Genomic DNA, 55,656 nt, shown 5'->3' with positions numbered 1-55,656 from the left:
ACGCCGTCTCCCTCGCCATCATCGAGCAGCTTCAGGAGGACGGCCGCCGGCCGTACGCCGCCATCGGCAAGGCCGTCGGCCTGTCGGAGGCGGCCGTGCGCCAGCGCGTCCAGAAGCTGCTCGACCAGGGCGTGATGCAGATCGTCGCCGTCACGGACCCGCTCACCGTGGGCTTCCGCAGGCAGGCGATGGTCGGCGTCAACGTCGAGGGCGACGTGGAGGCGGTCGCGGACGCGCTGTCGGCCATGTCCGAGTGCGAGTACGTGGTGATGACCGCGGGGTCCTTCGACCTGATGGTGGAGATCGTCTGCGAGGACGACGACCACCTGCTGGACGTCATCAACAAGCGCATCCGGGCGGTGCCAGGAGTGCGCTCCACCGAGAGCTTCGTCTACCTCAAGCTCAAGAAGCAGACCTACATGTGGGGAACCCGATGACCGTGAGGACCCGATAGCCGTGAGCAAGGACCTCTCCCAGACCGCGTACGACCACCTGTGGATGCACTTCACGCGCATGTCGTCGTACGAGAAGGCCCCCGTCCCCACCATCGTCCGGGGCGAGGGCACGTACATCTACGACGACCAGGGCAAGCGCTACCTGGACGGCCTCGCCGGGCTGTTCGTGGTGCAGGCCGGGCACGGCCGCGTGGAACTCGCCGAGACCGCCTTCAAGCAGGCGCAGGAGCTCGCGTTCTTCCCCGTGTGGTCCTACGCCCACCCCAAGGCCGTCGAGCTGGCCGAGCGCCTGGCCCACCACGCCCCGGGCGACCTGAACAAGGTGTTCTTCACCACCGGCGGCGGCGAGGCCGTCGAGACCGCCTGGAAGCTCGCCAAGCAGTACTTCAAGCTGGTCGGCAAGCCCACCAAGCACAAGGTCATATCCCGCGCGGTCGCGTACCACGGCACACCGCAGGGCGCCCTGTCCATCACCGGGCTGCCGGCCCTGAAGGCCCCCTTCGAGCCGCTGGTCCCGGGCGCCCACAAGGTCCCGAACACCAACATCTACCGCGCCCCGATCCACGGCGACGACCCCGAGGCCTACGGCCGCTGGGCCGCCGACCAGATCGAGCAGCAGATTCTCTTCGAGGGCCCCGACACCGTCGCGGCGGTCTTCCTGGAGCCCGTGCAGAACGCGGGCGGCTGCTTCCCGCCCCCGCCCGGCTACTTCCAGCGGGTCCGCGAGATCTGCGACCAGTACGACGTGCTGCTCGTGTCGGACGAGGTCATCTGCGCCTTCGGCCGCCTGGGCACGTACTTCGCCTGCGACAAGTTCGACTACGTGCCGGACATGATCACCTGCGCCAAGGGCATGACCTCGGGCTACTCCCCCATCGGCGCCTGCATCATCTCCGACCGCCTGGCGGAGCCGTTCTACAAGGGCGACAACACCTTCCTGCACGGCTACACCTTCGGCGGCCACCCGGTCTCCGCGGCCGTGGGCCTGGCCAACCTCGACCTGTTCGAGCGCGAGAACCTCAACCAGCACGTCCTGGACAACGAGGGCAACTTCCGCTCCACGCTGGAGAAGCTCCACGACCTGCCGATCGTCGGCGACGTCCGCGGCAACGGCTTCTTCTACGGCATCGAGCTCGTCAAGGACAAGGCCACCAAGGAGTCCTTCGACGCGGACGAGACCGAGCGCGTCCTGTACGGCTTCCTGTCCAAGAAGCTGTACGAGAACGGCCTGTACTGCCGGGCCGACGACCGCGGCGACCCGGTCGTCCAGCTCGCGCCGCCGCTGATCTCGGACCAGTCGACGTTCGACGAGATCGAGCAGATCCTGCGGGCCACGCTCTCGGAGGCCTGGACCAAGCTCTGATCCGTCGCTCCGATCGTCTGCCTGGATGATCAACACCGGCCCCGGTGCCGCCCGTTCGAGTGAGAAACGGCGGCCCGGGGCCGCGTGCTGTCCGGCCTCCCGCCGCCTTCTGCCTAGCGTGCCCAGTGACCGATCGGCCCTGCCTTCGTTCCCCCGCACGGGGGATGGCACGGGAACTACGGATCTGAACCGAGGTGTACGCCCATGGAGGCCCCGCCGGACAACGACGTGCTCTGGGCACGTGCCCTGCACTTCCAGCACGACGACGGCTCGCCCGCGCTCTGCGGTGTCTCGCTCGGCGTCCGGGAGGGCGAGATCCTCGCCGTCGGCGGCCCGCGCGGCAGCGGCAAGACCACGCTGCTGCGGTGCCTGTCCGGCCTGGTGCCCGTCCGGCGCGGCGAGGTCTGGTTCAACAGCGTGCCCGTGCACACCATGGGCCCCCTCACCCGGGAGCGGCTGCGCCGCGACCGCTTCGGCTGGATCGACCCCTCCCCGTCCCTGGTGCCGGAGCTCAACGCCTGGGAGAACACCGCCCTGCCGCTGATGCTGCGCGGCGTCGGCCGGCGCCGGGCCAAGACCGCCGCCATGGAGTGGCTGGAACGGCTGGACATCGGCCACGGCGCCCGCAAGCGCCCGCACCAGCTGGTGCACGCCGAGCGGCAGCGGGTCTGCATCGCCCGCGCCCTCGCACCCGCCCCCTCGGTGCTGTTCGCCGACGAGCCCACCGCGCCGCTGCACCGCGCCGACCGCGCCCACGTGCTGCGCACCCTGACCACGGCGGCCCGCTCGCACCGCATCACCGTCGTGCTGGCCACCCACGACCCGGACACCGCGGCCCTCGCCGACCGCACCGTCTCCCTGCTCGACGGGCGGCGGGTCCAGACCGTGCACCTGCCGCCCATGGGCGAGAGTGCCGAGCCGGGAGGCCGGGCGGCGTGCTCGCTCTCCGTCTGACCCGCGGCGCCCACCCGGCCGTGCAGCTGCGCCGCCTCCTGGTCGCGGCCGCCTCGGCGGGCACGGGCTTCCTCCTGCTCTGCGCCCTGGGCCACGCGCTGGCCCACCCCGGCGCGGGCGGCGACTCGGTGCCGCGCCTGGCCTGGTGCGCGGCCCCGCTGGCCTCGACGGTGTACTTCACGGTCGCCGTGGCCCGCACCGACCCCGGCACCCGGCCGCGCGCCGGGCTGTCCGCCATCGGTCTCGGCCCGCTGCGCCTGATGGCCGTCTCCACGGCGACCACGGCCCTGTCGTGCACCCTCGGCTCGATGCTGGCCCTGCTGGTCTTCCTGCACCTGCGGGGCGACCTGTCGGGCATGCCCTTCGACGGCGCCGCCGCCGCGTCCCTCGGCGGGAACCGGCCGCTGCCGCTGCCGGGCACCCTCACCCTGCTGGCGATCGTGCCCGTCGCGGCCTCGGTGGCGGTGGCACTGGCGATGCGGCCGCGCGAGACACCTCCGTCCGAGGACGCCCGGCCGGCCCGGACCTACGGCCGGTTCGGCGCGTACCGCCGCACCGCCACGCGCGAGACCTTCGGCGCCTACGGCCGGTTCGGCCGCCAGATCGTCCGGCCCACGGGCCCGCCCGCGCCGGGCTCCGCCCCGGCGAGCGGGCCGCCCGCCGCCCGGTCGGGCGAGCCGGCCGCCGCGAGGAACGGCGGCGGCGCGGTGAGCGCGCTGGCCGACCCCCCGCAGCCGCCCGGCCTCACGGTCCCGGCCGGCGGTACCGGCGCACAGCCCACGGCCGCCGCCCAGGTCGCGCCCGCCGACGGCACCGCCGCCGCCCTCGACGCGGTCCTGCCGGACCCTCCCGCCCCCGCGCCCTCGGTCACCGCCGCCCCCTCCGGGCTGCCGTGGGGCATCACCGTCCTGGCCGCGGGCCTGGCGGTGGAGACCTACACGAGCCGCACCGCCCCGGCACCGCCCGACCTGACCTTCTCCGGCGCCTCCCCCGGCGTCCTGGTCGGCTGGGTGCTGGCCGCCCTCGGACTGGCCCTGGCCGGCCCGGGCCTGACCCACCTGTGCGGACGGCTGCTCCAGTCGGTCCGCCCCGGTGCCCTGCGGCTGCTGGCCGGGCGCATCCTCATGGCGGAGGCCGACCGCATCGGCCGCCCCCTCGGCGTGGTCTGCGCGGTCATGTCGGGCCTGTGGGCCATGGCGCTGCTGCACGGCCCCGACAGGCTGTCGCTCGGTCCGCTGACCGTCCTCGGCGTGGCCCTGGTGACCGGCTGCACGCTGGCCACGCTGCTGACGGCCGCGGTCGAGGCACGGCAGAACCGGGCCGAGACCACCGCGGCCCTGCAGCGGCTGGGCGCCCCCGCCTCGGCCCTGCGCAGCGCCGCCGCGCTGCGCGCCGGGGCCCTGCTCGCGCTGTTCGGCCCGCTCACCCTGACGGTGGCCGAGCTGGCGGCCCTGCCGCTCGCGCGCTGACCGCCACGAGGCGCGCCGGCGGAAAGCCCCCGCGGCACACGGACGGAAAAAGTCGCCGCGCGGCGATGAGTTCCGCACCCGTGTCCGGTCTATCCACGCGTAACCACACACCGAACCCGCGGGGAGAGACTTCGCATGTACCAGCAGATGATCTTCGTGAACCTGTGCACCGCCGACCTCGGCGCCTCCAGGAAGTTCTTCACCGAGCTCGGCTACTCGATCAACGAGCAGTTCAGCGACGACTCGACCGCCTCCGTCGTCATCAGCGACACGATCGTCGTGATGGTGCACACCAAGGAGAAGTACGCCCAGTTCACCAAGAAGGAGATCGCCGACGCCACGAGGACCAGCGAGGTGCTGATCGCGCTGAGCGCCGAGAGCCGCGAGAAGGTCGACGAGCTGGTCGACAGGGCGGTCGCGGCGGGCGGTTCGGTCTCCGGCGAGACCCAGGACCACGGGTTCATGTACGGCCGGGCCTTCGACGACCCGGACGGCCACACCTTCGAGGTCGTGTGGATGGACCCGGCGGCCGTCCAGGGCTGAACGCGGCTGTGCCAGCATGGGCAGGGTGCAGACGATGCCCGCCCATGCGGCCCACCACGACGACCGTGAGATAGAGACCCTCGAGGAGTTCGACGCGACCGTCTCGGCGCGCGGCACGCTCGCGGGGTACCGCGTACAGGCCGTGGACCTGACGGACCGTACGCGCGAACTGCTCGGCACGGACACGGCCGGGGCCGTCTTCCTCGGCTGCGCGATGCGCGAGGACGCCGCTGCGAAGGTCCGCGCGGACGGCGCCCTGGTCTTCCCGCCGGTCCCGGGCCTGCCCTTCGATCCGTACCGCGGTCTGCTGTACTCGCCCGAGGAGCTGTTCGCGTCCCTGGCCGACGGCTACGGGGCCACGCCCGACGCCCTCGCCTACGCCTGGTTCCAGCGGACGAAGGCCGACCGGGACATCCACGCCTCGATGCTGCGCGCCGTCCACGACGACTCCGTGTCGGACGCGCTCGACGAACTCCTCACCGGCGCCCGGGTGGTGGGGGTGATGGGCGGTCACGCGATGGCCCGGGGGACCGAGAGTTACGCGGGCGCCGCCCGGCTCGGCCGGGAGCTGGCCCGGGCCGGGTTCACCGTCGCCACCGGCGGCGGTCCCGGCGCCATGGAGGCGGCCAACCTGGGCGCGTACGCCGCCCCGTACGACGACGGGATGCTCACCGAGGCGCTCGAACTGCTCGCCGGGGCGCCGCGGTTCACCCCGTCGGTCACCCGGTGGGCGGGGGCGGCCTTCGAGGTCCGCTCCCGCTGGCCGCGCGGCGGCCGCTCCGTCGGCATCCCGACGTGGTTCTACGGCCATGAGCCGCCGAACGCGTTCGCCTCCCACATCGCCAAGTACTTCTCCAACGCCACGCGGGAGGACGGGCTGCTGGCCCGCTGCGACGCGGGCGTGGTGTTCCTGCCCGGCGCCGCCGGGACCCTGCAGGAGATCTTCGACAACGCGACGCCCAACTACTACGAGTCGCGCGGCGAACCCACGCCCATGGTGCTCGTCGACCGGGACCACTGGACGCGGAGGCTGCCCGCCTGGCCGCTGCTGTGCACGCTGGCCGAGGGCCGCTCGATGGAGGCGCGGATCGCTCTGGTGGACCGGATCGAGGAGGCTCCCGACGCGTTGAAACGTCTGGGCGGTTAATAAGAAGGCAAAGCCGACCCCCGCATGTGGCATATGCGTTGACACTGCTGATGGGCCGCTTATAGACCTGGGAGCCTCCCGGTGGTGCTGATGCGCAGTCAGCACCGCCCACCACCCCCCTCTTTACGCACCCTGTGAAGGACAAACGTGGCAGTTCTGTCCGTATCCCGCCGTACGTCCCCGCGCCTCGCACGCCGCTCCGTGCGCGTCCTCGGGGTCGTCGCCGCCTCCGCGGCGCTCGCGTTCGGCGCCGCCGGCAACGCGCTGGCCTGCGACATCAACGAGTTCTCGGCCGAGGCCAAGTGCGACGGCGGCAAGGGCGTCATCGCCGTCACCGACGTCGACCCCGCCGGCATCCCGGCGACGGTCACCGTGTACCTGCAGAACAACGGCGCCGACGCCAAGAAGGTCGGCGAGCAGGTGGTCAAGGGCTCCCGCAAGGGCACCACCATCACCTTCGCCGAGGAGTGGCAGCCCAACGCCGAGTACCGCATCCACGTCAAGGCCGCCTCGTACGTCGACGAGGACATCAAGCCCAACCTCGTGACCCCGGCCACCGCCTGCAAGAAGGAGGAGGAGAAGCCCCCGGCGACCACGCCGGCGACGAAGCCGGCCACGCCGAGCCCGTCGGCCCCGTCGGCCTCACCCTCCGAGCCGGCCGAGGAGTCGCAGGCCCCCGCTCCGAGCCCGTCCGGGAGCGGCAGCCCCGCGCCCGCGGGCAACGCGCCCGCCCCGGCCGGTGAGTCCAACCTCGCCGAGACCGGCGCCGACTCCAACACCGGCCTCATCGCCGGCATCGCGGCGGCCCTGGTCGTCGTGGGTGGTGGCGCGGTGTTCTTCGGCATGCGCCGCCGGGCCAAGAGCGACAGCTGACGCCCGCGCACCGCAACGCCGTGGCCCGTCCCCCGATCGGGGGCGGGCCACGTCCCGTTCAGCTGAAGGTCGCCCGCTCCAGCCAGAACTCCAGCAGCGCCCGGTCGCCGATCACCTCCAACCCCGGTGCGTCGAGCGGAAGCCGGCGGTAGAAGGCCAGCAGCACGGAGGTGAGGGGACCGCGCAGGGCGACCGTGGCCCTGGCGTGGCCCCGGTGCCAGCGGACACCGTCCTCGGCCAGCTCGATCAGCCACTCGGCGTTCCGTCCCGGGCCGGTGTCGGTGGCGTGCAGACGGATGCTCCGGCCCGCGCCGCGCAGTTCGGCCACCGCGTCGTCCGGCTGCGTCCGCTGCGCGTGTCGGACGATCTGCAGCCACTCGTCGATCGCGTCGGCGGCCACGTCGGGCGCGACCTCGTAGGGCAGCCCGGCGGCGAGGGCCGCGTCCGCGCGGTGCACCGTGATCTCGTGGGTCATGCGCCGGGCCCAGAACCCCGAGGTGAAATCCCCTGCCCAGCCCCAGACCTCGGCGTCGGGCCCGGCCTCGCGCAGGGTGCCGACGAGCCGCTCGCCGGATTCCGCCAGCCAGGCGTCCAGCGCGGCGGCGTCCCCCTGCGCCTCGGGTCCGGCACCCCCCGGCACCCGCTCCTCGGGGACGTCGTCCCCCGCCCGGGTGCGCACCAGCAGCTCCGCCCAGCGCAGGGCGCCTCCGGTGTGCCGCACCAGGTGCTCCAGCGACCAGCCGGGACAGGTCGGCACGGCGGCGGACAGTTCGGCCCCGAAGGCCACCACCGACCTCAACAGACCCACCTGGTGGGCGATCTCGTCGCAGTAGCGCGCGTGCGGGAGTGGCGTCATGCCCGGAACCCTAGGAGGTGTCGCTCAGTCGAGCACCACGATTTCCGCCCCGTCGAACTCCACCCCGACCCGCTCCCCCACGGCGGGCGCCGCCCGCAGCGCGCACGCCGCCTCCAGCCGCGGGGCGTCCTCGGGCTGGAGATGGACGGCGACATGGGTGCCCCGGAACGTGCGGGCGGTCACCGTGCAGGGCAGGCCCGAGCCCGCGGGTACCAGCCGCACGCCGGCGGGCCGCACCAGCAGGGTCCGGGTGCCCTGCGGGGCGTGCTGCGGCACCGGCACCTTGCCCCACGGCGTGTCCGCGGCCTCCGTGCCCACGGTGGCCTCCACCACGTTCTCGAAGCCGAGGAACCGGGCCACGAAGGCGTCGGCCGGCCGCTGCCACACCTGCAGCGGTGTACCGGACTGGGCGATCCGGCCGTCCCGCATGACCACGACCCGGTCGGCCAGGGCGAAGGCCTCCCCCTGGTCGTGCGTCACGGCGAGCACGGTCGTGCCCAACCGGCCGAACAGCTCCCTCAGTTCCACGACGAGCCGCTCGCGCAGCGACCGGTCGAGCTGGCCCAGCGGCTCGTCCAGCATGAGCAGCCGGGGGTTCGGCGCCAACGCCCGGGCCAGTGCCACCCGTTGCTGCTCCCCGCCGGACAGCGCGGCAACGGCCCGGCGCGCCGCGCCCGGCAGCCCGACGAGTTCGAGCAACTCCCGTACCCGTTCGGCCTGGTGCGCCCTGGGCACGCCCTGCATCCGCAGGCCGAACGCCACGTTCCCGCCGACGTCCCGCTGCGGGAACAGCTGGTGGTCCTGGAACATCAGCCCGACACCCCGCCGGTGGGCGGGCACACCCGCCTGGTCGCGCCCGTCGAGCAGGATCCGCCCGGCGTCCAGCCGCTGCAGCCCGGCGACCGCCCTCAGCAGCGTCGACTTGCCGCTGCCGCTCGGCCCGAGCACGCACACGACCTCGTGCTCGGCGACCTCCAGACCGACCGCGTCCAGCACGGCACGCCCGCCGAAGCGGACCGTCGCGCCCTGCAGCGCCAGCAGCATCAGAACTCCCCCGTCCGATCGGTGCGCAGCCTCTCCAGCACCAGCAGGGCCACGGCGCACACCACCATCAGAATCGTCGAAAGGGCCATCGCCTGGCCGTAGTTGAGGTCACCGGGCCGCCCCAGCAGCCGCGCCACCGCCACCGGCAGGGTCGGGTTGTCGGGCCGCGCGATGAACACCGTCGCCCCGAACTCCCCGAGGGAGACGGCGAAGGCGAACCCGGCCGCGATCAGCAGCGCGCGCCGCACCATCGGCAGGTCCACCTCCCGCCACACCCGCCACGGCGAGGCCCCCAGCACCGAGGCCGCCTCCCGCAGCCGCCCGTCCACCGCGCGCAGCACGGGCAGCATGGTGCGCACGACGAACGGCACTCCGACCAGCGCCTGCGCGAGCGGCACCAGGATCCACGAGGACCGCAGGTCCAGCGGCGGCTCGTCGAGGGAGATCAGGAACCCGAAGCCGACGGTCACCGCGGACACCCCGAGCGGCAGCATCAGCAGCGCGTCGAAGCCGCGCACGAACCGCCCGGCGTCCCGGCGGGTGAGCGCGACGGCGGCCAGCGAACCGACCAGTACGGCGATGGCGGTCGCGGCGACGGCGTACGACAGCGAGTTGCCGACCGCCTCGATCGGCGGGACCAGGAACATGCCGCCGTCCTGGCGGGTCAGCGCCCGGTAGTAGCCGAACCCGGGGGCGTCCAGGGAGCGCTGCACCAGCACGGCCAGCGGCAGCACGATCAGCACGGCGACGGTGGCCAGCACCGCGCCCAGCAGCGCCCACTGCCCGGCGCCGCGCGGCCGGCGCGCGGTGACCGCCGCGTCCACGAGCCGCAGGGCCGTCTCCCGCCGCCGCACGGTCCAGGCGTGCAGGGCGAGGATCGCGCCTACCGCGGCGAACTGGATCAGGGTCAGCACGGCCGCCGTGGACAGGTCGAAGATCTCGGACGTCTGCCGGTAGATCTCCACCTCCAGGGTGGAGAAGGTGGGCCCGCCGAGGATCTGGACGACGCCGAAGGAGGTGAAGGTGAACAGGAAGACCATCAGCGCGGCGGCGGCCACGGCCGGGGCGAGGGCGGGCAGGGTCACCTTCCGCCAGGCGGTCGCGGGGGAGGCGCCGAGCATCCGCGCGGCCTCCTCCTGGCGGGGGTCGAGCTGCGCCCAGAGCCCGCCCACGGTCCGCACCACCACGGCGTAGTTGAAGAAGACGTGGGCGAGCAGGATCGCCCACACGGTGGTGTCCAGCCGGACGCCCCACCACTCGTCGAGCAGCCCGCCGCGCCCGGCCAGCGCCAGGAACGCCGTGCCGACGACGACCGTCGGCAGCACGAACGGGACGGTCACCATCGCCCGCAGCACCTGCTTGCCCGGGAAGTCGAAGCGCGCGAAGACGTACGCGCCGGGGAGCGCGATCAGCAGCGTGAGCGCCGTGGAGACGAGCGCCTGCCAGGTGGTGAACCAGAGCACGTGCCGCACGCCCGACTGCCCGAGCACCTCCCCGATCCGCCCGGGGTGCCACGCCCCGCCGTCCCGCAGACCGCGCGCGACGATCGCGGCGACGGGGTAGGCGAAGAAGACCGCGAAGAACGCGACGGGCACGGCCAGCAGACCGAACCGCGCCGCCGCGCCCCGCCTGCGGGCGGCTACTTCAGTACGAGCGAGGTCCACGACTTGACCCACTGGTCACGGTGGTCGGCGATCTTCGCCGGGTCCATGGTCTGCGGGTTCTTCGCCTGCGGCCCGTACTGAGCGAACTCCGGCGGCACCTGGGCGTCCTCGCGCACCGGGTAGACGAACATGTTCAGCGGCATGTCCTCCTGGAACCGCTTGCCCACGAGGAAGTCGAGGAGCGCCTTGCCGCCCTCGGCGTTCCGCGCGTTGCCGAGCAGTCCCGCGTACTCGACCTGCCGGAAGCAGGTTCCCTCGGCCACGCCGGTCGGGGCGGTGTCCGGCCTGGGGTCGGCGAAGACGACCTCGGCGGGCGGGGAGGAGGCGTAGGAGACGACGAGCGGCCGGTCGCCCTTGGCCTTCTTCCCCCCGGCCGAGCCGGAGAACTCCTCGTTGTAGGCCTGCTCCCAGCCGTCGACGACCTTGACGCCGTTGGCCTTGAGCTTCTTCCAGTAACCCTCCCAGCCCCGGTCTCCGTACTCCGCCGCGGTGCCGAGCAGGAAGCCGAGGCCGGGCGAGGACGAGGAGGCGTTCTCGGTGACCAGCAGGTCCTTGTACCGGGGGTCGGTCAGGTCGTCGAGGGTCCGCGGCGGCCGGAGCTTGCGGTCGGCGAAGTACTTCTTGTCGTAGTTGACGCAGACGTCGCCGGTGTCGACGGGCGTGACCCGGTGCTTGTCCCGGTCGACTCGGTACTCGGCCTTGATGCGGTCCGAGCCCTTCGGCTCGTACGGCTGGAACAGGCCGTTGTCGAGGGCGCGGGAGAGCAGGGTGTTGTCGACGCCGAAGAAGACGTCGCCCTGCGGGTTGTCCTTGGTGAGGATCGCCTTGTTGACGGCCTGCCCGGCGTCGCCGTCCTCCAGGACCCTGACCTTGTACCCGGACTGCTTCTCGAAGGCCGCGAGGACGTCCTTGGAGGCGGCCCACGAGTCGTGGCTGACGAGCGTGACGGTCTGGGAGTCGCCCGGCTTCTGACCGCCGTCGGACGACCCGCACGCCGCGAGCGTGCCGGCCAGGCCCAGCCCGACGACCGCGGCCGTCAGGCGCTTTGCGTTGATGCTCACTGGATTCCTCCTGGAGTGACCAGGAGAAGACGCGGCCCCGCCCGGGACTTCCGTGGTCCCGGGCAGGGCGCAACAGCTCGAGTGGTGACCGATCTCCCTACCCAGAATGACCTGGGCCAGGTTCGGAGGGTCTGCGGCCGTGCCGCACTCTCAGCGCTGTGGCGCTCCCCTGTCGGAATATGCAGATGTGGATACGGCGATCAGACTACCGTTCGGTGGCCGCGAGCTGACCACACGCCCCGTCGATCTCCTGACCACGGGTGTCCCGGATCGTCACCGGCACACCATGGGCGGCGATGGCCTCCACGAACGCCTTCTCGTCCTCGGGCCGGGAGGCCGTCCACTTGGAGCCGGGCGTCGGGTTCAGCGGGATCAGGTTGACGTGCACCGGCTTGCCCCTGAGCAGCCGGCCGAGCCGGTCACCGCGCCAGGCCTGGTCGTTGATGTCGCGGATCAGCGCGTACTCGATGGACAGCCGCCGCCCGGACTTCGCGCTGTACTCGAACCCGGCGTCCAGCACCTCGCGCACCTTCCACCGGGTGTTGACCGGTACGAGGGTGTCGCGCAGCTCGTCGTCGGGAGCGTGCAGGGAGATCGCCAGCCGGCACTTGAAGCCCTCGTCGGCGAAGCGGTGGATGGCCGGGACGAGACCGACGGTGGAGACGGTGATGCCGCGCTGCGACAGCCCGAGCCCGTCCGGCTCGGGGTCGGTGAGGCGGCGGACGGCCCCGACGACCCGGTTGTAGTTCGCGAGCGGCTCGCCCATGCCCATGAAGACGATGTTGCTGAGCCGCGCGGGACCGCCGGGGACCTCGCCGTCGCGCAGGGCCCGCATCCCGTCGACGATCTGGTGCACGATCTCGGCGGTGGACAGGTTGCGGTCGAGACCGGCCTGCCCGGTCGCGCAGAACGGGCAGTTCATGCCGCACCCGGCCTGCGAGCTGATGCACATGGTCACCCGGTCCGGGTAGCGCATCAGCACGGACTCGACGAGCGTCCCGTCGAACAGCCGCCACAGGGTTTTGCGGGTGGTGCCCTGGTCGGTGGACAGATGCCGCACGACGGTCATCAGCTCGGGCAGCAGCGCCTCCTGCAGCCGCGCACGGCTGCCGGCGGGGATGTCGGTCCACTGCTCCGGGTCGTGCGCGTACCGCGCGAAGTAGTGCTGCGAGAGCTGCTTGGCACGAAACGGCTTCTCCCCGACCGCGGCGACGGCCTCCTTGCGCTCGGCAGGAGTGAGGTCGGCAAGATGCCGCGGCGGCTTCTTGGCTCCACGGGGGGCGACGAAAGTGAGTTCTCCGGGTGCAGGCATAACCCTTCCAGTGTGGCAGATCAACGGCGGGTGCCCAGGCCGGAGCGGGGTGGGGGTGGTCACCTGTGGGTGGCGTCTGTCGGCGTTGGTCGGCTTCGGACGGCCCAGGGACGGCCCAGGACTCAGTCAGCCGTCGCCGCAGGTGTCCAGGTGGCGGCGCCGCAGCCCGTCACTCCATCTGCGCCGGAGCTAATACGCAAGAGGGCTGGTGATCCACTTCCACCACGGGCAGTACTCACCACTTATCCGATTGACGTAGAAGAGGTACGCACCCCTAGGAAGCGCTTAGGCCCATCAGTTAATCTTCAGCCATGGCTTGGACTGTCGATTCGGCATTTGCCGACTTCCACACAACAATCAATCTCCCTGGCGATCACAGGACTATCGCGAATACACGCAGGGATTGGGTACTGCGGAGACTTGGAACCTCCATGACTGTGCTAGATGCCTTTTCGATGGGCTCCATACCTCGATACACCGCCCTAAAGGGTTACGCAGATCTGGACATTATCGCCGTCCTCCACTACGAACAACATATCAAAGGGCGCCTTCCATCTACCGTACTCGGTAACGTTAAGCGCGCATTGGGGCCTGGCGCGGGCAGCGTTCGCCGCAATGGCCAGGCCGTTACGATGCGCTTCCAGTCATGGCCCGACATCGACGTCGTCCCAGCAGTTCGAGTCACCAACGATTCCGGGGAAGTAACCCACTATGAAATCCCCGACATGAATCGTGAAATCTGGCTCGAAACTAAGCCGCACAAGCACACGCGAGACGTGAACAGCAAGGCGGAAAGCCATGGGTTGAAGTTTCGCCAAGTAATTAAATTCATTAAGGACTGGAATCGCCGTCAAAGCATTAGCCTTCAGAGCTATCATCTCGAAGTCATTGCCCTGAAGACGCCAACCGATTGGAAATCGTACGATTGGTCCGTGCTTCAGTGGTTCAGCCATGCGAAGAGCCAACTGTATAGTTGCTGGCACGAGGGAAACGACGTTAGCGCGTATTTGACCGCCGATCGAGCCTATCTAGTCCAACAACAAATCAATCAGGCCTACACGGCGGCATTGAATGCCTGGTATGCCACGTCTGGCCCCAATCCCAACCAAGCTGCCGCCATCCGCGAATGGAAATCCATCTTTGGGCAGCGGTTCCCGAGTTACGGCAGCTGAGAGAAATGCGGACGGACAATTCGTGACCCTCGAGCCTCAATCTGGCCGCATCATGTCTCGCCAGAATGACGATAAGCCCCTTAGGCTACTCGCAGCTCAGCGGCAGCTATACGACGACGCCAAGCGGATTCACAATTTCCGCACCTCCCTGATTATTGCAGGTGGGATAGTCGGGGCCGCCTTGTCTATAACGCTTCCTTCGGCCAGACAGGCCCTCGGCGTAAGTGTGGCCCTAACGTTGCTTTTTGTGAGCATCCTGGGGAGCGCGAGGGAAAAGCGTAAGACTAAGCAGGCAGCCTCCGTCCAGGAAGAGTTTGACACGTACGTATTTGGTCTTCCATGGAACGCGACCCTGGCCGACCGACCATCAACTGCTGTCATTGCCGAAGCAGCCGAGAGGCATAGGCCCAGGAATCTACGAGATTGGTATAGCGACACGGAGGACCTGCCTTACCCGCTTGACGTCCTTGTCAGCCAGCGAAGCAATCTCGCATGGGGCGTTTCTGATCAGCGCAGATGGAGTGCCGCCCTTGCAGGTTTTGCAATTCTCACCCTCAGTCTCGCTTCGATAGCATGCGCTCTCATAGGTCTCTCATTCACTGACTCGGTGACAGCAATTTTTGCCCCACTGATTCCAGCGATCAAAGAAGTTTTTGAGATGTGGCGGGCAAGCACAGAGTCCGTCAAGATGAAGGAGGCGACTGAGGCTCGTATTGCTCAAATCTGGGAAACTTCCTTGCGGCAAAAGAAGCCTCCGAAGTTGACGACTTGCCGTGAACTGCAAGATCAGATGTGCACGATACGGCAAGTCAACGCAGCAATCCCTTCATGGTTCTATTGGTTCCTGCGCGATAAGAACGAAAAGGTTATGCGCGTCAGTGTTGCGGACTACGTGGCCGAAGCCCGGCAGCAAGGTCTCACGAGCTAGCAGCCGGCTCCACCGAGGTCGGCGGAGCGGCTTTGGGCTGGAGCTGCTTTGGGGCGAGTGATCATGGCCCCGTAAGCTTCCGGCGAGTCGGGCAGTCTGTGGACCTGCCCGTTAAAGCACGACGTTGGGGCCATGATCTTAGAGGCTCGCCCCAAAGTGGCTGCCTAAAGCCGCGGAACCGACCGCCCCAGCCACAGAGGGTGTCTCCCACTTCATGCCCCCAGCCGCCGAGCGCGCCGCCGGGCGCGGCCAGCCGGGGCGAAGACAGGAGGCAGGCCGCGCCGCAGAGGCGGCGCGCGCCCGCGCCGTGCGCGGGCCTTGATGAAGTAGGGAAAGTCTTACCGCATCCATGATCGAAGCCGCTCGATCGTGGGCCTGTCAGCTCGCCTCCGCTCTGGGCTACCGTTCCATGCATGCCTTCTGCACTGGACAAGCCTCAAGGTGCGGCCGAACTCGCCGAGTCTCTGCTTCCCCCGCTCGGCAACCGCTGGCTCCACACTCAGGCTGTGGCCGCTCGCGCTCGGGAAGCTGCAGCAGCTGTGTCGAAGGCTGACCGGGATCTCCTCGTTGCCGCAGCATGGCTGCACGACATCGGCTACGCCCCCGAGCTACGCGACACCGGCTTCCATCCACTTGACGGTGCCCGGCACCTGGAATCGCTGGGTGCGCCGGCACGTCTCGTGCGTCTGGTCGCCCACCACTCCGGAGCCGTGTACGAAGCGGAGCAGCGCGGCCTCTCGGAGGATCTGGCCGGCTATGAGCGGGAGGACTCCCCTGTACTCGACGCGTTGATCTTCTCCGACATGACGACCGGCCCGGCCGGGCAATCCTTCGACTTCGACAAGCGGATCGACGAGATCCTTGTGCGTTACGAGCCCGGCAGTGAGGTTCACAACGCGATCAGCAAGGCGCGACCCTACCTGGGTGGGGCGGTCGAGCGCACGAAGCGACGGGTCGCGGCGTTCACGTCACTGGCGCCGAGTCAGCGAGCGATCATCGACGGAAGCGGTTGGTGGCCTCCGACGCTCTTCGCTGTTGAGCACCAGGACGTGGAACTGCTGGCACGGCTGCTCGATGCCGGCGCAGATCCTGACGAGGGCAACGGTGCGACTCCTCTGACGCACGCGGTTGAAACGGAAGGTGACTCGGCGCTGCAGAGCGGTGAGCCGCTCACCGTGGCGACAACGGCTGTCCTCCTCGCGTACGGCGCAGACCCGGAACTGCCCGACGGGACCGGCGACACACCGCTTCAGGTTGCTGAGCGCTACAACCACGCCCCTGCGATCAGGTTGCTCCGTCGACATCTGTCGGGAGATGGATCCGGGCAGCCTCAGCCGATGTAGGGCTCTGCCCGTCCTGCCAGGCCGTGATCGATCCGCATGCGCATCGACGGGTGGATGTTCAGCTCGTCCAGCCTGCTCGGATCGACGAACGCCACTTCCTTGCTCTCGCTGCTCGTCCGCAGCTGGCCGCCGACGATGCGGGCGTGGAAGCAAATCGAGAACTGCTGGCGGACCTCACCGTCGTCGTACGCCATGACGTGTCCGGGGTTCGTGTAGATCCCGACCAGGCCGGTGACCTCGACGTCGAACCCGGTCTCTTCCTTGGTCTCGCGTACAGCCGCGTCGGGCGCTGACTCGCCCAGGTCGATGCCGCCTCCGGGCAGGGCCCACAGATCGTTGTCGGTCTTGTGGATCAGCAGGACCTCACCGGCCTCGTTGCGGGCCACGGCGGTCACGGAGGGGACGAGGCTGTTCGCCTTCGGGGCGTTCGGATCGTTGAAGTAGTCGACGCGTGCCATGCGTTCAGCGTCGCACGTCGGGAGCCGGTTATGCCTTCCGGCCCTGGTCCCACGCGTAGTCGAAGCTGCGCATGTAGTGCCGGAACGTCCGTGCTCCCGGCAGGTACTTGAAGTGCATCACCGGGTTCTGACCGGCGGGAGCTCCGAGCACGTGGGGGTTCACCAGCACGTCGTCGTCGAACCGGTAGATCGAGTTGTAGAGGATCGTGTCGTGCAGCCGGATCTCTACGCCGGGTGTCGACATGGCGGGTTGCAGGTACCGGCGAGTTATCCGCGCTCGCGCGGCCAGGTCGTCGCCGATGCCCTCCTCCTCGCCACGCTGGCGCACTGCCGCGGAATCCGGGTCGCCCAACAGGATGCGGACCTGGGCGCCGGCCTTCGCCTTCTCGGCCAACTGGTCCGGCAGGTCCGGGTGACTGTCGAAGAGGAAGAGTCCCGCGTACACCAGGATGTCGACCTGGTCCGTCGCCCTCTCGATCAGGGAAGACCACAGCGGGGCAGGGACGGCACCGCGGTGCGGGTAGTACGTGATCAGCTCCGACGCGCTTGCCTTCTCGGCCTGCTTCTCGACTGTCGGCCACACGTAGACCTCGTCGACCCCGAGGAAGCTCGCAGTCTTCCAGCGGTGCCCCCGGTGCGGAGTCCGGTTGGTGGTGATCCAGCGCTCGACGCTCTTGGGATCGACTCCGACGTGTTCGGCGACGGACTGGATCGTCTCGCCCTTCGCCGAAATCGCAGCCCGCAGACGCTCGTTCGCCATGGTGTTCCCTCCTAGGGACCCGTAGGGACGTTTTGACGGTAGCTCAGACGTCCCTAAACGTCCATACGGGCCGTGATGCGTCCACCCCCTCCCGCGGTCTCCTGATCTCACCGACGGGACGTCGGCCAAGAACCCACCACAGCAGGAGACAAGACGATGCGTCAGATTCCCGTGGACACATCCGCCGCGACCGTGATGGTCGCCAAGACCCCGCAGCCCAAGGTCAAGGACCGCCGCACCGGCGAGATCGCCATGGACGTCGAGTCCGGCGCGAAGCTGATGACGGTCGATGTGATGTTCGCGGCCAACGACGAGGTGGAGATCCTCTCCATCACCGTCCCCGAGCCGGGCATCTCCGGTGAGCTGGCCATGGGCACGCCGGTCGCGCTCACGGGCCTGATCGCACGGCCATGGGAGAACGACTTCAACGGTCAGAAGCGGCACGGCATCGCCTTCCGCGCGGTCGCCGTCACCTCGCTGGCCGCCGCTGCCTCGAACTCGAAGGCGGCCTGACAATGACCGCCTTCACGGTCGCTCTGGTGCTGGTCGTCGCCACTGCGGGTCTCCTGCGGTGGCGGCGCCCCGCCTGGTACTGGATGACCTTCGGCGTCACCCTCGCCTCGCTGCGGGTCCTGCTCCGCTACGCCTCCGTCATGGACGCCTGTGGCCTGACGGTCCCGCCCCCACGCTGGCGCCTGGCTCTGGCCCGGGTCACCAACCGGCCCGTGCCGGACTCCCGCCCGCCGCGCATCCTGCGCTTCCGGCCGACCCGTACCGGCCTGGTCCTGCGCCTGGGACTGCGCCCCGGTCAGGACGCCTTCGACGTCGCCGCCGCCTCGGACCGGCTGCGCCACTCCTTCTCCATGTACGGGGTCACCTCACGTGAGGTGCGCTCGGGTGTCGTGGAAGTGCGGATGACCGGCTACGACGTCCTCAAGCGGGTGCAGATGCCCGCCAAGGTCGACACCCGCCCCATGAGGGTTCCGGTCGCCCTGCGCGAGGACGGCTCGGTGCACTACCGCGACTACCGGGCCGTTCCGCACGCCCTCACGCTCGGCGCCACCGAGTCGGGCAAGTCCGTCTACCAGCGCAACCTGGTCGCCGGGCTCGCCCCTATGGACGTCGCCCTGGTCGGCATCGACTGCAAACAGGGGGTGGAGCTGTTCCCGCTGGCCCGCCGGTTCTCCGCCCTCGCCGACAACCCCGACACCGCCGCCGACCTCCTCGACGCGCTCGTGTCCCGCATGGAAGGCGTCTATCAACTCATCCGGGCTGAGCAGCGCATCACCTCCGCCGTGCCCGACGCCGAGATAGCCGCCGACATCTGGGACCTGCCCGACGACATCCGTCCCGTCCCGGTCGTGGTCCTGGTCGACGAGGTCGCCGAACTCGCCCTGTTCGCCAGCAAGGAGGAAGAGAAGCGGCGCGACCGCATCATCACCGCACTGGTCCGCCTCGCCCAGCTCGGCCGCGCGGCCGGCATCTACCTGGAGATCTGCGGACAGCGCTTCGGCTCCGAACTCGGCAAGGGCATCACCATGCTCCGCGCCCAGCTCACCGGCCGCACCGCCCACCGCGTCAACGACGAGACCAGCGCCAACATGGCCTTCGGCGACATCTCCCCGGACGCCGTCCTGGCCGCCATCCAGATCCCCGCCGAGACACGCGGGCTGGCCATCGCCGGTGACTCGACCGGAGGCTGGCACCGCATCCGCGCCCCGCACACCTCGCTCCGCCAGGCCGTGAACACCTGCAACCGGCACGCCGACCGCACACCGGCCTTGACTGAACTGGCCCCCTTCCAGCCCGAGCTGGTCAGTTCCTCCGAGGCCCTGGTGCCGCTGTCCAAGACGGCTCCCGTCACGGCCTGAGTTCCCCCCCGCCCAACGGTCGGTGCGACCGCCCTTCGCGCCAGGTCCCTGCCCCTGCCATGTCTGATGAAGGGAGAACCCCCGCCATGTGCCCCGACTGCGAGGACTTCGCCCGCACGGTCCTGCTCCTGGGCCAGCTCGCCCTCTACGCCGACACGACCGGTGCTGACCTCGACTTCGTGGACGCCGTCAGCCCTTCCCTGGCCGCCTCGCTCCCCGAACCGCCGACCGGGGAGGAGTCCTGATGGCCGCCCGTCACAGCCTGCGCGTCGACGCCGTCCTGGTTCAGGCCGTCATCGCCGGAGCCTTGTCCTTCGCCCACCTGCACGACCTGGCCGCCGCTGCCGGACAGGACGGCTGGAAGGCCTGGGCCTACCCGGTCAGCGTCGACCTGCTCCTGGTCGCCGCCTGGCGACGACTCCGCAGTGAGGGCCCGTCCCGGCTGGCCTGGTGCTGGTTCCTCATCGCCCTGTTCGCCTCGCTCGGCGCCAACGTCGCCACCGCCGGATTCCTCGACCTGGCCGACCCACCCGCCCTGCTCCGCCTCGGCATCGCCGGATGGCCCGCGCTCGCCTTCCTCGGCGGAACCCTCCTCGCACACTCCGGCGACCACCGGATCCCGGATGCCTCGGCACCCGCCGCGGCCCCGGAACGCGATCTCGCCGACGACCGCGAACCGGCCCCCGAAGCCACGCCGGACCCGGAGCCCGCCCCGGCCCCGGTGGAGGAGACGCCGGCACTTCCGCCCGCCGACCCTCCGCCCGCGGTTCCCGCCGTGCTCATCGACCACGCCCGCAAGGTCGCCGCCGACTACCGCGACCGCACCGGCGCCCCGATCGACACCGACACCCTGCGCGCCCGACTCGGCGTCCCGCCCCACCTCGCCGACGCCATCGCCGCCCAGCTCGCCTGACCCGGAAGGAGAACCATCCGCCATGCCAGCCCGCGACCACTTCCACTCCGTGATGCGGATCGGCCCCGTGCAGATCGGCACCCACCGCGACCGCCACGGCCAGACCAAGTACGCCGCCGTCTGCACCGCCGACCGCTGCGGCTGGTCCGCCGACTACTCCAGCCAGAGTGCCGCCCAGCTCGCCGCCCGCACCCACCGCTGCCGCGTCCGCTAGGAGACACCGCCGTGCAGGTCCCCCTCTGGTTCGCCCTCGCCGTCGTCGGCTACCTCGGCGTCAAGTTCCTCCGCCCGCCCTGGTGGCTCATCGCTGTCCTCCTCCTCGGCGGATACCTCCTCGCCGACAGCGTCCTGGCCCCCGCCATCGACACCGCCCTCGACAAGTAGCCACGAAGGGAGAACCGCCATGCTCCGCCCGAAGATCCCCACCATGCCCAGCCCTACCGGACTCATCACCCCGCCCACCGTCGTCGAGCCGACCACCGTGGTCCAGCACCACCCGACGCCCGCCCCTGCGCCGACCGCGTCGACCCGCCCGACGATCCAGCTCACCCCCGGCACAGCCCTCGCCCTGGTGGGTGCTGGTACGGCCGTGGTCCTGGTCGTCGGCGCCGTCCTGGTCTCGATGCTCCTGGCCGTCGCCGTCACCGGCGCGTCCGTCGCCGTCTGCGCCGTGGTGATCCGCTCGCTCATCTCCTCGCAGCACCGCCGCTGAACGGTCCCAGGGGCGACGCACAAGCCGCCAAGCACGCCGCCGCTCCTGGGACCGGGTTCCGTCAGCCAACCGCCATCGTCAAGGAGCAACGCCATGGACTTGCACATAGCCGCGAGCATCGTGCCGTTACTGGGCTGGGCCGTGCACGGCGGCATCCTCACCCGCCGTCTCGCCTGCGCCCGCCGCGACCCGCTCACCGGCCTGCACACCCGCGCCGGATGGATCGCCCGCGCCGAACACCTCATCCGCCGGCACCCGAACGCGGCCGTGCTCCTGGTCGACCTCGACCACTTCAAGACCCTGAACGACACCCACGGCCACGCCGCGGGGGACGCCGCCCTCGTCGCCACCGCCGACCGGCTGCGTGCCTGGTGCGGACACAACGGCACCGCCGGCCGCCTGGGCGGGGACGAATTCGTCGCCGTGATCCGGGACCTGACCGCCGCCGATCTCGACGCGCTCACGACAGCGCTGCACCGGCCGCTGCCCTATGACGGGGCGTCCCTCCCGCTGGCCGCCTCAGTCGGCGTGTGCCCTGTGGCGGAGCTGCCGGTGCCCCTCCTGACGGACGCCCTCGCCGCCGCCGACACGGCCATGTACGCGATCAAGGGCCGAACCCGCCGGGGCTCCCACACCACTCGCTGAGAGGCCACCGGGTGGCGCACAAGCCGCCAAGCACGCCGCCACCCGGGGCCGTTCCTTCCAACCGCAATCGAAAGGAACCACCATCATGGCCCACCACAGCTCGCCCCCGCCGAGAATCTGCCCGGCCTGCGACGGCTTCGCCTCCGTCGCCGTCACCCTCGGCGGCCGCGACCACCGTGGCCGCCTGCACACCATCACCGCCCACTGCCCGGCCTGCAACGGCCTCGGCGTCACCCGCACCCGCCTTGACCGGGAGGGTGCCCGTGCCTGAGCAGCTGCTCGACCGTGCCACCCTCGGCGACCTGCTGAGGGTGGCTTCGGCCTCTGACTACCACCGCTGGCACGAACAGATACGCCGCACCGGCGGCTGTGCCGACCCCATCCACCTGACCGGCTGGGTCCTGCACAAGGACAAGACGACCGGCGAAACACTGCACCACTACTCCACCGAGGGGGAACCGGGCGGACGACTCCGCCTCGCCTGCGGCAACCGCCGGGCCTCCCGCTGCCCCTCCTGCGCCTGGACGTACGCGGGCGACACCTACCACCTCATACGCGCCGGGCTCGCCGGGGACGACCGCCGCGAGATCCCCGCCACCGTCCGCGACCACCCCAGCGTCTTCGCCACCCTCACCGCCCCCTCGTTCGGCCGCGTGCACAACCGCCCGGACCGAGGCGTCTGCCCATGCGGCACCCGCCACGCTCCCGACGATCCCACCCTCGGCACGGCCCTCGACCCGGAGACGTACGACTACGCGGGCACGGTGCTGTTCAACAACCACGCCGGACAGCTCTGGCAACGCTTCACGAACCGGCTCCGTCGGGAAGTCGCCGCCCGCGCCGGCCTCTCTCAGCGGGAGTTGAAGGAGTCGGCCCGGCTGTCGTACGGCAAGGTCGCGGAGTTCCAGAAGCGGGGTGCGCTGCACTTCCATGCCGTGATCCGCCTCGACGGACCGGACGGCCCTGGCTCCCCGCCGCCGACCTGGGCCACGGTCGATCTCCTCTCCGACGCGATCCGGGCCGCTGCCGCGCACTCCTACACCTCGGTCTCCGTCCCTGCAGTCGCCGACCAACCGGCCCGGACCTTCCGCTGGGGCCGACAGCTCGACGTCCGGCCGGTCAAGGCCTTCGGGGACGGCTCCGACATCACGGAACAGGCCGTCGCCTCCTACGTCGCCAAGTACGCCACCAAGGCCGCCGAGAACACGGGCACCCTCGACCGCCGCATCGGTGAACTGTCCGAACTCGACCGTCACGGCGTCCCGGACCACACCCGACGCCTCATCAAGGCGTGCAAGCTACTCGACCCGCTGTACCCGGACCGGCGCCTGTGGGCCTGGGCTCACATGCTCGGCTTCCGCGGCCACTTCTCCTCGAAGTCCCGCCGCTACTCGACCACGCTCGGCGCCCTCCGCCAGGCCCGCGCCGACTACCGCGCCGCCCAGGAGCACGCCGCTCTCGGACTCGACGACCAGGAGCCGGACACCGTCCTGGTCCTCGCCGACTGGCAGTACGCGGGCCATGGCCACACCCCCGGCGAATCCGTCCTCGCCGCCACCATCGCCCGCGGCCTCCAGCTCAACCGCCAAACCGCCCGTGAAGCCCTGCAAGACCTGGCTCTGGAAGGAGTCGCCGCATGACCGTCCGCACCCTTCCTGAGCGGTACTTGACCCCGGCTGACGTCGCCGAGCTGCTCGGCGTTCCGGTCGAGACGCTGTACCAGTGGCGGCGGAAGCGCACTGGCCCTCCGGCCTTCCGCGTCGGCCGGCATCTTCGCTACGACCCCGCACGGCTTCGCCAGTGGGTCGACGGTCTGACCGAGGTGGCCGCCTGATGCCTGGGCACGTGCAGGATCGCTGGTACAAGACCGAGACAGGCCCGGACGGCAAGCCGGTGAAAGTGAAGACGGACCGCTACGGCAGCGGCCTCCGCTACCGGGCCCGGTACGTCGGGCCGGACGGCACCGAAAAGAGCCGGTCCTTCCCCGACCGCCAGAAGCGCCGGGCGGAAGAGTGGCTGGCCGAGACGGCCGCCGACATGACCCGTGGCCAGTACGTCGACCCCAAGGCCGCCCGCATGACCTTCCAGCAGTACGCGGAACGCTGGATCGCCGGTCAGACGACCGACCTGAACACCCGTATCGGAGTGGAAACCCGGCTCCGCCTGCACGCCTTCCCCCGCATCGGGGCGCGTCCGCTCGGGTCCTTCCGCCCGGTCCACATCCGCGAGTTCGTGCGCGACCTGGAGAACCACTCGATAGGCGGCACCTACGCCCGCAACATCTACGTCAACGTCCGCGCGGTGCTGTCGGCCGCCGTGGATGACGGCCACCTCGCCCGGAACCCATGCTCGGCGGCATCTGTCCGCCCACCGGCCGTCCCGACCGCCCGGGTCGTGCCGTGGCTCCCCTCCCAAGTGCTCGCAGTCCGCGAGGCCCTACCCGAGCGTTACCGAGCCATGGTCGACGTGGGCAGCGGCTGCGGCCTCCGACAGGGCGAGATCATCGGCCTGGCCGAAGACGCGTTGCTGCTCGACAGCGACACCCTGCGAGTCACCACTCAGGTCAAGCTGATCCGGGGCATAGCGGTCTTCGCCCCGCCCAAGGGCAACAAGGAGCGTGACGTGCCGCTGCCGTCCTCGGTCGCCTCGGCCCTGCGCCGGCACATGGATCGTCACCCGCCCGTGGCCATCAAGCTGCCATGGGGCAGGCCGGACGGCCCGCTCACCGAACGGCGCCTGATCTTCACGAACACGGTCGGCGGGATCGTCTGGCGGAGCAACTTCAACGTGCACGAGTGGAAGCGCGCCCTCGCCGCGGCCGGCCTCATCCCGACGCCGGAACCCGGCAAGCCGTACGCCTCAGCTCGGCAGCACGGGATGCACGCCCTTCGCCACTTCTACGCCTCGGTCCTCCTGGACGCGGGCGAGAGCATCAAGGCCGTGAGCGAGTACCTGGGGCACGCCGATCCGGCGATGACACTGCGGGTGTACGCCCACCTGATGCCCAGCAGCAGCGAGCGAGCCCGCCGGCCACTGGACGACGTCTTCGCCACGGCCCGGGAGCCCTGACGGCCCAGAGACGGCCCACCGGGTACGAGACAGCCCCCTGCTGGCGGAAAAACCGCTGGTAGGGGGCTTCTTCATGCCTGTGGGAGACCAGTTCTCCGGGTGCAGGCATAACTCTCCCAGTGTCGCAGATCCACTCGGGTGACCTCGCCTGCCGTGGTCGGCTCCACTGCGGTGGAAGCCGCAGGAGGAAAGCCGGTGCCGTGAGGGAAGGCTTCCGGCAGCATGCGAGCACTGTCGGGTTGGGTCGAGGGGGGAGGGAACGTGTCGGCGTCCTCCAGGGCTTTGGCCGTGTCCACGTCGTCCAGTCTGGTCGCGGTGTCCGCGGTCACCGTGTCCCACGGCCCGCAGGCGGTGGTGTGGGTGATGTGGGCCTGCTGGGCCGCGCTCGCCGTCGCCACGGTGGCGATCCTCGCCGGTGAGCGCCGGGACAGGGCCTGACCCGCATCGCCGCGCCGCGTCGTCTCGTCCCCGCCCGGGTCCTCCGGCGTCGCCCGGGACGACAGCGGGCCCCCGCCCTTTCGGACGGGAGCCCACGAGCCGATACGGCCGTCTCAGCCGGAGCCCACGAAGAGCACCAGCAGCAGCCACACCACCGGAGCGGTCGGCAGCAGCGAGTCGAGCCGGTCCATGATGCCGCCGTGACCCGGCAGCAGCGTGCCCATGTCCTTGATGCCGAGGTCGCGCTTGATCATGGACTCACCGAGGTCGCCCAGCGTGGCGCTGACGGCGACCGCGAGGCCGAGCACCAGACCCTGCCACCACGCCCCGTCGTCGATGAGGAACTGCAGGCACAGCGCGCCCGCGACCATCGCGAAGGACACCGCGCCGAGCAGGCCCTCGCGGGTCTTGCCGGGGCTGATGCGCGGGGCGAGCTTGTGCCGGCCGAACCGCCAGCCGACGGCGTAGGCGCCCGTGTCGCTGACGACGGTGAGCAGCAGGAAGGTGAGCACCCGCTGCGGCCCGTCGTCCGCGGTGAGCATCATCGCCACGAACGTCGCCAGGAACGGCACGTAGAACGCCGCGAAGACGCCGGCGGTGACGTCCCTGAGGTAGTTCTCCGGCGGTTCCGTCATGCGCCAGGCCAGCACCGCAAGGGCGGTGAGCGCCATGGCGACCCAGGCGCCCTCGGCGCCCCGGACGTACCCGGCGACGACCATCGCGGCCCCGCCGAGCGCGAGCGGCACGAGCGGTGCCCGGATGCCCCTGCGCTCGTCGAGCCGCTTGGTCAGCTCCCACAGACCCACCACGACGGCGACCGCGACGACGCCGACGAAGACGGCCTTCACGATGAACAGCGACGCGACGATCACCGCCCCGAGACCGACCCCGACCCCTATCGCGGCACTCAGGTCGCGACCCGCGCTCTTCTTCTGCGGCTTGGGGGCCGGCTGCGAGGCGTCGGGCATGGGCTCCGGGTGGGTCTCGTCGCGGACCGGGGAGCCGCTCGGCCGAGCGATCCCCCGGTCGTCGTCCTGGTTGCCGCCGGATTCGGTCACGCCGGGAACGATGGGCATGGGGCGAGTCTGAGGCGCTTCATACGCATCGTATGCGGGACCCGCCGGAGCGGCTCCCGGGGCGTGTCCGTGGCCGGGTGCGTGGACGTACCCGTGACCGGGGCCGGGCACGGGCGCGTGGCCCTGCCCTTGGTCGGTGGGCCCCCAGTACCCGGCCTGTGGCGGCGCCCCCCAGGAAGAGTCGTTCATCAGACCTCGAGAAGCTCCGCTTCCTTGTGCTTCAGGAGCTCGTCCACCTGCGCGACGTACTTCGCGGTGGTGTCGTCGAGCTCCTTCTCCGCACGGCGGCCCTCGTCCTCGCCGACCTCGCCGTCCTTGATCAGCTTGTCGATGGCCTCCTTCGCCTTGCGGCGCACGGAGCGGATCGAGATCTTCGCGTCCTCGCCCTTGCCCTTGGCGACCTTGATGTACTCGCGGCGGCGCTCCTCGGTCAGCTCCGGGAACACCACACGGATGATGTTGCCGTCGTTGCTCGGGTTGACGCCGAGGTCGGAGTCGCGGATCGCCTGCTCGATGTTGCGCAGCGCGCTCTTGTCGAACGGGGTCACCACGGCCATGCGCGGCTCCGGCACCGAGAACGAGGCCAGCTGGTTGATCGGGGTCGGCGCACCGTAGTAGTCGGCCACGATCTTGTTGAACATCGCCGGGTGCGCACGGCCGGTGCGGATCGCGGCGAAGTCCTCCTTGGCGACCACGACGGCCTTCTCCATCTTCTCCTCGGCCTCGAGGAGGGTCTCTTCGATCACCACTTGCTCCTGCGTGTGAGTAGGCCCGGCTGCGTTTCCTCAGGGGCGGCGGCCGGCTGCGTCGCGTCTTCTTCTGCACGGTTCCCGACCGGCGGGACATTGTCCATCCCCCGGCCCGGCTCCGTCCCGTCCGTCCCCCGGACGGGGTTGTTCTCGGGAACCTCAGTCCCGGCTGCCGGGGTCCCCCACCAGCGTGCCGATCTTCTCACCCTTGACGGCACGCGCGATGTTGCCCTCCGCCAGCAGCTCGAACACCACGATCGGGAGCTTGTTGTCACGGCACAGCGTCACGGCCGTGGCGTCGGCGACCTTGAGGTCGCGGGTGATGACCTCGCCGTACCCGAGGTGGTCGAACTTGACCGCGTCGGGGTTGGTCTTCGGGTCGGAGTCGTAGACCCCGTCCACGCCGTTCTTGCCCATGAGCAGGGCCTCGGCGTCGATCTCCAGGGCGCGCTGCGCGGCGGTGGTGTCGGTGGAGAAGTACGGCATTCCCATACCGGCGCCGAAGATGACCACGCGGCCCTTCTCCAGGTGCCGCACGGCGCGCAGCGGGATGTAGGGCTCGGCGACCTGCCCCATGGTGATGGCGGTCTGCACGCGGCAGTCCACGCCGACCTTCTCCAGGAAGTCCTGCAGGGCGAGGCAGTTCATGACCGTGCCGAGCATGCCCATGTAGTCGGAGCGGGCCCGGTCCATGCCGCGCTGCTGGAGTTCGGCGCCGCGGAAGAAGTTGCCGCCGCCGATGACGACGGCGATCTGCGCCCCGTCGCGCACGACGGCCGCGATCTCGCGGGCGATCTTGTGCACCACGTCGGGGTCGACGCCCAGGCCGCCGCCGCCGGAGAAGGCCTCTCCGGACAGCTTCAGCAGGAACCGGCCGGGTACTTTGCCGTCGTCGCTCTTCTGGGCCTTGGTCGTCATGGGGGATCCCGCCTCTTTCACGTGGTGCACATGCGAAGAAGGCCATTGCCGGTGGGGCGTGATTCGCATCCCATACGGCAATGGCCTCCTCGTCAGATCTGCTGTCGTCCGCCACTCATGTGACGGCGTACGCGGACGACTGCTCCGACCCTATCGGGGCCGGGCGCCGATCGCGGTACGGACTCAGATGCCGACCTTGATGCGCGTGAAGCGCTTCAGGGTGACACCGGCCTCGTCCAGGATCTTCTGGACGGACTTCTTGTTGTCGAGCGCGTACGGCTGGCCGAGCAGCGTGGCGTCCTTGAAGAAGCCGTTGAGACGGCCCTCGACGATCTTCGGCAGCGCGGCCTCGGGCTTGCCCTCGGCGCGGGTGGTCTCCTCGGCGACGCGGCGCTCGGACTCGACGACCTCGGCCGGGACGTCCTCCTTGGAGAGGTACTTCGGCGCGAAGGCGGCGATGTGCTGGGCGACGCCCTTGGCGATCTCCGCGTTCGGCTTGTCCAGCTCGACGAGGACACCGATCTGCGGGGGCAGGTCGGGCATCGTGCGGTGCATGTAGGCCGTGACGTAGCCGTCGGCGTACTGCGCGAAGCGGTCCAGGACGATCTTCTCGCCCAGGTTGGCGTTGGCCTCGTCGACGAACGCCTGGACGGTCTTGCCGGACTCGATCTCGGAGGCGAGCAGGGCCTCGAGGTCGGCCGGGGAGGTCTTGGCGACGTGCTCGGCGATGGTCCTGGCCACGGCCTGGAACTTTTCGCCCTTGGCGACGAAGTCCGTCTCGCACTTCAGCTCGACGAGGACACCGGAGGAGTTGTCGTCGGCGATGATCGAGACGACGGCACCGTTCTCGGCGGAGCGGCCCTCGCGCTTGGCGACGCCCTTCTGGCCCTTGATGCGGAGCGCCTCGACGGCCTTCTCGACGTTGCCCTCGGCCTCGTCCAGCGCCTTCTTGCAGTCCATCATGCCGGCGCCCGTGAGCTCACGGAGCTTCTTGACGTCGGCGGCGGTGTAGTTCGCCATGAGTCTGTGAATCTCTCTCGAAGTCTGGAAGATCGAAGATCTGCGGATGCGCTCCATGGAGCAGGAGCGCGCTGTCCTTCCGCTGACCTACGGGTGAACGGCGGGAGCGGACTTCACCGCGCCGGTGGGCGCTGGTTGCGGTGCCGCTCCCGCCGTCACCTCGGACTGACGGGTCAGGCCTGCTCGGCCTCGGCCGGCTTCTCGGCCTCGGCCGGCTGCTCGCCCTCGGCCGGCTGCTCGGCCTCGGCGGCCGGGGCAGCCTCGGCGGCCGGAGCGGCGTCGGTGGCCGGAGCGGCCTCGTCGGCCTTCTTCTCGCCCTCGAGCAGGTCGCGCTCCCACTCGGCGAGCGGCTCGCCCGCGGCCTTCTCGCCCTTGCCCTCGGTGGCGACACCGCTGCGGGCGATGAGGCCCTCGGCGACGGCGTCGGCGATGACGCGGGTGAGCAGGGTGACGGAGCGGATCGCGTCGTCGTTGCCCGGGATCTTGTAGTCGACCTCGTCGGGGTCGCAGTTGGTGTCGAGGATCGCGACGACCGGGATGTTCAGCTTCCGGGCCTCACCGACGGCGATGTGCTCCTTCTTGGTGTCCACGATCCAGACGGCGCTGGGCACCTTCTGCATCTCGCGGATACCGCCGAGGGTCTTCTCCAGCTTGGCCTTCTCGCGCGAGAGCACGAGAAGCTCCTTCTTGGTCAGACCGGACGCGGCGACGTCCTCGAAGTCGATCTGCTCGAGCTCCTTGAGGCGCTGCAGACGCTTGTAGACGGTCGAGAAGTTGGTGAGCATGCCGCCCAGCCAGCGCTGGTTGACGTAGGGCATGCCGACGCGGGTGGCCTGCTCGGCGATGGCCTCCTGCGCCTGCTTCTTCGTGCCGACGAACATGACCGTGCCGCCGTGGGCGACGGTCTCCTTGACGAACTCGTAGGCGCGGTCGATGTACGACAGCGACTGGAGCAGGTCGATGATGTAGATGCCGTTGCGCTCGGTGAAGATGAAGCGCTTCATCTTCGGGTTCCAGCGACGGGTCTGGTGACCGAAGTGGACGCCGCTCTCCAGCAGCTCCCGCATCGTGACGACGGCCATGGCCGTATCTCCTTGAGTTTCTCGGTTGTGCCGCGGGGGCCGGACGGCTCCCGCGCCTGACGCCCGCTGCGCGCCGTGCCGCGAGGGACCGAGGGGCGCTGATACGGACCGTCTCCGGCTGTCGTATCGGGGCGTGCGAAGTCGACCCGGTGACCCGGATCGCCACCAGAAGTGTACGGGACCCGGGAGGCCCCGGGTGACGCCGATGTCCACAAGCGGGCGGTGGTCCACAGGCCCGGGCGGCGACGGGGGCGTTCCGCGACGATTCTCCGCATGCGAGCGAAGCGATGTGTGCGCGTGATCACGCGCCTGGTCCTGCTGGTGGTCCTGACGGCGACGGCCCTGCTGGCCCCGCCGCCCGCCCTGTTCGCGGCGGGCGGCCCCGCCGCGGTCCCCACCACCGAGCCGGCTCCCGACCGCACGGGTCCGGCCGGGGACGGCGCCGTCCCCGCCCTCGGCCGCGTGTGGCCGGTCGGCGCCCGGCCGCCGGTCCTGCGCGGCTGGGAACCACCGGCGACGGTGTACGCGGCGGGCCACCGGGGCGTGGACCTCACGGCGCCGCCGGGCGCACCGGTACGGGCGGTGGCCGCGGGGACGGTGTCCTTCGCGGGGAGAGTGGCGGGCAAGGGCGTCGTCTCGGTGGAGCTGACCGGTACCGGGGATCCCCCGCTGCGGACGACCTACGAGCCGGTGACGGCGTCGGTGGAGGAGGGCGAGGAAGTGGCCGCGGGCCAGGTGATCGGCAGGGTGACGGCGACCGGCTCGCACTGCCCGGCCACCTGTGTCCACTGGGGCCTGCGCCGGGGCGAGACCTACCTTGACCCGCTGTCCCTGCTCCCGCCCTGGTTGCTGCGCGCGGGACCGTCCCGGCTGCTGCCGGTTCCGCAGTCACCGGGGTGACCGGTGCCGCAGGCGGCGCCACTGCGCTGTCACGCGCGCCGGAGGTGCTGCCGCGCCGGCCGGAAGGGGAACCGACCCTCGCGGGACTCAGCCCCGCACGCCCCGCAGGGCCATCGACACCGCCGCGTCCGTGATCGCCTCGGGCTCCTCGGCCGCCCCCAGTTCGATCCGCCGCACGGCCGCGTCCACGACGCCCTGGACCAGCATCGCCGCGAGCCGCGGCTGCTCGTGGCCCAGCTCCGCGAGCGCCTCGACGATCATCGCGACCAGGCCGCCGTGGGCCGCGCGGATCTTCTCCCGGGCACCGGCGTCCAGCTCGCTCGCCGAGATCGCCACCACGGCCCGGTGCCGCCGGTCACCGACCAGCAGGAGTTGCTGGCGCACATACGCCTCGACCTTGGCCTCCGGCGTCTGCGCCCGCTCCATCTCCGCCGCCACCTCGGCCGCCCAGACCGGGAAGTCGACCTCGCACAGCTCCTCGACGACGGCAGCCCGTGAGCGGAAGTACTCGTAGACGCTCGAACGCGCGAGTCCCGTCCGTTCGGCGAGAGCCGGGAAGGTCAACGCCTCCGTACCGCCCTCCGACAACAAGGAACGAGCCGCGTCCAGCAGGGCGGCTCGCTGCATCGACCGGTGCTCGGCCACGGAGGCCGCTCGAATCCTTGGCACGTCAACCACTCTACGGACGCGCCCCGCCCGACGGGAGTGCCTCCGGCCCAGCCGATCGCATCAGACCGGGTCAGGCAACGTCAGGCCAGGTCAAGTCAGGTCAGGTCAGGTCAGGTCAGCGGCCGAAGCTTGCCAGCTTCGCTCTGAGCTGGAGCACCGACTTGGTGTGGATCTGGCTGACCCGGCTCTCGGTCACGCCCAGCACATTGCCGATCTCCGCGAGCGTGAGTCCCTCGTAGTAGTACAAGGTGACCACGGTCTTCTCCCGGTCGGGCAGCGTGTTGATCGCCCGCGCCAGGAACCTGCGCAGCTCCCGGTCCTCGGCCACCTCGACCGGGTTGTCGGCGGCGGTGTCCTCCAGGGTGTCCAGCACGCTCATCCCGTCGCCGCCCTCGCCGCCGATGTGCAGCAGCTCGTCCAGCGCCACCACGTTGGCCAGGGACAGCTGGCTGAAGACCGCGTGGAGGTCCTCGACGGCGATGCCCATCTCGCCGGCCACCTCGCCCTCCGTCGGCGTCCGCCGCAGCCGGGCCTCCAGGGTGGCGTACGCGCGCTCGACGTTGCGTGCCTTCTGCCGCACCGAGCGGGGGATCCAGTCCAGGGCCCGCAGCTCGTCGATCATGGCCCCGCGGATCCGGGTGATCGCGTACGTCTCGAACTTGATCTCCCGGTCGAGGTCGAACTTCTCGATCGCGTCGATCAGCCCGAACACCCCGGACGAGACGAAGTCCGCCTGCTCCACGTTGGACGGCAGCCCCACGCTGACCCGGCCCGCGACGTACTTCACCAACGGCGAGTAGTGCAGGATCAGCTGCTCCCGCAGCCGCTCGTCCCCCGTCGCCTTGTACGACCGCCACAGCTCGTCGAGCGTCGAGGGAGCGGGCGGCCGCGCGCTGCCACCGTCACGGGCGGCTGGGGGGATCGCCGCCCGGTCGGACCCGGAGGTGTGCTGGGGCATTCGTCGCCTTGTGCCGTTCTGCTGCGCAGGGGTGCTGCTGAGGTGGGCTGTCTGTCTGATGTCGAGTTGCCTGTCCGTGTCGGGATCCTCGTGAGCGTAGCGTGACTGCGGAGTCGCGTTGCGCGAGTAGTGGGGGCGCGGGCAGGCGCAGATACGTTCCTCGGGATGCCCCGAAGCGCCCTCGCATCCGGTCGGTGTGACAACCCGAGGAGCCCAACTGGGCCCATTATCAAGGGCTCTGAGGGTTCCCCCGGACGGCCGAACGCCGAGCGTCAGCCCGGTCCCCGCCCGTCCCCGGCCGATGTCACCGCCTGGCGTGTCAACTTCCAGCCGTCGCCGTGTCGTTCGACGTAACCGAGTGCTCGGAGTTCGTACAGTCTGGCGATCGCGTCGTCCGGTGCGGTCTGGGCGCGGCGTGCGATCTCGTCCGGCCGGGCGGCCATCCGGGCGGGGAGGGCTGCCAGTACCTGCCGGATGGCCGGTTCCAGTAGGTCCCGGGGCAGTACGGGGCCACGGCGTTCGGGTGCCAGCTGCCCGATGTCGCCGACCAGTTCGACGACGTCGGCGGCGTCGGCGACCAGGAACGCCTCGCCGCGCAGCAGTTCGTGGACCCCGGCGGACAGTGCGCTGGTGGCGGGGCCCGGCACGCCCATCGTGTGCCGGCCGAGGCGCTGCGCGGCCCTCGCGGTGACGAGGGAGCCGCTGCGGTGGGCGGCCTCGACGACCACGGTGCCGCGGGTGAGCGCCGCGATCACCCTGTTGCGCAGGATGAACCGGCTGGGCGTCGGATGCTCACCGGGTGGCAACTCGCCGACGACCAACCCCTGCTCGGCGATCCTGCCGATCAGCTGGGTGTGCCCGCGCGGGTAGGGCCGGTCGACGCCGCAGGCCAGGACGGCGACGGTGGCGCCTCCGGCCCCGAGCGCGCCGCGGTGGGCGGCGCCGTCGATCCCGTAGGCACCCCCGGACACCACGACCCAGCCCTGCTCCGCGAGGCCGGCGGCGAGGGTGGCGGCCATGTGGGCCCCGTACTCGGTGCAGGCGCGGGCTCCCACGACGGCCACCGACTTCAGTGCCCATATCCGCAGGCCGGCCGGCCCGCGCACCCACAGGCCGAGGGGCCGGGCGTCACCGAGGTCGTCGAGCTGTCCCGGCCACTCGGCGTCCCCGGGGCACACGAACCGCACGCCTGCCTCCCGGGCGGCTTCCAGATCCCGTCGTGGCCGGGCCACCGCGGCCCGGGCCACCATCCCGGTCCACCGCTTCCGGCTCACTCCGGGCGGCACGGGCCCGCCCTCCGCCAGCCGCCGCGCCACTTCCCCGGTACCGAGTTCCCGCACCCATCGGCCGGCGGTCTCATCGCCGGGTTCGATGACCCGGGTGAGGAGAACGCGGCGGAGCAGCTCGTCGTCCCGTTCGCCCGTGCCGCTCACGTCATCGCCCCGATGGCCATGGGCACGCCGCGCGGCACGCCCGTGCGGAGCTGGAGGGCGAGGGCGACGTCCGTCGCGTCGGGGCGGTCGTGACCGGCGAGGTCGGCGACCGTCCAGGCGACCCGCAGCACCCGGTCCAGGCCGCGGGCGGTCAGCACGCCCCGTTCGAGGCTGCGCTCGGCCTCGTCCATCGCGCCGGGCACGGCGTACCAGCGGCTGCGCAGCTCACGGCCGGGGATCTCGCTGTTCGTGCACCAGGGGGTGCCCGCGAGGCGTTCCGCCGCCCGGCCCCGGGCCTCCCGTACCCGGTCGGCCACCGTCGCCGTGGTTTCGCCACGGGCACCGCGGGCGGTCAGCTCGGTGCGGGTCACGCGGTCGACCTCCACCCGCAGGTCGACGCGGTCGAGCAGCGGGCCGGAGAGCCTGGCCTGGTACCGGCGGATCGCCGAGGGTGGGCACTCGCACAGGTCGTCGCGCAGCGAGAACCGCCCGCACGGGCAGGGGTTGGCCGCGAGCACCATCAGGAACTTGGCCGGGAAGCGCACCACCCCTGCGCTGCGGGCGATCACGACGTGCCCGGCCTCCAGCGGCTGTCGCAGGGCGTCGAGGGCCTGGCTGCTGAACTCGGGCGTTTCGTCCAGGAACAACACGCCGCGGTGGGACAGCGAGACCGCGCCGGGGCGCGCGATCCCCGGACCGCCCCCGACGAGCGCCTGCATCGTGGCCGAATGGTGCGGTGCGCAGTAGGGGGCGGCATCGATCAGCGGCTTGCCCGGGGGCAACAGGCCGGCCACCGAGTGCACCGCCGTGACCTCCAGCGACTCCTGCCGGCCGAGTCCGGGCAGGATGGTCGGCAGCCGCTCGGCGAGCATCGTCTTGCCGGCCCCGGGAGGCCCTTCCAGGAACAGATGGTGCCCTCCGGCCGCGGCCACCTCCACGGCCGTGCGTGCCGAGGTCTGGCCGACGACGTCCGCCAGGTCGTGGCCGTGATCGTGCTGGGCCGCTCCCGCACTGTGCATGCCGGTGGCCGCCCCCGTCCCCGGCACGCGCAGACCGGCCAGGAGCGGGTCCGGGCGGCCCGGCTCGTCCTGCTCCTCGTCAGGCACGGGCTCATCGGCCAGCACCGCGATCAGCTGCCGCAGGCTCCGCACGCCCAGCACCGACACCCCGGGCACCAGCGACGCCTCCGGTGCCGCGCATTCCGGGACCACCACCTGCTCGTATCCGGCGTCTGCGGCCGCCAGGACCGCCGGCAGGACCCCTCGGACCGGCCGCACCCTCCCGTCCAGCCCCAGCTCCCCGATCATCACGATGTCGGCGAGGACCCGGGGGTCGATGCGCTCCGCCGCACCGAGGACCGCCGCCGCGACGGCCAGGTCGAAACCGCTGCCGGACTTGGGGACGGAAGCCGGGCTCAGGCCCACCGTGAGTTTCTTCTGCGGCCAGGCCGCTCCGGAGTTGACCACTGCCGCGCGGACCCGGTCCCGGCTCTCCGTGAGGCTCTTGTCGGGCAGGCCCACCAGCGTGAAAGCCGCGACGCCCGGCTCCAGGTCCGCCTGGACCTCGACGACCACGCCCTCGACACCGACCAGTGCGACCGAACACGTACGGGCGAATGCCATTCAGGCCACCCCCCGCACGTGTTCGACCACGGCGGCCCCGCGCGCCGGAAGGAGCACTCCGACCAGGTCGATGCGGACTCCGCCGGGCGGTGCTCCGCCGTGGGTCTGGATCCAGCGCTCGGCGAGATCGCGCAACCGCTGCGCCTTCTGCGGGGTCACGGCTGCCATCGGGTGCTCGAAGGGCCCTTCCCTGCGGGTCTTCACCTCGCAGACGACCAGGACGTCCCCGTCTCTGGCCACGATGTCGATCTCGCCGCTGCGGCCCGAGCGCCAGTTGCGCTCCAGGACCGTCAGGCCCGTCTCCGCCAGTCGCCGGGCCGCCAGGGTCTCTCCGTACCTGCCCATCGCACTGCGTGCGTTCACGTCGGCACCACCTCCGGCGCCAACGATCACGCAGCCCGCTCCACGAAGTGGATCTTGGTGGACGGCTCGGCCGTTGTGGACAACCTCGTCACCCAGCCGGGTGACCGGGCGGCGGTCAGCCGCTGGGCAGCTCCAGGTCGCTCTTGTTCAGCTCCTCGATGTTCACGTCCTTGAACGTGAGCACCCGGACCTGCTTCACGAAGCGTGCCGGCCGATACATGTCCCACACCCAGGCGTCCGCCATGGACACCTCGAAAAACACCTCGCCCTGGACCGAGTGCACCTGCATCTCGTAGTCGTTGGTGAGGTAGAAGCGCCGTTCGGTCTCGATCACGTATTTGAACAGACCGACGACATCGCGGTACTCCCGGTAGAGCTTCAGCTCCATCTCGGTCTCGTACTTCTCGAGGTCCTCGGCGCTCATGGCATGTTCCCCTTCAGCCGTGCGATCCCCCCATTGTGCGCCAGTCCCGTGAGCCCCTAGACGATTTCCGGGTCAAGGATCACAGGCCTGGGCGGGGGACCCTCGTCGAGCAGCGTGCGCAGCAGCCCGGCGAGTCTGGTCGGATACACCGTCTCATGTGCCCGGCTCAGTTCCGGACACGTCCACCAGCGCGCTCCGGCGACGCTGCGCCGTTCCAGCTCGGTCAGTCCGGCCGCGGCGACCGCCGTACGGTCCGTGCGGGCCAGGAAGTACCACTCGTCCTGGTCCCAGCGGCGGCCCGCGAACGGGAACGAGCAGTGCCGCTGCCACAGCACCGGTCCGAGGTCGACGTCGGTGATGCCGGTCTCCTCGGCGAGTTCCCGCAGGGCGGCCTGTTCACGGGTCTCGTCGCCCTCGACACCGCCACCGGGGGTGAACCACCAGTCGTCGGCGGGATCGTCCGGCTCGTGCCCGTGCAGCAGCAGGATGCGGTCCTGCGGGTCGAGCAGCACCACCCGGGCCACCTTGCGGAGCCCGCCCTCGTAGGTGTCCCGGCCCGCGCCCTCGGGGTCAGCGGGCACGCGTCGGCTCCGCGTCCGCGCGCCGGCCCGCGCCCGTGCGCTTGGCGATCGGCCCGTAGGCGCCACCGCCCAGCACCAGCACGGCGCCGACGATCACGAGGAGGACCATCGTGCGCAGGGGGCCGGGCGAGGAGAGCGAGCCGAGCGGTTCGAAGCCGGTGGGGCGCTCCAGCATGCCCTTCATGGGCCAGACGACGGCGTCGACACGGGCGTCGACGGCGGAGCGGGCCACCGTGCCGCCGGCGGCGTCGGTCAGGTGGGCGGTGGAGTCCAGGGAACTGCCGCGCTCGTCCCCGAGCAGGAAGAGACGGCCTTCGGGGACGGTCACCGTCGGGAAATCGGTGATCTCCGCCGGCGTGCCGTCCGGCAGATACGGTTCGTCGATCTCCTTGCCGTTGACCTCGAGCTTGCCGTCCTGGCAGCAGGAGACCGTGTCGCCGCCGATGGCGACCACGCGCTTGACCATGGGCGCGTCGCCCCAGTTCGTGTCCTTGAAGACCACGACGTCGCCGCGGCGCACGTCGCCGCCGTCGACACGCTGCGCCAGGATGCGGTCGCCCGCGTCGATCGTCGGGGTCATGGAGCTGGTGGGCACGGTGTACGGCAGGTAGACCACCGCCGCCCAGGCGAAACCGCCGAGGAAAAGCACCAGGCCCAGCGCGACGGCCAGCCCGGACAACCGCTGTCCGGTCCGGCTGCCCACCGGGCCCGTCCCTGAGCCGCCGCTGCGCGGGGCCGTGTGCGTCATGCTCTCGCCACCCATGGGTCCGCACCCTACCCGGGGGTACGGTCCGGGGTCAGCCCGTGCCCGGCATCACCGTCAGCGCCGCCGGGAGAGCCGACTCGGGCCGAGCCGCCCCACGTGCCCCCGCCGGGGCGGCACGCGTCTCGCACGCCGCCGCGCCCCGGCCTCTACTGCTTCCGGCGGCGCCACCACACCACCGGCAGCACGCCGGCCAGTGCCAGGCCCTGCGGCGCGACCGTCCAGCCCGCGGCGGCCGGCTGGGCGTTCAGACCGCTCTGGTCGAAGGTGTCCGGCACCGGCAGGGTGTCCCAGCGGTTGACCGGCCAGGCGATGACGACGGCACGGCCGACGACCTCCTTCACGGGGACCATGCCGTTGTGCTTGTCGGCCCGGTTGTAGCGGGAGTCGCGCGAGTTCTGCCGGTGGTCGCCCATGACCCAGATGTAGCCCTCGGGGACCTTCTCCTTGAACTGGCCCCCCTGGTCGTCCTGGCTGCACGGCGTGTTGCCGGCGTAGACGTAGGACGCCTCGTCCAGCGCCTTGCCGTTGACCTTCAGCGGGCCGGTGCCGTTGCACTCGACCGTGTCGCCGCCGACACCGATGACGCGCTTGATGAGGTCCTTCTCCTCCGAGGACGGCATGAGGCCGATCCAGCTGAGGAACGTCTGCAGCGCGTTCGGGTCGGTGGTGGGCTCGCCCGCCAGCCAGTTGTCCGGGTCGTGGAAGACGACGACCTCGCCGCGCTCGGGCTCGGAGCCGAACCACGGGGTGAGCTTGTCGACCAGGACGCGGTCGCCCTGCTGGAGGGTGTTCTGCATCGAGTCGGAGGGGATGGAGAACGCCTGCACCAGGAAAGTCTTGATCAGCAGCGCCAGGACCAGCGCGATACCGATCAGGATCGGCAGCTCCTTCCAGAAGGAGCGCTGCTTCTTCGGTGCCCGGGGCGTGCCGCCCGGCCCGTGGTCATCGGCTGTCGTGTGCTCGCCCGTCACCCTGTCGTCCTCGGCTGCTGTCCCGGAGTCGTTCCCGGGGGTCACGGCGCTGTCCGCCGCCGGGACGGCGGATTGCGCGGGGCGTCCGCGGTGCTCCTCGCCGTCGTGTCCGGACCGTGCGCCGACCGCCACATCCCCCACGCCAACTCCTCACTCTGTGCCGCCGCCCGCGCCAGATTCGGCGCAGGCCCACCACTCCCATAACGAGCGGGAGTTCCGCAGGAGTCGGGAGCTGGATCGTTCCGTTCGCATCGTAGGGGGCAACCCTATGCGACAGTCCGGGAGCGGCGGTCGACCCGGTGGCCGAGTCGGACACGGAGGCATAGGTGTTCGGTTCGTCCAGGGTGGTCCAGTGCCCGAAGGGCCAGGCGATGACCATGGCCCGGCCGACGACCTCGTCCTCGGAGACCGTGCCGCCGTAGTCGGTGTTCTGGTGGGCGCGGGAGTCCGCGGAGTTGTTCCGGTGGTCGCCCATCACCCACAGCCGGCCCTGGGGGACGGTGACGTCGAACGGCGTGTCGGACGGGGCGGCGCCGGGGTACAGGTAGTCCTCGTTCAGCGGGACGCCGTTGACGGTCACGCGCCCCTGCGCGTCGCAGCACGTGACGCGGTCGCCGCCGACGCCGACGACCCTCTTGATGAGGTCCTTCTCGTTCTCGGACGGCAGCAGGCCGATGAAGGTGAGCCCCTCCTTGACCTGCTTGACGACGACCGGGTCCTCCTTCTTGGGAGCGGTCTGCTCGTCGCGCAGCCAGCCGCCGGGGTCCTTGAACACGACGACGTCCCCGCGCTCGGGCTCGGAGCCGAACCACGGGGTGAGCTTGTCGACCAGGACGCGGTCGCCGATCTGGATCGTCTGCTCCATGGACCCCGACGGGATGACGAAGGCCTGGACCAGGAACGTCTTCAGGACGAGGGCGATGAGGACGGCGACGCCGACGAGGAGGGGTATCTCCTTGACGGCACTGCGCCTGCGGCGCCGCTTGACCTTGCGCTGGAGCCGCCGCCGCTCGGCGCGCGTGCGGCCGCTGGAGGGCGCGGAGGCGCGCCGGGCGCCGGTGGGCAGCAGGTTGTCCGCGGGGCTGGCGGGGACGCCGCGCGGTTTGCCGCGGTTACCCATGGGCGCCCGCCCTTCCGGGGGCGGGCACGCGCGCGTAGGCGCCGGGGCGGTCGAGCCCGGTGGCGTGGCCGAAGGGCCAGACGATCCAGTCGGCGCGCCCGATGACGTCGCCGATCGGGATCATGCCGCCGCCGGGCGAGCCGAGGTGGTCGCGGGAGTCGCTGGAGCGGCTGCGGTGGTCGCCGAGCAGGAACAGCCTGCCCCGGGGCACGACGACGTCGAAGGGCACCGTGGAGGGGCTGTCACCGGGGTAGAGGAAACCCGACTCGTCGACCGGCCGGCCGTTCACCTGGATCCTCCCCTCCTCGTCGCAGCAGACCACGTGGTCCCCGCCCACACCGACCACGCGCTTCACGTAGTCGGCGTGCCCGAAGTACCCGGTGCCGTCGAACACGACGACGTCCCCCCGCTGCGGCTCGGCACCGAAACGGTACGCCAACTTGTTTACGAGGACGCGGTCGCCGATCCTCAATCCCCGCTCCATGGATCCGCTGGGGATCTGGAAGGGGCGTAGCACGAAGGTGCTGACCAGCAGCGCGAACAGCAGGCAGAGCAGCAGGACGAGGGTGATCCGGCCGCCGGGGAGCCAGGAGCTCGTCCTCGCCGGCAACGCGAAACGCGACCGTCCCTCCGGCCCTGCGGAGTCCGAGGCCGTGTGCCCGGCGTCGGAAGGGCGGGAGGAGCGGTCGCGCTCCGTGTGCTGTGCTTCGGTGTCCATCGGAGCCAGATGCTATCCGGCTCCGGCACGAACCCCGGAGAGCGCTCAGTTCTCGCGCTTCTCCTTGATCTTGGCGGCCTTGCCGCGCAGCTCGCGCAGGTAGTACAGCTTGGCGCGGCGGACGTCACCCTTGGTGACGAGCTCGATCTTCTCCACGATCGGGGTGTGCACCGGGAAGGTGCGCTCGACGCCGACGGAGAAGGAGACCTTGCGGACCGTGAAGGTCTCGCGGACGCCGGAGCCCTGGCGGCGGATCACGACGCCCTTGAACTGCTGCACACGGGAGCGGTTGCCCTCGATGACGCGGACGTGCACGTTGACCGTGTCGCCCGGGCGGAAGGCGGGGACGTCGCTGCGCAGCGACGCGGAGTCGACGGTGTCGAGCAGGTGAGACATTTCGTCTGCTTTCCTCGCTGATGCCACAGGTCATCAACGGAAACTAGGTGTTTCGGGATCAGGGCCGTGCCGGTCGGACGGGCGTCGTCTCCCCCTGTGGCAGGGGCGCGCGCCGGACCTGGGCACAACAGCTGGCTATTCTTCCACGCCGTCGGTCCTGCGCCAAAATCGGCCGTACGGCTCCCCCGCCGGGTCGGGTGCCCAGCCGAGGATGGAGAGCATCTCGCGGTCCTTCTTGTCGAAGGCCTTGGGGTCGCAGCGCTCGATCAGGTCGGGCCGGTGCGCGGTGGTGCGTTTGAGGGCCTCGTCACGCCGCCAGCGGGCGATCCTGCCGTGGTGGCCGCTGAGCAGCACGTCGGGGATGTCCCGGCCGCGCCACTCGGGCGGCTTGGTGTAGACGGGGCCCTCCAGCAGGTTGGCCATCGCGCCGGGCGCGAAGGAGTCGTCGCGGTGGGACTCGGCGTTGCCGAGGACGCCCGGCAGCAGCCGCGCCACGGCCTCGGTGACGACCAGGACGGCCGCCTCTCCCCCGGCCAGGACGTAGTCGCCGATGGAGACCTCGTACACCGGCACGCGGGTCGCGTACTCGTCGACGACGCGCCGGTCGATGCCCTCGTAGCGGGCCGGGGTGAAGATCAGCCAGGGGCGCTCGGAGAGGTGGACGGCGAGTTCCTGGGTGAAGGGGCGGCCGCTGGGGGTGGGCACGATGAGGGCGGGCTCGCGGGCGCCGGCCTCGTAGCCGTCGGCGAGGACGGAGTCCAGGGCGTCCCCCCAGGGCCCGGTCTTCATGACCATGCCGGGGCCGCCGCCGTAGGGCGTGTCGTCGACGGTGCTGTGCCGGTCGTAGGTCCATGCGCGCAGGTCGTGGACGTGGACGTCGAGCTGTCCACGCGCGCGTGCCTTCCCGACGAGGGAGACGTTCAGCGGTTCCAGGTACTCGGGGAAGATCGTGACGACGTCGAGGCGCATCAGGACTCGTCCCGGCCGGAGGCGATCTCGGCGCGGTCGTCGATCAGGCCCGGGGGCGGGGTGATGACGGCCTTCTGCTCCTCGAGGTCGATCTCGGCGACGATCTCCTCGACGAAGGGGACCATCACCTCGCTGCCGTCGGGGCGCTCCACGATGAACAGGTCCTGGGTGGGCAGGTGGGAGATCTCCGTGATGCGGCCGACCTCCGTGCCGTCCGCGGTGACCACGTCGAGGTCGATGAGCTGGTGGTCGTAGTACTCGTCGTCGCCCTCGGGCAGTTCCTCGGGGTCGACCTCCGCGATCAGGAGGGTGTTGCGCAGGGCCTCGGCGGCGGTGCGGTCGCCGACGCCCTCGAAGCGCAGCAGGAGACGGCCGCTGTGGACGCGGCCCGTCTCGATGGTGAGGGGTCCCGCGGAGGCGGGGTCGGTGGCGAGCACGCAACCGGGGGCGAGCCTCAGCTCGGGCTCGTCGGTCCGTACCTCGACGGTGACCTCGCCCTTGATGCCATGGGCACGGCCGATCCGTGCGACTACCAGCTGCACGTTGTCCATTCTCCTGTCATACGACTGCGGGCCGGGGACGGCCCAGTGGCCTTCCCCGGCCCGAGCCGGTGCTGCTGCGAAAGCGTCAGCGGACGTGGTCCACGTCGACGAGGTCGACGCGGACGCCGCGACCGCCGATGGCGCCCACGACGGTGCGCAGGGCACGAGCGGTGCGGCCGTTGCGGCCGATCACCTTGCCGAGGTCGTCCGGGTGGACCCGGACCTCGAGCACTCGCCCGCGGCGCAGGTTGCGCGAGGCGACCTGCACATCGTCGGGGTTGTCGACGATGCCCTTCACGAGGTGCTCGAGAGCCTCCTCGAGCATGCTCAGGCCTCGGTCGAAGCGGAGTCGGCGGCGGCCTCGTCCTTCTTCTCAGCCTTCTTCTTCTGGGTGATCGCCTCACCCTTGCCCTCGTCGTCACCGCCGAGCGCCTCGAACGACGGGCGCGCGGCCTTCTCGGGCTGCGTCAGGAGCGGGGCCGGAGCCGGCTCGCCCTTGAACTTCTGCCAGTCGCCGGTCTTCTTGAGGATGGCGAGCACGGGCTCGGTCGGCTGCGCGCCGACACCCAGCCAGTACGCGACACGGTCCGCGTCGACCTCGATCACCGACGGGTTGTACGTCGGGTGGTACTTGCCGATCTCCTCGATCGCACGGCCGTCACGACGGGTGCGGGAGTCGGCGACGACGATGCGGTAGTGAGGCGAACGGATCTTGCCCAGACGCTTCAGCTTGATCTTGACTGCCACGGGAGTGGGTTCTCCTGGATTTGACGTGGTTGGGCACGGCGAGAGAGCCGCGTGGGGTTGCGGTACCCGAGTGCCCGATGGACGCGTCAGCCGGAGGCGAGAGGGTTCCTGTGCGGCTGTCGAGTACAGCTAGCCATTGTGCCACACCCTCGGGGCCGCTCCGGGCCGGGGGCGGAAGCCCGGTGTGCGGGCACACCGGAGCGGCACCCGGCGTGGAGGTGAGACACGTCGGGTGCCGGCCACTCCCCGGCTTCGGTCCGACCGGCAGCCACGAGATGCCGGTGGGAGACGTCAGCCGGCCACCGCTCCCACGACGTCGGGGATGCGGAACGGCTTGCCGCAGCCGCCGCAGACGATGGGCGCCTGGGCGAGGACCGAGGGGACGACCCGGACGTTGCGGCCGCAGTCGCAGACCGCCTTGACGCGGACGCCGCCGCCGGAGGAGCCGTGTCGGGCGGCCGGGCCCCGGAAGGTGCGGGAGGTGTCGGAGGAGGTGGCCGCCGTGTGCGCCTTCAGGGCGCGCTGGAGGCGCTCCATGGTCGGGCGGTAGCGGCGCTTGGCCTCGGGGGTGAGCGTGACCAGCGAGAAACCGCTGCTGGGATGCGGTTCCTCGGGGTGGTCCAGGCCCATCTCCTCGGCGATCGCGAGGAATCTGCGGTTGTGGTAGCGGCCCGCACGGGAGGTGTCGCGCACACCGCGGGCTGCGGCGATGCCATGGACTGCCTCATGGAGCAGTCGCTCGAAGGAGAGCTCGTGACCGCACGCGGACGACGACTCCCCGATCAGGGACTCCGGCGCGGCAAGGTCGGGCAGCTCGGGGTGGTACCGCTGAATGTCGGCCCACGCCTGTGCCAGCTCTGCGGCGAGAACAGGTGGTGTCTGTGTCGTGCTCACGTAATGACAACGAGCCGGGGTGCCCTGGTGTTCCGATTCCGGGGCATCCCAAATATTTTGCACGTACCCGTCAGTTGCCTCTGATGCGTCCCGACGAGGGCGGGTGCGCTGATCTGCGGAGAAGCCTCGCAGCTCACCACAAGCTGGTGCGTATGTCCCGCTACGCCCCGGCGCGTAGGGCATCTGCGCACGCCGGTGCGGCGGGAGTCCGCCGGGGCGCAAGAGGCGTTCCGGCCGCCTTGCACCAGGCCGGGAAAGCGCGTGCGTGCCTCAGTAGGCGCGTGCGACGACCGCGACGTTACCGGGCGCGTCCCCGTCGTCCGGCACCGACCCGTCCTCGGCGACCAGACACCGTACGGTCACCGCGTGATCGGCCAGCTTGGCCTCGCCCTCCTCGCCGAGGACCGACCACGGGATGCGGGCCCAGCCGCCGGCCGTGGCGGCCTCGACGGCCTCCTCGATCGTGGAGACCTCGGCGGTGCGGGCCTCGCGGCGCTCGCGGGACTGCCTGAGCAGCAGCGCCTGGTCCTCCTCGAGGATCCCCGGCAGCAGCTCCGGCAGGGCGTCCAGGGGCACCGGCTCCTTGCCTCCCCCGGTGCCGGAGGCCCGGGAGGTACTCCCGGGGATGCGGCGGGCCAGCATCGCGGTGCCGTTCTCCAGGTCGCGCGGCCCGATCTCGATGCGCACCGGCACGCCCTTCAGCTCCCAGTCGACCGCCCGGCGGCCGAAGGGGATGTCGGTGCGGTCGTCGACCCGGACGCGGACGCCGGCCGCCCCCAGCCGGTCGCCGAGCTCGCGGACCTTGGCCAGAACCGGTTCATCGCCCTTGATCGCGAGCACGACGGCCTGGATCTGCGCCAGCCGCGGCGGGACGCGCAGTCCGTCGTCGTCGCCGTGCATCATCACCAGGGCGCCGATCATGCGGGTGGTGGAGCCCCAGGAGGTCTGCCAGACCAGTTCCTGCCTGCCCTCCCTGGACAGGTACCGCGTGTCGAAGGCCTTCGCGAAGTTCTGGCCCAGTTCGTGGCTGGTCGCCATCTGCAGGGCCTTGCCGTCGCCCATCATCCCTTCCAGCGTGAGGGTGTTGACGGCGCCCGCGAACCGCTCCTTGGCGGTCTTGCGGCCGGGGACCACGTCCATCGCGAGGACGTTCACCATGAAGTCCTCGTAGACCCGGCGGTGGATGTGCGCGGCGAAGTCGCGCGCCTCCTCGTACGTGGCGTGCGCGGTGTGGCCCTCCTGCCAGAGGAACTCGCTGGTCCGCAGGAACAGCCGGGGGCGCAGCTCCCAGCGCACCACGTTCGCCCACTGGTTGATGAGCAGCGGCAGATCCCGGTAGCTCTGCACCCACTTGGAGAAGTAGTCGTTGATGATCGTCTCGGAGGTGGGGCGGACCACCGCGGGCTCCTCGATCTCCTTGCCGCCGCCGTGCGTGACGACCGCGAGTTCGGGCGCGAAGCCCTCGACGTGGTCGGCCTCCCTGGTGAGGTAGGACTGCGGGATCAGCAGGGGGAAGTAGGCGTTCTGGGTGCCCGTCGCCTTGATGCGGGCGTCCATCTCCGCCTGCATCCGCTCCCACAGTCCGTAGCCGTACGGTCGGATGACCATGGTGCCGCGCACCGGCCCGTTGTCGGCGAGCTCCGCCTTGGTGATCAAGTCCTGGTACCAGCGCGGGAAGTCGAGCGCCTGGGGCGTGAGAACGGGTGCCTTGGCCATGGCGCGATGGTACGGGTCCGGGTTGCCGGAATGTGAAATCTCGCCATAGGCACATGACATCTCACAAGCCCTGCCGCATTCCACTGGACGACGGGTCGAGGGGGGAGTTTCCTGGCATACGGGGGTAGTGCGAGCGCACTGTCACGGGGGCCAAGGATTCGGGCAAGAGGAAACTCTCTGCGGATTGGGGCGCTTACTTATGACACCTACGCTCGTGCGGCAGCACCTGCCTCACGCGGGGGCCGCACCCCGCGTGGACCGGAGTGCACGCGCGCGTGACTGGTCCGAGATCCAGGAGCGGATGCTGGTGCCGCTCTACGAGGCCGTCTACGAGCGACTGGACGTGGGTCCCGCCACGCGGCTGCTCGGCCTCGGCTGCGGTTCCGGACTCGCCCTGCTGATGGCCGCCGCCCGGGGAGCGGCGGTCACCGGTGTCGACGCATCCCCCGAAAGAATGGCCCTCGCCCGGGAGCGGCTGCTCCCCGAGGCGTCGGGCACGCGTGCGCGTACCGGCACGCGGCTGGTCGACGGGTCGGCCCGGGACGCCGAGCGGCCCGGCGTCGCGGGCTACACGCTGGTGACGGCGTTCGAGCCGATCGGGTGCCTCGCGGGCGACTCGGAAGGACTGAGCGGGCAGCTGACGGAGGCGGCGCCGCTCGCCGAGCGGGGCGCGGCCGTGGTGCTGGCCGGCTGGGGCCCGCCGGAGCGCTGCGCCACGGCGTCGGTGATGCGGGTGGCCACGAAGCTGGCGGAGCCGGACCGCACCCCGGGCAGCTGGCGTCCGGCCTCGCGCGACGACCTGGAGGACGTCGCCCGGCGGGCCGGGCTGAAGCCGGACGGCTCGGGGCGGGTGGCCTGCCCCTTCGGCTACGCCGACGTGGACAGCGCGGTGCGCGGGCTGAAGTCGACGGGCCTGTTCGACGCGGCGATGACGGCGACGGACCAGGTGCAGGTGGACAAGGAGCTGTCCGAGGCGCTGCATCCGCACCAACGGCAGGACGGCACGGTATGGATGCCGAACGTGTTCCGCTACCTGATCGCCCGGACACCCTGACGCGCGCCCGGCCGGACAGCCGAGAGGGCGTCCCTTCGGATGAAGGGACGCCCTCCGCGTCGTGACGGGACGTGCGGTCAGCCCATGAACTTCTTGAACTCGTCGGGCAGTTCGAAGTCCTTGCCGCCCTGCTGGGGCAGGCCGAACGCGCCGCCGCCCTCGGCCGCGGCCGCGCGGCGGGCGGCGGCCTCCTGCTCCTGCTGCTTGCGCTTCATCGGGTTGCCGGAGCGCTGCTTGCCCTTGGCCTGCTTCTGCTTCTTCTTCGCCCGGCCGGGACCGCCGCCCATGCCCGGCATCCCGGGCATGCCCGGCATGCCGCCCTGGGCCATGCGGGACATCATCTTGCGGGCCTCGAAGAACCGCTCCACCAGGTTCTTCACCGCGCTGACCTCGACACCGGAACCCCGGGCGATACGGGCGCGGCGCGAGCCGTTGATGATCGTCGGGTCCTGGCGCTCGCCCGGGGTCATCGACTTGATGATGGCCGCGGTGCGGTCGACGTCCCGCTCGTCGAGGTTCTGGATCTGCTCCTTCATCTGGCCCATGCCGGGCAGCATGCCGAGCAGCTTGGAGATGGAGCCCATCTTGCGGACCTGCTCCATCTGGGCCAGGAAGTCGTCCAGGGTGAAGTCCTGGCCCTTCTTCGACGCCAGCTTGGAGGCCATCTTCTCGGCCTCTTCCTGGCTGAACGTCTTCTCCGCCTGCTCGATCAGGGTGAGCAGGTCACCCATGTCGAGGATGCGGGAGGCCATCCGGTCCGGGTGGAAGGCGTCGAAGTCGTCGAGCTTCTCGCCGTTGGAGGCGAACATGATCGGCTTGCCGGTGATCTGCCGGATCGACAGGGCGGCACCACCGCGGGCGTCGCCGTCGAGCTTGGAGAGCACCACGCCGTCGAAGCCGACGCCGTCGCGGAAGGCCTCGGCGGTGTTGACCGCGTCCTGGCCGATCATGGCGTCGACGACGAACAGGATCTCGTCCGGGGAGACGGCGTCGCGGATGTCCGCGGCCTGCTGCATCATCTCCTGGTCGATGCCGAGCCGGCCGGCGGTGTCCACGATCACGATGTCGTGGACCTTGGACTTGGCGAAGTCGATGGAGTCCCTGGCGACCTTGACCGGGTCACCGACGCCGTTGCCCGGCTCGGGCGCGTAGACCGCGACGCCGGCGCGCTCGGCGACGACGCTGAGCTGGTTGACGGCGTTGGGGCGCTGCAGGTCACAGGCGACGAGCAGCGGCGAGTGGCCCTGCTCCTTCAGCCAGCGGCCGAGCTTGCCCGCCAGGGTGGTCTTACCGGCACCCTGCAGACCCGCCAGCATGATCACGGTGGGCGGCTGCTTGGCGAAGCGCAGCCGCCGGGTCTCGCCGCCGAGGATCGTGACCAGTTCCTCGTTGACGATCTTGAGGACCTGCTGGGCCGGGTTCAGCGCCCGGGACACCTCGGCGCCGAGGGCGCGCTCCTTGACGTTCTTGATGAACGTCCGGACGACCGGAAGCGCCACGTCCGCCTCGAGCAGCGCGATGCGGATCTCGCGCGCCGTGGCGTCGATGTCCGCCTCGGAGAGCCGTCCCTTGCCGCGCAGGTTCTTGAAGGTCGCTGAGAGGCGATCGGAAAGAGTATCGAACACGGCGCTCGCGGTCCTCGGGGTCGGAGACGGACTGGGGAATCGCCCTCCAGGGTATCCCGGCGTGACAAGTCGCCGGGTCGCCCTCACCCCTGCAGTGTCTCCTCCAGCTTCCGCGCCACCGCGACCGCCTCGTCCCCGGGCAGGGGAGCGCCCTGCGGGCCGGTGACGTAGAAGGCGTCGACGGCGTTGGCGCCCAGGGTGGACACGTGCGCGCTGCGCACTCGGACGCCCGCGTCCTCCAGGGCGCGTCCGATGCGGAACAGCAGCCCGGGGGCGTCCTGGGAACGGACCTCGATGACGGTGGCCAGCCGGGAGGCGGCAGGGTGGACCGACACCCTCGGCGGCGGCGCGACCACGCCCCGGCGGCGGGGGTAGGCGGCGTCCCGTTCGGCCAGCCGGGCGGCGATGTCCAACGAGCCGTCCAGGGCCCGGACCAGGTCCGCGCGCAGCCGGGCGGCCTGCGGCAGCGAGCCGTACTCGGCGGCCACCCGCCAGTCCAGCAGCAGCACCGAGCCGTCGACGCCGTCCGGCAGGGCCAGGGAGCGCAGCTCGGCGGTGCGTACGGTCAGCCGGTGCACGGCGAGGACGCCGGCCACCGCGGGCAGCACCCCGGGCTGGTCGGGGACGGCGATGAGCAGTTCGACGCCGAGCGGCTCGGGGTCGCCGGAGGGTTCCTGCCCGGCGGGCTGCTCGGTCTGGGCGCGCAGGGCCAGCACGGGGCTGCCGGTGGCGGCCGCCTCCAGTGCGAGGCGTTCCTGCTCGGCGGTCGGCGCGGCCTCCTCGGGGTCGGCCGGGGCGTCTCCGGAGAGGACCGCCGAGACGCGTGCGACCAGGTCGGCGACGAGGGAGCCGCGCCAGGACGACCAGGCGGCCGGACCGGTCGCGAGGGCGTCGGCCTCGGTGAGCGCGTGCAGCAGCTCCAGGGTGCCCTGGGAGCCGACGGCGGCGGCGACCGCGCGCACGGTGGCCGGATCGTCCAGGTCGCGCCGGGTGGCCGTGTCGACGAGGAGCAGGTGGTGACGGACGAGGGTGGCGACGGTCGTCACGTCGTGGTGGTCGAAGCCGATGCGGGCGGTGACGTCCCTGGCGATGGTCTCGCCGGCCACCGAGTGGTCACCGGGCCAGCCCTTGCCGATGTCGTGCAGCAGCGCGGCGACCAGCAGCAGGTCGGGCCGGCCGACCCGGCGGGTGAACTCGGAGGCCCGCACGGCCGTCTCGATGAGGTGCCGGTCGACGGTCCACAGGTGCACGGCGTTGCGCTGCGGGCGGCAGCGCACCCGCTCCCAGTCCGGCAGCAGCCGGGTGATCAGCCCTTCCGCCTCCAGCGCCTCCCAGACCTCGACGGTCGGGCGGCCGGAGCCGAGCAGGGTGACGAGCTGCTCGCGTGCCTCGGCGGGCCAGGGCGTGGGCAGCGGACGCACGGTGGCCGCGAGGCGCCGTACGGCGTGCAGCGACAGCGGGAGTCCGGCCTGGGCGGCGGCGGCCGCGGCGCGCAGCGGCAGGACGGGGTCGCGCTCGGGGCGCGCGGCCCGGGCCAGCACCACCTCGCCGTCCTGCTCGACCACGCCCTCGGCCAGCGGCGAGCGCTCGGCGGTGGGCTTGCCCCCACCGAGCATGGCGCGAAGCCGCGGCCGCACGGCACGCGAGCGCAGCACGCGCCCCACCTCGCGCCAGGTGACGTCGCTCGCGTACGAGACGAGCCGGGCCGCCTCGTAGACCTGGCGCAGGAGGGTGTCGGCGTCGAGCAGGCCGAGTCCGGCGGCCACCTGGTCCTGCTCCTGGAGGGCGAGCCGGTCGGTGGCGCGCCCGGTGACGAGGTGCAGGGCGTCCCGGACGTCCAGGAGACGGCGGCGGGCGTCGGCGAGGCCCTCGCGCGGGGCGTCGGCGAGCCAGGAGGCGGCGACGGCCCGCAGCGCGGTGGCGTCGCGCAGCCCGCCGCGGGCCTCCTTCAGGTCGGGTTCCAGCAGGTACTGCAGCTCGCCCTGCCGCTCGGCGCGCTCGGCGCACAGTTCCTGGAGTTCGGGCAGGCGCTTGGGGGCCTGGTTGCGCCAGTCGGCGAGGACGGCGGTGCGCAGCGACGCGGTGAGGCCGAGGTCACCGGCGATGTGCCGGGCGTCCAGCAGGCCGAGCTGCACCTTGAGGTCCTCGCCGGCGGTCCTGCGGGCCTCGGCTGGGGTGCGCACGGAGTGGTCGAGGTCGAGGCCCAGGTCCCAGACGGGGTACCAGAGCCGGTCGGCGAGGGCGGCGACCGCCCCGGTGTCGCCGCCGTCGTGCAGCAGGAGCAGGTCGAGGTCGCTGCGCGGGGACAGTTCGCCGCGTCCGTAGCCGCCGACGGCGATCAGGGAGGCGCCGCGCAGCCCCTGGGCTCCCGCGGTGAACAGGTCCGCCAGCCAGCGGTCCGTCAGCTCGGCCAGGGCGGTACGGCGCGGCGGCCCGGACCGCGTCTCCTCGGTGAGGAGGCGCAGCCGGGCCGCCGCGTAGCCGCCGGGTCCCGAGTCCTCTGCTTCTTTCCGCACGTCCGTACCCGTCACCCGGCGACTCCTGTTCGTGTGTCTGCCTGGAAGGCCGTCAGAGCGCGTCGGGACCGCGCTCGCCGGTCCGCACCCGTACGGCCGTGTCGACCGGGAGGGACCAGACCTTGCCGTCACCGATCTTGCCGGTACGGGCGGCCTTGACCACGACCTCGATGAGCTGCTCGGCGTCCTCGTCCTCCACCAGGACCTCGATGCGGATCTTGGGGACGAGGTCGACGGTGTACTCGGCGCCCCGGTAGACCTCGGTGTGGCCCCGCTGGCGGCCGTAGCCGCTGGCCTCGGTGACCGTCAGGCCGTGTACGCCGAAGGCCTGCAGGGCCTCCTTGATCTCGTCGAGCCGGTGCGGCTTGACCACTGCGGTGATGAGCTTCATGCGTCCACCTTCTTGCTCGCGGCTGCGGCGACGGGGGCCGTGACGGCCGTCTTGGCGGCGCCGCCCCCGGCGCCGCTGAAGTCGTATGCGGTCTCGGCGTGCTCGGCCTGGTCGATGCCGGCGACCTCGTCGTCCTCGGAGACCCGCATGCCCATGGTCTTGTCGAGGAGGAAGGCCAGGACCGCGGAGACGACCAGGGAGTAGGCGAGGACACCGAAGACACCGGCGCACTGCTTCCAGAACTGGTCCAGGCCGCCCCCGTAGAACAGGCCCGCGACGTCGGACTGGCCCTTGCCGGTGGCGAAGAACCCGATGAGCAGGGAGCCGAGGATGCCACCGACCAGGTGGACGCCGACGACGTCGAGGGAGTCGTCGTAGCCGAACCTGTACTTCAGCCCGACGGCCATGGCGCACAGGACGCCGGCGATGACACCGACGGCGATCGCACCGAGCGGGGAGATCGCGCCGCCCGCCGGGGTGATGGCGACCAGGCCCGCCACCGCGCCGGAGGCGGCGCCCAGCGTGGTGAAGGCGCCGTGGCGGATCTTCTCGTAGGCGAGCCAGCCGAGGACGGCGGCGGCGGTGGCGACCTGGGTGTTGACGAACATCAGCGCGCCCACGCCGTCGTCGTTGCCGAGCCAGGAGCCGGCGTTGAAGCCGAACCAGCCGAACCACAGCAGACCGGCGCCGAGCATGACCAGCGGCAGGCTGTGCGGGCGCATCGGGTCCTTCTTGAAGCCGACGCGCTTGCCGATGACCAGGATCACGCCGAGCGCGGCGGCACCGGCGTTGATGTGCACGGCCGTACCGCCCGCGAAGTCGATGACGCCCAGCTCGAAGGCCCATCCGCCGGCGCCCCAGACCCAGTGCGCGACCGGGAAGTAGACGACCGTGGCCCACAGGGCGATGAACAGCGCCCAGGCGCTGAACTTCACCCGGTCCGCGAGGGCGCCGCTGATCAGGGCCGGGGTGATGATCGCGAACATCAGCTGGAAGACCAGGAACACGAACACCGGGATGGTGTAGCCGTCCCACAGCTCGGTCAGGCCGATGTTCCCCAGGCCCACCCAGTCGGAGTTCCAGCCGACGAGGCTGCCGGAGTCGGTGCCGAACGCCATCGAGAAGCCGTACAGCACCCACAGGACGGTGACGATCCCGAGGCTGATGAAGCTCATCATCAGCATGTTCAGGGTGCTCTTGACGCGGACCATGCCTCCGTAGAAGAAGGCCAGGCCCGGGGTCATGAGCATCACCAGGGCGGAACAGATGAGCATGAACCCTGTGTTCGCGGCAGACAGCTTGGGCGCTTCTGCGGCAAGGGTGATGGCTGGTGCCATCGGCGTCTCCTCGTCTTGGTACGGCCCCGTGCGGGCGAAGCCTCGAGCGGATTGAGGGGTGGGCCGGTTATGCGCCACGAGATTGGCGCAGCGCGGTTTCGGTGGGGGCCCCTCGTTGTTTCGCCGCCGTGACGAAGGCGCGTGGCGTGTTACGCGTCGGTGAACTGCCGGACCCCGGATGCGCCGTTCGCCGCCGGGGCGCATCCTGCGGTCCGCACGGTCCCGGGTGAAGGGCGCATCCTGCGGTCCGCACGGCCCCGGGTGACACGGGCCGGCCGCGGCCGGCCTTCCGATGACCTGGCATGGGGGAGCCGAGTCGGGCAGTTCGGGAGGGCCGGCCGCGGCCGGGGTCTGGAGGTCGTGGGGCCGGTCAGACCGCTTCGGCGGTCTCGGGCAGTTCGGCGGCGAGCCGCTCGGTGAGGTCGACGACTTCTCCGAGGTCGCCGAAGTCGCGTGCGGCCGTGTCGACCGTCTTGCGGATCCGGGTGTTGACCCGCTCGGAGCGCACCTTCTTGGCGACCTGCATCGCCTCGGAGGCGAAGACCGTGCTCTGCTCGGGCTCGCGCCGGAGCAGGTGCACCGTGGCCATGCCGATCAGGTTCAGCGCGTAGGACCGCTGGTGCTCGCCGTCCTCGGCGAACAGCTCCACGGCCCGCTTCATCAGGGGTTCGGCCAGCGAGGCGTAGGCGGGGCTGCGGCCGGCGACGTAGGCGAGATCGCGGTAGGAGTGGGAGTTTTCGCCGTACAGCTCGGCCTCGGAGAAGAAGCGGATCCAGTCGGGGTCCGGCTCGTCCCACTCGTCGGCGTCGGCGAAGGTGTCCTCGGCCATGCGGACGGCCCGCTTGCACTTGCCGGGCTGCCCCATGTTGGCGTACGCGCGGGCCTCCATCGCATACAGCATCGACTGGGTGCGCGGGCTGGCGCAGTCGCGGCTGCCGTACTGCGCGAGGTGGATCAGCTCCAGCGCGTCGTCGGGCCGCCCGAGGTGGATCATCTGCCGGCTCATGCTGGACAGCACGTACGACCCGAGGGGCCGGTCGCCGGCCTCCTTGGCGGCGTGCAGGGCGAGCACGAAGTACTTCTGCGCGGTCGGCTGGAGACCGATGTCGTACGACATCCACCCGGCCAGCTCGGCGAGTTCGGCCGCGACCTTGAACAACCGCCGGGTGGTGTCCTCCGGTTGCGGCTCCTGCAGCAGGTCGGTCACCTCGTGCAGCTGGCCGACCACCGCCTTGCGGCGCAGTCCGCCGCCGCACTGGGCGTCCCACTGGCGGAACATCACCGTCGTGGACTCCAGCAGGTCCAGCTCGGGCTTGGAGAGCCGGCCGCGGGCGCGCCCGGGTCCCGGCGCGGGGTCGGGCCCGGAGCGCGGGGCCGCGGGCGAGGGGACGAGCCAGCGCTGCATGGGCTCGATGAGGGCCGGGCCCGCGGACAGGGCCAGCGAGCTCCCGAGGAAGCCGCGCCGCGCCAGCATCAGGTCGCTGCGCGAGAACTCGCTGAGCTGCGCCACGGTCTGCGGGCCCGTCCACGGCAGGTCGACGCCGGTCGCGGAGGGTGACTGGCGCGCGGTGCGCAGCCCCAGGTCCTCGACGGAGACGACGACGCCGAAGCGCTCCGAGAACAGCTCGGACAGGATCTTGGGGATGGGCTCGCGGGGGTTCTCGCCGTCGAGCCAGCGGCGCACGCGCGAGGTGTCCGTGGAGATGTGGTTGGCGCCCAACTGCCGTGCACGCCGGTTGACCTGGCGGGCCAGCTCGCCCTTGGACCAGCCGCTGCGCACGAACCAGGAGGTGAGCAGCTCGTTCGGGCGCTTCTCAGTGTGCGTCGCGCTCGCAGCGTTCGTCCCGCTTCCGCCGTTGCCGCTCACTGGAACGCCCCCACTCCCTGGACCACTTGTCGCCGAGTGCGCCAAGCCCTAACAGCATGCCGGTTCCTACGGCCCTCCGTCCGGCCCTTGTCACCCCTCGAACGGAATGACGACTTGCCTCCGGCATACCCACGAGTGCATGTGCCCTCAGGGCTCGTGCACACAAAGTAATCCTACGATCACCCGCCCAGCCACGGCTCACGCGGAAACGCCACCATTCGCCACCCCATCGAATGAACTCCCGTACAGCTCCGCACGATTCACTTGACACAGCACGACCAGGAGTGGGTGCAGCGACGCATTCGAGGGCGCGCGTCGCCAGACACACCACCCCGGACGCTTTCGGGCGCCGAGTGAGACGGACGGCACCGGGAAGCCGGAGACAGAGAGTCACACGTCGCGTCCGCTGCGTAACCACCGTTGCGTCGCACCCGTTGGAGGGGGCATGGGCTTCACGATCGGCATCAGCCGGGGCATGCGCGACAGTTGGACCGGCTCGCGCCGCCGCAGCCGCACCTCGGACGGCACGGCCGTCGCCGAGTACACGGGCCTGTGGGGCTGGGACGTGGTGCCCGGCGCCCGGGCGTCGGCGGGCGCCTGCTCCTGCGGCCGCCGCGACTGCCCCGCTCCCGGCGCCCACCCCCTGGACTTCGCCCCCGTCCTGCCGGCCGGGGCGACGCTGGACGACGTGAGCGAGGTCTGGGGCGAGTTCCCCGGTGCGTCGGTGATGCTGCCGGTGGGCCGGGCGTTCGACGTCATCGAGGTGGCAGAACCCGCCGGCTGCCGTGCGCTGGCCCGGCTGGAGCGCATGGGCCTGCCCGTCGGGCCGGTGGCGGCCACGCCCGACGGCCGCGCCCACTTCCTCGTCGCACCCGGTGCCGCGGCGGACCTGTCCGGTCTGCTCTACCGCATGGGCTGGGACGACCCGGCCGCCCTCGATCTGCGCGGCCTGGGCCCGGGCACGCACATCACGGCCCCGCCGTCCGACCGCGGCGGCCTCGGCCCGGTCCGCTGGCTCCGCTCCCCCGCCTTGGACTCGGCCTCCCGCCCGCCCGAGGCCCGGCTGGTCCTCGGCACCCTGGCGTACGTGGCGCACCGGTCGCGGGCCTAGGTGTATTGACCCGCAGGGTTGTTCACGCGGCTGATCGGTGGCTGGCCGCCGAGTGCGGTGTGGCAGCGGTG

At 71.0% G+C, this 55,656-nt stretch carries 61 protein-coding genes and 1 riboswitch (1 of these 62 only partly in view); of the genes, 26 read left to right on the top strand and 35 right to left on the bottom strand.

All coding sequences use genetic code 11. The features are described 5' to 3' along the window. The 7 genes from Q5694_RS33115 to Q5694_RS33085 form a co-directional block, all read left to right on the top strand. Window positions 1–437, top strand: the 3' portion of a protein-coding gene (locus tag Q5694_RS33115; protein WP_333937219.1) for an Lrp/AsnC family transcriptional regulator. The gene continues 103 nt to the left of window position 1, outside the view; only the last 437 of its 540 coding nucleotides appear in the window; its start codon lies off the left edge, out of view; the stop codon is at window positions 435–437. Between the two features lie 19 nt (window positions 438–456). Continuing rightward, window positions 457–1,818, top strand: a complete 1,362-nt coding sequence (locus Q5694_RS33110) for an aspartate aminotransferase family protein (protein WP_333937218.1) — start codon at window positions 457–459, stop codon at window positions 1,816–1,818. A 204-nt stretch (window positions 1,819–2,022) separates the two neighbouring features. After that, window positions 2,023–2,772, top strand: coding sequence for an ABC transporter ATP-binding protein (locus Q5694_RS33105; RefSeq protein WP_333937217.1), 750 nt, complete (start codon window positions 2,023–2,025; stop codon window positions 2,770–2,772). Beyond that, window positions 2,754–4,241, top strand: a complete 1,488-nt coding sequence (locus Q5694_RS33100; protein WP_333937216.1) for a hypothetical protein — start codon at window positions 2,754–2,756, stop codon at window positions 4,239–4,241. Before Q5694_RS33105 ends, Q5694_RS33100 begins: the two co-directional genes overlap by 19 nt. 135 nt (window positions 4,242–4,376) lie before the next feature. Beyond that, window positions 4,377–4,784, top strand: a complete 408-nt coding sequence (locus Q5694_RS33095; RefSeq protein ID WP_333937215.1) for a VOC family protein — start codon at window positions 4,377–4,379, stop codon at window positions 4,782–4,784. A 25-nt stretch (window positions 4,785–4,809) separates the two neighbouring features. Then, window positions 4,810–5,931: an LOG family protein gene (locus tag Q5694_RS33090; RefSeq protein ID WP_333937214.1), complete on the top strand. Its 1,122-nt coding sequence runs from the start codon at window positions 4,810–4,812 to the stop codon at window positions 5,929–5,931. Window positions 5,932–6,087: 156 nt separating this feature from the next. After that, a complete protein-coding gene (locus Q5694_RS33085; protein ID WP_443040985.1) occupies window positions 6,088–6,804 on the top strand; it encodes an LAETG motif-containing sortase-dependent surface protein in 717 nt (238 codons plus the stop codon). 58 nt (window positions 6,805–6,862) lie between these two features. On the opposite strand, the gene Q5694_RS33080 is transcribed toward Q5694_RS33085, so the two are convergent. From Q5694_RS33080 to rlmN, 5 genes are all read right to left on the bottom strand, one after another. Continuing rightward, complete coding sequence (locus tag Q5694_RS33080) at window positions 6,863–7,660, bottom strand: maleylpyruvate isomerase family mycothiol-dependent enzyme (protein ID WP_333937212.1); 798 nt, start codon at window positions 7,658–7,660, stop codon at window positions 6,863–6,865. A 24-nt stretch (window positions 7,661–7,684) separates the two neighbouring features. Further along, window positions 7,685–8,704: an ABC transporter ATP-binding protein gene (locus Q5694_RS33075; RefSeq protein ID WP_333937211.1), complete on the bottom strand. Its 1,020-nt coding sequence runs from the start codon at window positions 8,702–8,704 to the stop codon at window positions 7,685–7,687. Beyond that, window positions 8,704–10,368, bottom strand: coding sequence for an ABC transporter permease (locus tag Q5694_RS33070; protein WP_333937210.1), 1,665 nt, complete (start codon window positions 10,366–10,368; stop codon window positions 8,704–8,706). Before Q5694_RS33070 ends, Q5694_RS33075 begins: the two co-directional genes overlap by 1 nt. Then, window positions 10,344–11,429, bottom strand: a complete 1,086-nt coding sequence (locus tag Q5694_RS33065) for a thiamine ABC transporter substrate-binding protein (RefSeq protein ID WP_333937209.1) — start codon at window positions 11,427–11,429, stop codon at window positions 10,344–10,346. Before Q5694_RS33065 ends, Q5694_RS33070 begins: the two co-directional genes overlap by 25 nt. A 76-nt stretch (window positions 11,430–11,505) precedes the next feature. Then, a riboswitch (TPP riboswitch) is annotated at window positions 11,506–11,610 on the bottom strand. Window positions 11,611–11,634: 24 nt separating this feature from the next. After that, window positions 11,635–12,741 carry a 23S rRNA (adenine(2503)-C(2))-methyltransferase RlmN gene (gene rlmN / locus Q5694_RS33060; protein WP_333937208.1) on the bottom strand — a complete coding sequence of 369 codons (1,107 nt, stop codon included), beginning with the start codon at window positions 12,739–12,741 and terminating at the stop codon, window positions 11,635–11,637. A 311-nt stretch (window positions 12,742–13,052) separates the two neighbouring features. Between rlmN and Q5694_RS33055 the strand changes: the two genes are divergently transcribed. The 3 genes from Q5694_RS33055 (at window position 13,053) to Q5694_RS33045 (ending at window position 16,184) form a co-directional block, all read left to right on the top strand. Next, complete coding sequence (locus Q5694_RS33055; RefSeq protein ID WP_333937207.1) at window positions 13,053–13,913, top strand: nucleotidyltransferase; 861 nt, start codon at window positions 13,053–13,055, stop codon at window positions 13,911–13,913. Next, a complete protein-coding gene (locus Q5694_RS33050) occupies window positions 13,813–14,841 on the top strand; it encodes an S-4TM family putative pore-forming effector (protein WP_333937206.1) in 1,029 nt (342 codons plus the stop codon). The genes Q5694_RS33055 and Q5694_RS33050 overlap by 101 nt, the downstream gene beginning before the upstream one ends. A gap of 413 nt (window positions 14,842–15,254) precedes the next feature. Continuing rightward, a complete protein-coding gene (locus Q5694_RS33045) occupies window positions 15,255–16,184 on the top strand; it encodes an HDIG domain-containing metalloprotein (RefSeq protein ID WP_333937205.1) in 930 nt (309 codons plus the stop codon). On the opposite strand, the gene Q5694_RS33040 is transcribed toward Q5694_RS33045, so the two are convergent. Continuing rightward, the gene (locus tag Q5694_RS33040; RefSeq protein WP_333937204.1) at window positions 16,172–16,642 is read right to left on the bottom strand and encodes an NUDIX hydrolase; all 471 of its coding nucleotides are present in this window, start codon (window positions 16,640–16,642) and stop codon (window positions 16,172–16,174) included. The two genes, Q5694_RS33045 and Q5694_RS33040, sit on opposite strands and share 13 nt — an antisense overlap. Window positions 16,643–16,670: 28 nt before the next feature. Next, window positions 16,671–17,402 (bottom strand): XRE family transcriptional regulator, encoded by a 732-nt coding sequence (locus tag Q5694_RS33035; protein ID WP_333937203.1) that lies wholly within the window; start codon window positions 17,400–17,402, stop codon window positions 16,671–16,673. A gap of 156 nt (window positions 17,403–17,558) precedes the next feature. On the opposite strand from Q5694_RS33035, the gene Q5694_RS33030 reads away from it, so the two are divergent. The 13 genes from Q5694_RS33030 (at window position 17,559) to Q5694_RS32970 (ending at window position 25,050) form a co-directional block, all read left to right on the top strand. Beyond that, on the top strand, window positions 17,559–17,915 hold the full coding sequence (locus tag Q5694_RS33030; RefSeq protein WP_333937202.1) for an SCO3933 family regulatory protein: 357 nt from the start codon (window positions 17,559–17,561) through the stop codon (window positions 17,913–17,915). A 2-nt stretch (window positions 17,916–17,917) separates the two neighbouring features. Next, on the top strand, window positions 17,918–19,273 hold the full coding sequence (locus Q5694_RS33025) for an FtsK/SpoIIIE domain-containing protein (protein ID WP_333937201.1): 1,356 nt from the start codon (window positions 17,918–17,920) through the stop codon (window positions 19,271–19,273). 86 nt (window positions 19,274–19,359) lie between these two features. After that, a complete protein-coding gene (locus Q5694_RS33020) occupies window positions 19,360–19,518 on the top strand; it encodes a hypothetical protein (RefSeq protein ID WP_167396220.1) in 159 nt (52 codons plus the stop codon). Next, entirely contained in the window at window positions 19,518–20,186 is a 669-nt protein-coding gene (locus Q5694_RS33015; protein WP_333937200.1) for a DUF2637 domain-containing protein, read from the top strand. The genes Q5694_RS33020 and Q5694_RS33015 overlap by 1 nt, the downstream gene beginning before the upstream one ends. A 22-nt stretch (window positions 20,187–20,208) precedes the next feature. After that, complete coding sequence (locus Q5694_RS33010) at window positions 20,209–20,400, top strand: mobile element transfer protein (RefSeq protein ID WP_161368208.1); 192 nt, start codon at window positions 20,209–20,211, stop codon at window positions 20,398–20,400. An 11-nt stretch (window positions 20,401–20,411) separates the two neighbouring features. Continuing rightward, a complete protein-coding gene (locus Q5694_RS33005; protein WP_333937199.1) occupies window positions 20,412–20,570 on the top strand; it encodes a hypothetical protein in 159 nt (52 codons plus the stop codon). 19 nt (window positions 20,571–20,589) lie between these two features. Further along, on the top strand, window positions 20,590–20,898 hold the full coding sequence (locus Q5694_RS33000) for a SpdD-like protein (protein WP_161368207.1): 309 nt from the start codon (window positions 20,590–20,592) through the stop codon (window positions 20,896–20,898). Between the two features lie 93 nt (window positions 20,899–20,991). Beyond that, on the top strand, window positions 20,992–21,543 hold the full coding sequence (locus Q5694_RS32995) for a GGDEF domain-containing protein (RefSeq protein ID WP_333937198.1): 552 nt from the start codon (window positions 20,992–20,994) through the stop codon (window positions 21,541–21,543). Window positions 21,544–21,628: 85 nt separating this feature from the next. After that, window positions 21,629–21,814: a hypothetical protein gene (locus Q5694_RS32990; RefSeq protein ID WP_333937197.1), complete on the top strand. Its 186-nt coding sequence runs from the start codon at window positions 21,629–21,631 to the stop codon at window positions 21,812–21,814. Further along, window positions 21,807–23,183, top strand: coding sequence for a replication initiator protein RepSA (gene repSA / locus Q5694_RS32985; RefSeq protein WP_333937196.1), 1,377 nt, complete (start codon window positions 21,807–21,809; stop codon window positions 23,181–23,183). Before Q5694_RS32990 ends, repSA begins: the two co-directional genes overlap by 8 nt. Continuing rightward, window positions 23,180–23,377 carry a helix-turn-helix transcriptional regulator gene (locus Q5694_RS32980; protein ID WP_161368203.1) on the top strand — a complete coding sequence of 66 codons (198 nt, stop codon included), beginning with the start codon at window positions 23,180–23,182 and terminating at the stop codon, window positions 23,375–23,377. The genes repSA and Q5694_RS32980 overlap by 4 nt, the downstream gene beginning before the upstream one ends. Continuing rightward, a complete protein-coding gene (locus tag Q5694_RS32975; protein WP_333937195.1) occupies window positions 23,377–24,612 on the top strand; it encodes a tyrosine-type recombinase/integrase in 1,236 nt (411 codons plus the stop codon). Before Q5694_RS32980 ends, Q5694_RS32975 begins: the two co-directional genes overlap by 1 nt. A gap of 288 nt (window positions 24,613–24,900) precedes the next feature. Then, entirely contained in the window at window positions 24,901–25,050 is a 150-nt protein-coding gene (locus Q5694_RS32970) for a hypothetical protein (protein ID WP_333937194.1), read from the top strand. Window positions 25,051–25,163: 113 nt separating this feature from the next. Here Q5694_RS32970 and Q5694_RS32965 read toward each other — a convergent pair whose 3' ends face one another. From Q5694_RS32965 to rpsB, 5 genes are all read right to left on the bottom strand, one after another. Further along, complete coding sequence (locus tag Q5694_RS32965) at window positions 25,164–26,315, bottom strand: phosphatidate cytidylyltransferase (RefSeq protein WP_333937193.1); 1,152 nt, start codon at window positions 26,313–26,315, stop codon at window positions 25,164–25,166. After that, window positions 26,315–26,872: a ribosome recycling factor gene (frr, locus tag Q5694_RS32960; RefSeq protein WP_006136598.1), complete on the bottom strand. Its 558-nt coding sequence runs from the start codon at window positions 26,870–26,872 to the stop codon at window positions 26,315–26,317. The genes Q5694_RS32965 and frr overlap by 1 nt, the downstream gene beginning before the upstream one ends. 162 nt (window positions 26,873–27,034) lie before the next feature. After that, entirely contained in the window at window positions 27,035–27,793 is a 759-nt protein-coding gene (gene pyrH / locus Q5694_RS32955) for a UMP kinase (RefSeq protein WP_333937192.1), read from the bottom strand. A 183-nt stretch (window positions 27,794–27,976) separates the two neighbouring features. Further along, window positions 27,977–28,813 carry a translation elongation factor Ts gene (gene tsf / locus Q5694_RS32950; protein ID WP_333937191.1) on the bottom strand — a complete coding sequence of 279 codons (837 nt, stop codon included), beginning with the start codon at window positions 28,811–28,813 and terminating at the stop codon, window positions 27,977–27,979. 173 nt (window positions 28,814–28,986) lie between these two features. Beyond that, window positions 28,987–29,895: a 30S ribosomal protein S2 gene (rpsB, locus tag Q5694_RS32945; RefSeq protein WP_333937190.1), complete on the bottom strand. Its 909-nt coding sequence runs from the start codon at window positions 29,893–29,895 to the stop codon at window positions 28,987–28,989. 273 nt (window positions 29,896–30,168) lie between these two features. On the opposite strand from rpsB, the gene Q5694_RS32940 reads away from it, so the two are divergent. Continuing rightward, a complete protein-coding gene (locus Q5694_RS32940) occupies window positions 30,169–30,795 on the top strand; it encodes a murein hydrolase activator EnvC family protein (protein ID WP_333937189.1) in 627 nt (208 codons plus the stop codon). A gap of 87 nt (window positions 30,796–30,882) precedes the next feature. Here Q5694_RS32940 and Q5694_RS32935 read toward each other — a convergent pair whose 3' ends face one another. From Q5694_RS32935 to proS, 18 genes are all read right to left on the bottom strand, one after another. Then, window positions 30,883–31,440 carry a TetR/AcrR family transcriptional regulator gene (locus tag Q5694_RS32935; protein ID WP_333937223.1) on the bottom strand — a complete coding sequence of 186 codons (558 nt, stop codon included), beginning with the start codon at window positions 31,438–31,440 and terminating at the stop codon, window positions 30,883–30,885. Window positions 31,441–31,579: 139 nt separating this feature from the next. Beyond that, window positions 31,580–32,422 carry an RNA polymerase sigma factor WhiG gene (gene whiG / locus Q5694_RS32930; RefSeq protein ID WP_333937188.1) on the bottom strand — a complete coding sequence of 281 codons (843 nt, stop codon included), beginning with the start codon at window positions 32,420–32,422 and terminating at the stop codon, window positions 31,580–31,582. A gap of 272 nt (window positions 32,423–32,694) precedes the next feature. Next, window positions 32,695–33,855 carry a DNA-processing protein DprA gene (dprA, locus tag Q5694_RS32925; protein WP_333937187.1) on the bottom strand — a complete coding sequence of 387 codons (1,161 nt, stop codon included), beginning with the start codon at window positions 33,853–33,855 and terminating at the stop codon, window positions 32,695–32,697. Then, complete coding sequence (locus Q5694_RS32920) at window positions 33,852–35,477, bottom strand: YifB family Mg chelatase-like AAA ATPase (RefSeq protein ID WP_333937186.1); 1,626 nt, start codon at window positions 35,475–35,477, stop codon at window positions 33,852–33,854. Before Q5694_RS32920 ends, dprA begins: the two co-directional genes overlap by 4 nt. Then, window positions 35,478–35,870 carry a YraN family protein gene (locus Q5694_RS32915; protein WP_333937185.1) on the bottom strand — a complete coding sequence of 131 codons (393 nt, stop codon included), beginning with the start codon at window positions 35,868–35,870 and terminating at the stop codon, window positions 35,478–35,480. A gap of 85 nt (window positions 35,871–35,955) precedes the next feature. Continuing rightward, entirely contained in the window at window positions 35,956–36,264 is a 309-nt protein-coding gene (locus tag Q5694_RS32910) for a DUF2469 domain-containing protein (RefSeq protein ID WP_003993268.1), read from the bottom strand. Between the two features lie 56 nt (window positions 36,265–36,320). Continuing rightward, window positions 36,321–36,845: an NUDIX hydrolase gene (locus Q5694_RS32905; RefSeq protein WP_333937184.1), complete on the bottom strand. Its 525-nt coding sequence runs from the start codon at window positions 36,843–36,845 to the stop codon at window positions 36,321–36,323. After that, on the bottom strand, window positions 36,835–37,608 hold the full coding sequence (gene lepB, locus Q5694_RS32900) for a signal peptidase I (RefSeq protein ID WP_333937183.1): 774 nt from the start codon (window positions 37,606–37,608) through the stop codon (window positions 36,835–36,837). The genes Q5694_RS32905 and lepB (Q5694_RS32900) overlap by 11 nt, the downstream gene beginning before the upstream one ends. Window positions 37,609–37,757: 149 nt before the next feature. Beyond that, window positions 37,758–38,582, bottom strand: coding sequence for a signal peptidase I (lepB, locus tag Q5694_RS32895; protein ID WP_333937182.1), 825 nt, complete (start codon window positions 38,580–38,582; stop codon window positions 37,758–37,760). Further along, complete coding sequence (gene lepB / locus Q5694_RS32890) at window positions 38,554–39,702, bottom strand: signal peptidase I (protein WP_333937181.1); 1,149 nt, start codon at window positions 39,700–39,702, stop codon at window positions 38,554–38,556. The genes lepB (Q5694_RS32895) and lepB (Q5694_RS32890) overlap by 29 nt, the downstream gene beginning before the upstream one ends. Next, entirely contained in the window at window positions 39,695–40,420 is a 726-nt protein-coding gene (gene lepB, locus Q5694_RS32885; RefSeq protein ID WP_333937180.1) for a signal peptidase I, read from the bottom strand. The genes lepB (Q5694_RS32890) and lepB (Q5694_RS32885) overlap by 8 nt, the downstream gene beginning before the upstream one ends. A 45-nt stretch (window positions 40,421–40,465) precedes the next feature. After that, window positions 40,466–40,816 carry a 50S ribosomal protein L19 gene (rplS, locus tag Q5694_RS32880; protein ID WP_030852073.1) on the bottom strand — a complete coding sequence of 117 codons (351 nt, stop codon included), beginning with the start codon at window positions 40,814–40,816 and terminating at the stop codon, window positions 40,466–40,468. Between the two features lie 135 nt (window positions 40,817–40,951). Further along, entirely contained in the window at window positions 40,952–41,785 is an 834-nt protein-coding gene (trmD, locus tag Q5694_RS32875) for a tRNA (guanosine(37)-N1)-methyltransferase TrmD (RefSeq protein WP_333937179.1), read from the bottom strand. After that, complete coding sequence (gene rimM, locus Q5694_RS32870; RefSeq protein ID WP_333937222.1) at window positions 41,785–42,327, bottom strand: ribosome maturation factor RimM; 543 nt, start codon at window positions 42,325–42,327, stop codon at window positions 41,785–41,787. Before rimM ends, trmD begins: the two co-directional genes overlap by 1 nt. An 85-nt stretch (window positions 42,328–42,412) precedes the next feature. Further along, complete coding sequence (locus Q5694_RS32865) at window positions 42,413–42,652, bottom strand: RNA-binding protein (protein ID WP_003973401.1); 240 nt, start codon at window positions 42,650–42,652, stop codon at window positions 42,413–42,415. A gap of 2 nt (window positions 42,653–42,654) precedes the next feature. Continuing rightward, window positions 42,655–43,074 carry a 30S ribosomal protein S16 gene (gene rpsP, locus Q5694_RS32860; RefSeq protein WP_333937175.1) on the bottom strand — a complete coding sequence of 140 codons (420 nt, stop codon included), beginning with the start codon at window positions 43,072–43,074 and terminating at the stop codon, window positions 42,655–42,657. A 291-nt stretch (window positions 43,075–43,365) separates the two neighbouring features. After that, window positions 43,366–43,968, bottom strand: a complete 603-nt coding sequence (locus Q5694_RS32855; RefSeq protein WP_333937174.1) for a hypothetical protein — start codon at window positions 43,966–43,968, stop codon at window positions 43,366–43,368. Window positions 43,969–44,238: 270 nt separating this feature from the next. Then, complete coding sequence (gene proS, locus Q5694_RS32850) at window positions 44,239–45,684, bottom strand: proline--tRNA ligase (protein WP_333937173.1); 1,446 nt, start codon at window positions 45,682–45,684, stop codon at window positions 44,239–44,241. A gap of 199 nt (window positions 45,685–45,883) precedes the next feature. Between proS and Q5694_RS32845 the strand changes: the two genes are divergently transcribed. After that, window positions 45,884–46,738 (top strand): methyltransferase domain-containing protein, encoded by an 855-nt coding sequence (locus Q5694_RS32845; RefSeq protein ID WP_333937172.1) that lies wholly within the window; start codon window positions 45,884–45,886, stop codon window positions 46,736–46,738. Window positions 46,739–46,815: 77 nt separating this feature from the next. On the opposite strand, the gene ffh is transcribed toward Q5694_RS32845, so the two are convergent. The 5 genes from ffh to nsdA form a co-directional block, all read right to left on the bottom strand. Next, complete coding sequence (gene ffh / locus Q5694_RS32840; protein ID WP_333937171.1) at window positions 46,816–48,363, bottom strand: signal recognition particle protein; 1,548 nt, start codon at window positions 48,361–48,363, stop codon at window positions 46,816–46,818. 83 nt (window positions 48,364–48,446) lie between these two features. After that, on the bottom strand, window positions 48,447–50,894 hold the full coding sequence (locus Q5694_RS32835) for a [protein-PII] uridylyltransferase (RefSeq protein WP_333937170.1): 2,448 nt from the start codon (window positions 50,892–50,894) through the stop codon (window positions 48,447–48,449). Between the two features lie 37 nt (window positions 50,895–50,931). Beyond that, window positions 50,932–51,270, bottom strand: a complete 339-nt coding sequence (locus tag Q5694_RS32830; RefSeq protein ID WP_333937169.1) for a P-II family nitrogen regulator — start codon at window positions 51,268–51,270, stop codon at window positions 50,932–50,934. Then, the gene (locus Q5694_RS32825) at window positions 51,267–52,607 is read right to left on the bottom strand and encodes an ammonium transporter (RefSeq protein ID WP_333937168.1); all 1,341 of its coding nucleotides are present in this window, start codon (window positions 52,605–52,607) and stop codon (window positions 51,267–51,269) included. Before Q5694_RS32825 ends, Q5694_RS32830 begins: the two co-directional genes overlap by 4 nt. A 370-nt stretch (window positions 52,608–52,977) precedes the next feature. Further along, the gene (gene nsdA, locus Q5694_RS32820; protein ID WP_333937167.1) at window positions 52,978–54,474 is read right to left on the bottom strand and encodes a transcriptional repressor NsdA; all 1,497 of its coding nucleotides are present in this window, start codon (window positions 54,472–54,474) and stop codon (window positions 52,978–52,980) included. 445 nt (window positions 54,475–54,919) lie between these two features. Between nsdA and Q5694_RS32815 the strand changes: the two genes are divergently transcribed. Next, window positions 54,920–55,585: a bifunctional DNA primase/polymerase gene (locus Q5694_RS32815; protein ID WP_333937166.1), complete on the top strand. Its 666-nt coding sequence runs from the start codon at window positions 54,920–54,922 to the stop codon at window positions 55,583–55,585. Window positions 55,586–55,656: the final 71 nt, after the last annotated feature.

This window comes from Streptomyces sp. AHA2, assembly GCF_036857595.1.
Lineage (GTDB): Bacteria > Actinomycetota > Actinomycetes > Streptomycetales > Streptomycetaceae > Streptomyces.
This window is presented reverse-complemented; position numbering and strand designations above follow the sequence as displayed.

Coding starts and splice junctions, on each gene's coding strand:
- Q5694_RS32865 (WP_003973401.1), bottom strand. CDS start 42,652: ATGCTCGAGGAGGCTCTCGAGCACCTCGTGAAGGGCATCGTCGACAAC.
- Q5694_RS33030 (WP_333937202.1), top strand. CDS start 17,559: ATGCGTCAGATTCCCGTGGACACATCCGCCGCGACCGTGATGGTCGCC.
- Q5694_RS33015 (WP_333937200.1), top strand. CDS start 19,518: ATGGCCGCCCGTCACAGCCTGCGCGTCGACGCCGTCCTGGTTCAGGCC.
- proS (WP_333937173.1), bottom strand. CDS start 45,684: ATGGCCAAGGCACCCGTTCTCACGCCCCAGGCGCTCGACTTCCCGCGC.
- Q5694_RS32845 (WP_333937172.1), top strand. CDS start 45,884: ATGACACCTACGCTCGTGCGGCAGCACCTGCCTCACGCGGGGGCCGCA.
- Q5694_RS33000 (WP_161368207.1), top strand. CDS start 20,590: ATGCTCCGCCCGAAGATCCCCACCATGCCCAGCCCTACCGGACTCATC.
- Q5694_RS32825 (WP_333937168.1), bottom strand. CDS start 52,607: ATGGCACCAGCCATCACCCTTGCCGCAGAAGCGCCCAAGCTGTCTGCC.
- Q5694_RS32815 (WP_333937166.1), top strand. CDS start 54,920: ATGGGCTTCACGATCGGCATCAGCCGGGGCATGCGCGACAGTTGGACC.
- tsf (WP_333937191.1), bottom strand. CDS start 28,813: ATGGCGAACTACACCGCCGCCGACGTCAAGAAGCTCCGTGAGCTCACG.
- Q5694_RS32920 (WP_333937186.1), bottom strand. CDS start 35,477: ATGGCATTCGCCCGTACGTGTTCGGTCGCACTGGTCGGTGTCGAGGGC.
- Q5694_RS32910 (WP_003993268.1), bottom strand. CDS start 36,264: ATGAGCGCCGAGGACCTCGAGAAGTACGAGACCGAGATGGAGCTGAAG.
- Q5694_RS32990 (WP_333937197.1), top strand. CDS start 21,629: ATGGCCCACCACAGCTCGCCCCCGCCGAGAATCTGCCCGGCCTGCGAC.
- Q5694_RS33080 (WP_333937212.1), bottom strand. CDS start 7,660: ATGACGCCACTCCCGCACGCGCGCTACTGCGACGAGATCGCCCACCAG.
- Q5694_RS32975 (WP_333937195.1), top strand. CDS start 23,377: ATGCCTGGGCACGTGCAGGATCGCTGGTACAAGACCGAGACAGGCCCG.
- trmD (WP_333937179.1), bottom strand. CDS start 41,785: ATGCGCCTCGACGTCGTCACGATCTTCCCCGAGTACCTGGAACCGCTG.
- rpsB (WP_333937190.1), bottom strand. CDS start 29,895: ATGGCCGTCGTCACGATGCGGGAGCTGCTGGAGAGCGGCGTCCACTTC.
- Q5694_RS33040 (WP_333937204.1), bottom strand. CDS start 16,642: ATGGCACGCGTCGACTACTTCAACGATCCGAACGCCCCGAAGGCGAAC.
- Q5694_RS33055 (WP_333937207.1), top strand. CDS start 13,053: ATGGCTTGGACTGTCGATTCGGCATTTGCCGACTTCCACACAACAATC.
- Q5694_RS33035 (WP_333937203.1), bottom strand. CDS start 17,402: ATGGCGAACGAGCGTCTGCGGGCTGCGATTTCGGCGAAGGGCGAGACG.
- lepB (WP_333937181.1), bottom strand. CDS start 39,702: ATGGGTAACCGCGGCAAACCGCGCGGCGTCCCCGCCAGCCCCGCGGAC.
- lepB (WP_333937180.1), bottom strand. CDS start 40,420: ATGGACACCGAAGCACAGCACACGGAGCGCGACCGCTCCTCCCGCCCT.
- Q5694_RS33025 (WP_333937201.1), top strand. CDS start 17,918: ATGACCGCCTTCACGGTCGCTCTGGTGCTGGTCGTCGCCACTGCGGGT.
- rlmN (WP_333937208.1), bottom strand. CDS start 12,741: ATGCCTGCACCCGGAGAACTCACTTTCGTCGCCCCCCGTGGAGCCAAG.
- Q5694_RS32980 (WP_161368203.1), top strand. CDS start 23,180: ATGACCGTCCGCACCCTTCCTGAGCGGTACTTGACCCCGGCTGACGTC.
- Q5694_RS33105 (WP_333937217.1), top strand. CDS start 2,023: ATGGAGGCCCCGCCGGACAACGACGTGCTCTGGGCACGTGCCCTGCAC.
- Q5694_RS32995 (WP_333937198.1), top strand. CDS start 20,992: ATGGACTTGCACATAGCCGCGAGCATCGTGCCGTTACTGGGCTGGGCC.
- rplS (WP_030852073.1), bottom strand. CDS start 40,816: ATGTCTCACCTGCTCGACACCGTCGACTCCGCGTCGCTGCGCAGCGAC.
- Q5694_RS33020 (WP_167396220.1), top strand. CDS start 19,360: ATGTGCCCCGACTGCGAGGACTTCGCCCGCACGGTCCTGCTCCTGGGC.
- whiG (WP_333937188.1), bottom strand. CDS start 32,422: ATGCCCCAGCACACCTCCGGGTCCGACCGGGCGGCGATCCCCCCAGCC.
- lepB (WP_333937183.1), bottom strand. CDS start 37,608: ATGGGTGGCGAGAGCATGACGCACACGGCCCCGCGCAGCGGCGGCTCA.
- Q5694_RS33050 (WP_333937206.1), top strand. CDS start 13,813: ATGCCTGGTATGCCACGTCTGGCCCCAATCCCAACCAAGCTGCCGCCA.
- Q5694_RS33095 (WP_333937215.1), top strand. CDS start 4,377: ATGTACCAGCAGATGATCTTCGTGAACCTGTGCACCGCCGACCTCGGC.
- Q5694_RS33010 (WP_161368208.1), top strand. CDS start 20,209: ATGCCAGCCCGCGACCACTTCCACTCCGTGATGCGGATCGGCCCCGTG.
- Q5694_RS32965 (WP_333937193.1), bottom strand. CDS start 26,315: ATGAACGACTCTTCCTGGGGGGCGCCGCCACAGGCCGGGTACTGGGGG.
- Q5694_RS33045 (WP_333937205.1), top strand. CDS start 15,255: ATGCCTTCTGCACTGGACAAGCCTCAAGGTGCGGCCGAACTCGCCGAG.
- Q5694_RS32940 (WP_333937189.1), top strand. CDS start 30,169: ATGCGAGCGAAGCGATGTGTGCGCGTGATCACGCGCCTGGTCCTGCTG.
- Q5694_RS33075 (WP_333937211.1), bottom strand. CDS start 8,704: ATGCTGCTGGCGCTGCAGGGCGCGACGGTCCGCTTCGGCGGGCGTGCC.
- Q5694_RS32830 (WP_333937169.1), bottom strand. CDS start 51,270: ATGAAGCTCATCACCGCAGTGGTCAAGCCGCACCGGCTCGACGAGATC.
- pyrH (WP_333937192.1), bottom strand. CDS start 27,793: ATGACGACCAAGGCCCAGAAGAGCGACGACGGCAAAGTACCCGGCCGG.